The sequence below is a fragment of the Nocardia sp. NPDC041819 genome (genome assembly GCF_055590505.1).
Map to the genome: position 1 here is coordinate 241,654 of NZ_JBVJAP010000003.1, position 56,968 is coordinate 298,621.

Genomic DNA, 56,968 nt, shown 5'->3' on the forward strand with positions numbered 1-56,968 from the left:
CACGCGACGGCAAGCCACCCAAGGCCGACTCACGCTGCGGCAAGCCACCGGAGGCCGACTCACGCGACGGCAAACCGGTCGAACCCGGCTCACGCGACGGCAAGCCACCCAAGGCCGACTCACGCTGCGGCAAGCCACCGGAGGCCGACTCACGCGACGGCAAACCGGTCGAACCCGGCTCACGCTGCGGCAAGCCACCCAAGGCCGACTCACGCTGCGGCAGACCACCGGAGGCCGAGTCACGCTGCGGCGCACCGTTCGAACCCGGTTGCCGCTGCGGTAGGCCGGTCGAACCCGGCTCGCGCTGCGGCAGACCGGTAGAACCCGGCTCACGCTGCGGAAGGCCACCGGCGGACTCACGCTGCGGCAGACCACCCAAACCGCTTTCCCGCGGCGGCAGACCACCCAGACCGGTCTCGCGCGGCGGCAGACCGCTCGCCGGGTCGCGCTGCGGCAGACCGCCGGAAGCGGCTTCGCGCTGCGGCAGGCCGCTGGACGCGTCCCGCTGCGGCACGCCGTTGGTGCCCGGCTGCCGCTGCGGCAGACCGGTGCTCGGCTGCGGCACACCATTGGCACCCGGCTGACGCAGGGGCAGTTCGCCCGAGTTCGGGTCACGCGGCGGCAGGCCCGAACCGGACTGCTCCGCGGGACCACCGGGCTGGCGCGGCGGCGGACCGCCAGGGGTGAGGTTGCGCTTGGGCAGGTTGGCCGCGGCCAGCTTGCCACGCTGCGGACCGCTCGGCGCCTGCTGTCCGGGCGCGGGCCGCAGGCTGGTCGCCGACTGCTGCGCCTCCGAGCGCATACCGCTCGACGACATCGCCGAACCCGGCTGCCGCTGCGGCAGTCCGCCGGGGCCGGTGGGGATCGGACCGCTGGGCGTGCCGGTGGGCTTGGCGCCGGCGACCGGAATCGGGCCGCTCACCCCGGGATCGACAGTGACCATGACATTGCCCCCAGGAGTCCGGGTGACGGCCCGCATCTGCATGGACGACGGACGCTGCGGCGCGGCGGCCTGCGGCGAGGGCTGCGGGGTGACGGGCTGCGGGGTGACGGCTTGCGCCGCGCTCGGCTTGCCCGCGACGATCAGTCCGACCGGCACGTGCACGGTCACCGTGACGCCGGGATCGCGCGCGGTGTCGAAGGTCGGGCGCAGACGCACGGTGAGACCGTGCCGCTCGGCGAGCCTGCCGACCACGAACAGACCCATGTGGCGGGCCGTGTCCGGCCCCGGCTCGGCGGTCTGCTCCAAGCGGTGGTTGATGTCGGCCATCTCGGCGGGCGGCATACCGATGCCGCGGTCGGCCACCTCGATGAGCAGGCCCTGATCGTGTGCCTGCGCGAAGGTGAACTTGACGTCGGTCTCCGGCGGCGAGGCGCGCAGCGCGTTGTCCAGCAGCTCGGCGAAGAGGTGCGCGAGGTCGGAGGCGGCGGGTTCCTTCAGCGAACCGCGCGGCGTGGCGCCGAGCTTCACGCGCTCGTAGTCCTCGACCTCGGAGATCGCGGCGCGCAGCACGTCGGCGATCTCGACCGGGGCGGACTTGGCGCGGCGCTGCCTGGTACCGGCCAGAATCAGCAGGTTGTCGCCGTTGCGGCGCATGCGGGCGGCGAGGTGGTCGAGCCGGAAGAGGTTTTCCAGCAGGCGCGGGTCCTTCTCGTCGTACTCCATCGCCTCGATGAGGGTGAGCTGATGGTCGACGAGCGACTTCGAGCGCCGCGCCAGGGTCTCGAACATGTCGTTGACCTGCGAACGCATCTTCGCCTGGTCACTCGCCAGGCGCAGCGCCTGGCCGTGGATGTCGTCGACCGCGCGGGCCAGCTGGCCGATCTCCTCGGTGCTGCGCACCGGCATCGGCTCCAGCGGCACCTCTTCCGGCGAGGCGCCGTTGCGGAGCTGGGCGACCTCGTGCGGCAGGTCGCTCTCGGCCACGCGCAGCGCGGCCAACCGCAGCCGGTGCAGCGGGACGATCATCGAGCGGGCCACGAAGACCGCGAGCAGGAGGGCGGCGAGGATGGTCGCGATGACGACCGCGGTATAGGTCCACGCGTCGCGCTGGGCGGTGGTCACCAGCGAGTTCATCGCGGAGTCGATGTCCTTGGTCGACTTGCCGACGACGTGCTCGTAGACCGCGAGACTGTCGGTCAGCGACTTCTTCAGATCACCGATCGGGAGCTGCCCCGCCTGCGCCTGCGGGCTGGTCAACAGCGCGACCCTGGTGTCGATGCCGGCACGCAGATCGGCGATCGAGGTGTCGCCATCCGGGAAGCGGTGCGCGACCACGTTGAGCAGCGCACGCTCCGTGCTGGACGCGATGAGGAAGCTTTGCACGCCGGCCTGCTGGTTGCGCAGCACCTCCGGGAAGGCCGCGACCACGCTGACCAGCGCGGCACGGGTGTTGAGCGAGTCGACCAGCCGCAGCTTGGCCGCGTCGACCCCACCGTCGCTGACCTGGCCGACCGTGGTTTCGACGATGTGCACGCTGTCGTTGCGGACGCGGTCGATCAACGCGACGGTATCCGAGGCCGGACCGGTGGTGGCGTTCTTACCCTGGGCACGAACGGCTTTTGCCTGGTTGAGCATGCTCTCCAACGACGCACGCGCACCAGGAACGCTGCTCAGCCGGTCGGCCGCCTTCTCCGCGTTGGCGATCGCCTTGTCCAGATCCGCCAGGTTCTGATCGGTCACGATGGACACGTTGGGCGCCAGCGTGACCATCTGCGAACTCGCGGTGGTCGCCGTCTGAGCGCTGAGCCCGGTGACCATCGGGATGGCCGCGACGTTCTCCGAGATGTCGGCGAGCCGGTTCGATTCCGCGAACTCCGAGGAGATCCTGGACACGCCGAGCCCGACCGCGACCGCCAGAGGCACGGCGAGCACCGCCGTCACCTTCCAGCGCAGGTCCCAGTTGCCCAGAGCCCAGCGGCTGCTGCCGGACCTAGCGGCGTCACGCATCTCCCACTCACTTTCCAAACTGGCCTCTACCACGCGCCATCAACCGAACCTCCACATTCGCGTGCTTGGCTCGACAGGTGGAGCTGGCCGAGAGCTGCGGCTGGCCGAGAAATTGCGTCTACGACGGCCCAAATAAGTGACATCAGATTCTAACGGATCAATAACTTCTTGGGTGACTGGGCGTGATGTCGCGATCATTGACCTGCCAGTTCCAGGCAAAACCAAAGGTAGCGGCACCCACCCGGGCGTCGCGTGAAGTCTGCCACAATCAACCAGATCTATCGAGGCGGGCATCGAGGCGAGGCTAGGGAGTCACGGGGTTGAACGTGCGGCACGAGTATCGACCGGCCTATCAGACCAGCTTGGTGGATCCCGCCGAGTTCTGGGCCGGCGCGGCCGAAGCGATCGACTGGGACGTGCCTCCGACGCAGATCGTCGATACCGGCGCCCGCCCGGTGGCCAGGTGGTTTTCCGGCGCTCGCCTCAACACCTCCTTCAACGCGCTCGACCGGCATGTGCACCCCACCGAGCCCGGCGCCCCCGATCTCGCCGATCAGCCCGCCCTGATCTACGACTCGGCCATGATCGGCGCCACGGTCGTCTACACCTACGCCGAGCTGCTCGACGAGGTGGCGCGGTTCGCCGGTGCGATGGCCCGGCTGGGCGTATCGGCGGGCGATCGGGTGGTGATCTACCTGCCGATGATCCCCGAGGCAGTGATCGCGATGCTGGCCTGCGCTCGCATCGGCGCGGTCCACTCGGTGGTGTTCGGCGGCTTCGCGGCCCCGGAACTGGCCGCCCGCATCGATGACGCGGAGCCGGTGCTGATCATCACAGCCTCCGGCGGCCTGGAACCGGGCAAGAAGATCGAATACCCGCCCATCGTGTTGCGGGCGCTGGATCTCGCCGAGACGACCGCGCCGCGCACGGTGATCGTCAAGCAGCGGCCGCAATTCGACACGATCCCTTTCCCCGCGCCGCAGCCCGCCACCGAGTACCTGCCGAGTTCGGCGCAGACCGTGGCCGCGCAGTGGCTGGACTGGGACGACGCGGTACGCGACGCGCCCGCGGCCGATCCGGTATCGGTCGCCGCCACCGATCCGCTCTACATCCTCTACACCTCCGGCACCACCGGTAAGCCGAAGGGCGTGGTCCGGGACAACGGCGGGCACGCGGTCGCCCTCGCCTGGTCGATGCGCAACGTCTACGACATCCACGCGGGCCAGGTGATGTGGGCCGCCTCCGACGTGGGCTGGGTGGTCGGTCACTCCTACATCGTCTACGCGCCGCTGCTGGTCGGAGCCACCACGCTGCTCTACGAAGGCAAGCCGGTCGGAACACCGGACGCGGGCGCGTACTGGGAGATGGTCGACAAGCACAAGGTCGAGGTGTTGTTCACCGCCCCGACCGCGCTGCGCGCCATCCGCAAGGCGGACCCCCGCGCCGAGCTGGCCCACCGCCACGACCTGTCCTCATTGCGCGCCCTGTTCTGCGCGGGCGAACGCCTGGATCCGGCCACCTACAGCTGGGCCGAGGAAACCCTGCTCGCGGGTCGCTCGGACTGCCCCGTCGTGGATCACTGGTGGCAGACCGAGACCGGCTGGCCGATCTGCGCGAACCCGCTCGGCCTGCAGCGCCTGCCGATCAAACCGGGCTCGGCCTCGGTACCGATACCCGGCTACCGACTACGCGTGCTCGACTCCTCCGGCAACGCGGTGGCGCCGAACACCGAGGGCAACATCGTCATCGGCCTGCCACTGCCGCCCGGCACGCTGACCGGACTCTGGCGCGACGACGCCCGCTACGAGCGCTCCTATCTCTCCGCCTATCCCGGTCACTACCTCACCGGCGACTCCGGCTACTTCGACGAGGACGGCTACCTGTACGTCCTCGGCCGCAGCGACGACGTGATCAACATGGCCGGGCACCGGCTCTCGGCGGGCAGCATCGAGGCGGCCATCGCGGGGCACGAGGCGGTCGCCGAATGCGCCGTGATCGGGCTGCCCGACGAACTCAAGGGTCACCGGCCGCTGGCCTACGTGGTGCTCAAGTCCGGTGTCGACATCGATCCGGACCGCCTGCGCGACGAGCTGATCGAGCGGGTGCGCACCCAGGTCGGCGCCATCGCCACGCTGCACGACGCCGTCATCGTGACGGCGCTGCCCAAGACCAGGTCGGGCAAGATCCTGCGTAAGACCATCCGGCAGATCACCTCCGGTGAGACGTTCGAAGTGCCCTCCACCATCGAGGACCCGGGCGTGCTCGCGGCGCTGGAGCAGCAGATCCGCGCGGCGCGTCCCGAGTGGCGGGACCCGGCGCAGGACAATAGCGAGAACACCGATGACGTGGTGGCGCCCGGCGTGGATCCGGTTGTGCCGTCCTAGGTTTCCATATCGCCGGTGCGACGTCCTCAGAGTTTCCTCAGAGGATGTTCAGATCGGCGCCAACAGTTCGAAATAGCCTCGAGACCGCCCCGAAACCAAATCGATGATCTGGAGGCAACACATCATGAAACGTTCCGTAGGCCGCCCCGCCGTCGCCGCTCTCGCCGCAGGTGGATTCGCCACGGTCACGTTGTTCCTGAGCCCCGCCATCGCAGGCGCGGGCCCGATGGAATACGCAGAGCCGCTGCTGACCTCGGACTGCTCGTTCGCCCAGGTCGACGCGGCGCTGCACGACAAGGCGCCGCAGCTGGCCGCGGTGCTCGACGCGAACCCGCGTCAGAAGGCCGAGTTGCAGCGCAGGTTCGACCAGCCGGTCGAGCAGCGCCGGGCCGAGTTGCGGCGGGCCATCGACGAGAACCCGGACGCGGTGCGCCAGGCGGAGAACGACCCGCGGACCGCGCAGTTGCGCGACACGATCCGGGTCGTGGCCGAGACCTGCCACAACTACTGATCCCGCGCGGACATGGACGACTCGCCGGGTTTGCTCCGGCACCCCGGCGGGTCGTGAACCCGTATCCCGCGTGCCCGACTCGCACAACGCGAGGTTTCACCGGAGCCGGGGAGCAGAATGGATGACGTGACCTCGACTCCGAATCCGACGGTCCTCGTTGTCGACGACGACGAGGACGTGCTCGCCTCGGTCGAGCGTGGGCTGCGGTTGTCCGGCTTCCAAGTCCTCGTGGCCAGGGACGGCGCGCAAGCGCTGCGCAGCGTGAACGAGAACGCGCCCGACGCCATCGTGCTGGACATGAACATGCCCGTGCTCGACGGCGCCGGGGTGGTCACCGCCTTGCGCGCGATGGGCAACGAGGTGCCGATCTGCGTGCTGAGCGCCCGTGCGTCGGTGGACGACCGCATCTCCGGACTGGAGTCCGGCGCCGATGATTACCTGGTCAAACCGTTCGTGCTGAGGGAGCTGGTGGTGCGGATCCGGGCGCTGCTGCGCAGACGGTCCGACGCGCCCGCTCCCACCACACCGGGCGCGGTCACCGTCGGCCCGCTCGAGGTGGACGTCGCGGGGTATCGCGCGCTGCTGCACGGCCGCGAGATCGAGCTCACCAAGCGGGAATTCGAGCTGTTGTCCACGCTGGCCAGGAACGTCGGCGTGGTGCTGAGCCGGGAGCGTCTGCTGGAACTGGTGTGGGGGTACGACTTCGCCGCCGACACGAACGTGGTGGACGTCTTCGTCGGCTACCTGCGCCGCAAACTCGAGGTGGACGGCACTCCCAGGCTGCTGCACACGATCCGCGGCGTCGGATTCGTGCTCCGAGCACCGAAATGACCGTGCCCGCCGCCGCACCGCCGGAAACCCGTCGGCGCCGGTCGTTTTCGCTGCGCACCCGGGTCGCGGGCGCGGCGGCCGCGGGCGCGATCATCATCGTGACCCTGATCAGCCTGATCAGCATTCGTGCCATCGAGCGCAACAACGTGCAGCAGTCCGACCAGCAGCTCGCCGTCGCGGCGCGGATCGTGCTGATCGAGCCGCAGCTCGCGGTCCGGTTCATCAGCCTGACCGGGCTGAACAACGACATGGCCGTGACCGTCCGGGACAACGGCGATGTCGTCGCGAGCACACCCACCGAACTGCCCTCGCAGCCGACCGGTTCCCGCACCGTCGCGGTGAGCGGCACGCCGTACCGGATCCTGACCACCACCGAGAATCAACCCGCGGGCCGGGTGGTCTCGCTCGGCATCCCCGCCGCGGGCGCCGCCGAGGCCACCGCCGAGCAGCAACGGTGGGTGCTCGGCGGCGCTCTGCTGGCCATCGCCGCCGCAGCGGGACTGGGCTGGTTGCTCGCGGGCGCGGCGGTGCGTCCGATCGTGCGGCTCACCCGGCAGGTGGGCGCGCGCAGCGCGTATCCCGATCCCCGCGATCCACAGGCGCGGGTGGAGGGCGCGGGCGTGCACGAGGCCGAGCAACTGGCCGACGCGGTGAACACCATGTTGCAGCGAGTGGATCAGGCGCATGCCCAGACCGCCGCGGCACTGGAGACCGCCCGCGATTTCGCTGCCGTGTCCGCCCACGAGCTGCGCACCCCGCTCACCGCGATGCGCACCGACCTCGAGGTGCTGCGCACCCTCGACCTGGACGAGGCGCAGCGGGCCGAGATCCTCGACGACCTGCAACGTAGCCAGGGCCGCGTGGAGACCACGCTCGCGGCGCTGGAGCGGCTGGCCACCGGCGACCTGACCAATGAGCGCGACCACGTGGCCACCGACGTCGGCGACCTGTGCGACCAGGCCGCACACGACGCCATGCGGCATTTCCCCGGCCTCACCGTGCGCATCGATTCCGACGCCGAACTCGTCACCCGCGGCCTGCCCGCCGGACTGCGGCTGGCGGTGGACAACGCCCTGGCCAACTCGGTCAAACACGGCGGAGCCACCGAGGCCCTGGTCTCCGCGCACCGCGGGCGGGGCGGTCACATCGTGATCTCGATCGATGACAACGGCCGCGGCATCCCGCCGGAGGAGCGCGAAGCCGTCTTCGACCGCTTCTTCCGCGGCAGCCAGGCGAGCAAGGGCGGCTCGGGCCTGGGCTTGGCACTGGTGGCCCAGCAGGCCCAATTGCACGGTGGCCGAGCGTATTTCGATGAAGGCACGCTCGGCGGAATCCGCTTGGTCCTGGATCTGCCCGGCTCCGTCTGATTTCCAGCGCCTGCGGCGCTGGGTGTTCACGGCCCCCTCATGGCTCGCGTCCGAGCGACCGCCGCTGGCGACTTCGTCGCGGACGCGGCGGCCACTCGGACGCGAGCCGGGCCGCGAACAGAACATGCTCGGTCTCGCTTCGCTCGAAACCGGGAGCTGGGCCCGTGTGGGTGCGTGACGAGTGAACGCGACACCGCGCGTGGACCTGCGAGTTCCTCCGCGCACCACGGCACCAGCCGGGGGTCGGCACCGTCGGTGCGGCAATCGCGAAGAGATCATTGGCGTAGCCAACCATTTACGGTATTGTTGGCTCTACCAACATTGGGACCTCCAACGAAAGGGCGTCATGTCCACCGATACTCTGCTCGCCGACCGCATCGAGATCGCCGACTTGTTCACTCGCTTCGCCCGGCTGCTCGACGAGAAGGGGTGGGAGGATGCCGGCACCGTCTTCACCGACGATGTGGAGGTCCATTCGCCGCGAATCCGAGTCCGCGGCATCGACAAGGTCGTGGAATTCATGCGGCAGTCCGAGGTGGAAGGCGAACTCACCCAGCACACGACCACCGACCTGCTGGTGCACGTCAACGGCGACGAGGCCGCTGCCTCGGCGAACTCGATCGTGTACTACTACCGCGACGGCCAACCACCTCACCAGACAGGCAGCCTCCGACAGGTGTGCACCGCGGTACGGACACCGGCGGGCTGGCGGCTGCGCGAGACACGGATCACGCTCGCCTGGATGCGCAAGGACTGATCGACCCTTACTCAACCCTCAGAGAAACGCCCAGGGGCGCGCCATAACTCGCGTCTAGGGTCTGCGGCGTGATCGAAAAACGGGCCCGCTGGGGCATTCTCGCCGTTGCGCTCCTCTCCGCCGGTGGCCTCGGCGCCGGAATCACCGCGTGTACCGGGAATGATCGGGGGCCGACGGGAATCGCTCTGGTCAACGCCGATACCGGGCCCACCGGTGCGCGCGTGGTCAAGGCGTTGCAGGACGCGGGTGGTTACGAATGGACCGCCGCCGCGCCGGGCGAGGCGAGCACCGGCGACTACGCCGCGGTCATCACGCTGCCCGCCGATCTCACGGAATCACTGGGCACCCTGGCCGGCCCCGAGCCGAAGCGGGCCGAGGTCACCGTGGATACCAACGAAGACGCCGACGCCGACCTGGTGCACGGCGCGGTGACCGAGGTGACGCATCGGATCGGGGCGGTGGGCGTCGACGCCGCCCTCACCGCCGTCACCCAGGCCAGGACCCAGCTGTCACAGGTGCGGTTCACCGCCCAGCTGCTCGACGCGGGCGTCGGCGCGGCCGCCGCGGGGGCCGACCAGTTCAGCGCAGGCGCCGACCAGCTGCTCGGCTTCCTCGAGTCAGCCAGATCGGGTTCGGCGCAGCTCACTTCGGCCATCGCGCTGCTGAATTCCACCGTCGACGGCGCCGCCGCGCAAGCCGACCGGCTCGCCGCCGCCCTCGATTCGACCGGCATCACGATCGCGCAGGTGGAACGCACGGCGAACACGGTGAGCGGCGGACTGGACCAGATCCTGCCGTTGTTGCGCGCCCTGCCGTTCGCGAACGATCCGGCGCTGGCCGACATCATCGGGAAATTGGACGCGCTGCGGAGCGTGTCCGCGCAGGCGGGCTCCCAGCTGACGGGCCTCGGTTCGCTCGTCGGCGGCGCGGTCGACCCGGATACCGATCTCGGTACTCTGCTTCGCACCGTCGTCGACCGCCTGACCGGTGCGAGCGCACAACTGTCGGAGGGCGCGAAGCTCGCCGAGGGCCTACCCCAGCTCGCCGAACAGGGCGGCGCCCAGCTTGTCGACGCAATCAGCCGGCTCACCGGCGGCGTGAACCAGTTGCAGAGCATCGTCCACAACCTCAACACCCAGACCGACAAGGCCGTAGCCGCCCTCCCCCAGCGCAGCAGCAGCCAGCAATCCGCACTGGCCGCCGCCCTCACCGACCCCGTCGAGATCGTCCGGCGATAGGCGGATACGAGGATGGCCCGTGTTCCTGAGCGGAACACGGGCCACACATCTCACAGTTCGCGGGCGGGCACCGGGCCCGCACCGCCGAATCAGTTGGCGTTCAGCAGGTCGATCACGAAGACCAAGGTCTTGCCGGACAAGCGGTGACCGGCTCCCGTCGGGCCGTAGGCCAGCTCCGGCGGGATGGTCAGCTGACGACGACCGCCGACCTTCATCCCGGGGATGCCGTCCTGCCAGCCCTGGATCAGGCCGCGCAGCGGGAAGGTGATGGACTCACCGCGGTTCCAGGAGGAGTCGAACTCTTCGCCGGATTCGAATTCGACGCCCACGTAGTGCACTTCCACGGTGCCACCGGGCACGGCTTCCTTGCCTTCACCCTCGATGATGTCCTTGATCACCAGCTCGGTGGGCGCGGGCCCTGCCTGGAACTCGATCTCCGGTTTGGTCATTCGGCTATCCCCTTCGATAGGTGATGGATGGATTTCGTCAACGATTGGTGATCTCGCGGTAGTCGCGGGCGCCGTAGCCGGTGTAGATCTGCCGCGGACGGCCGATCTTCAGCGGTTCGCTGTGCATCTCACGCCAGTGCGCGATCCAGCCGGGGAGCCGGCCCATGGCGAACAGCACGGTGAACATCCGCGTCGGGAAGCCCATCGCCTTGTAGATGACGCCGGTGTAGAAGTCGACGTTCGGGTACAGGCGGCGCTCGATGAAGTAGTCGTCGGTGAGCGCGGCCTCTTCCAGGGCCTGGGCGATGTCGAACAGCTCGTCGTGGCCGCCGAGCTTGCTCAGGATGGCGTCGGCGTGCTTCTTGGCGATCGAGGCGCGCGGGTCGTAGTTGCGGTAGACGCGGTGTCCGAAGCCCATGAGCTTCACCCCGTCTTCCTTGTTCTTGACCTTGCGGATGAACTCCTTGACGTCGCTGCCGCTTGCCTTGATGCTGTCGAGCATCTCCAGCACGGCCTGGTTCGCGCCACCGTGCAGCGGACCCCACAGCGCGTTGATGCCGCCGGACACCGAGGTGAACAGGTTCGCGTCGGACGAGCCGACCAGGCGCACGGTCGAGGTGGAGCAGTTCTGCTCGTGGTCGGCGTGCAGGATGAGCAGCATGTCCAGCGCCGCGGCGACCTCGGGGTCCACCTCGTAGGGCTCGGCCGGGAAGCCGAAGGTCATCCGCAGGAAGTTCTCCACCAGGCTCAGCGAGTTGTCCGGGTAGAGGAAGGGCTGGCCCACGGACTTCTTGTAGGAGTAGGCCGCGATGGTGGGCAGCTTGGCCAGCAGCCGGATGGTGGACAGCTCGACCTGTTCGGGGTCGCGCGGGTCCAGCGAGTCCTGGTAGTAGGCCGACAGCGCGTTCACCGCCGAGGACAGCACCGGCATCGGGTGCGCGTTGCGCGGGAAGCCGTCGAAGAACCGCTTCAGGTCCTCGTGCAGCAGGGTGTGCCTGCGGATGCGGTCGGTGAAGTCCTCGAGCTGGGCCTGGGTGGGCAGCTCGCCGTAGATCAGCAGGTAGCTGACCTCGATGAAGGTCGAGGCCCCCGCGAGCTGGTCGATCGGGTAGCCGCGGTAGCGCAGGATGCCCGCCTCACCGTCGATGTAGGTGATCGCCGACTTGGTCGGGGCGGTGTTCATGAAACCCGGGTCGTATGTCACGTACCCGGTGCTGGCCAGCAGCTTTCCCAGCTCGATCCCGTCGTTGCCCTCGGCGGCCCTGGTGACCGTCATCGGGAACTCGCCGCCGGGGTAGGAAAGGACCGGCTTGGCGTCGTCGTCGACGTTGATGATGTTCTCAGCGGGCACGGAAGGATCCCTCTCAGGCTAGAACCACAGGCACCGGCGCGGTCGGCGCACGATGCGCTTGCCTCAACGCTAGCCGTTCACCGACGCGGACAATACCGGAGGGTAGTCCTGCGGCGGCTCACAAACACATCCCGGCGCGGTGAGGTCCCGCAGGCACGGAGCGGAGCGGTCGCGGTGCACGTCACACGGCGATTTCGGCATGAGCGCGCCCGACACGGTAACGCGTGAAAGCCGGAAACGCGACCGCCGCGAGCACCACTCCCACCACCACGAGCGCGCCTCCACCGGCGGCGGCCACAGCGGTACCCAGGCTCGCCGCCGCGAAACCGTGGGCAACATCACCGACGCGCGGCCCACCCGCGACGACCACGGTGAACACCCCCTGCAACCGCCCGCGCAGATCGTCGGTGGCCACCGTCTGCAGCATCGTGACCCGCAGCGCGGCCGAGACCATGTCGACCGCGCCACCGAAGGCCGAGCAGGCCAGCGCTATCCACAAGCCCGCGCCGAGGGCGAGGCCGTGGCCGGTGCATCCGACGGCGAGGCCGAAGCCGACCATGGCCAGCCCCCACAGCGCGATGCACACCAGCACGGCGAGGCCCTGCCTGCGGATACGCGGGATCCAGCCGGAGAACACCCCGCCCAGCACCGCGCCCGCCGACATCGAGGCGAACAGCAGGCCGAGCGCGACACCCCCGGTCGCGGGGTCGCCGAAGGTCTCGTGCGCGATCTGCGGGAACAGCGCACGCGGCATGCCGAACACCATGGCGATCACGTCCACCGCGAACGACGCGAGCAGCACCCGCTGCGTGGCGAGGTAGCCGAAACCGTCGAGCACCGTGCGGAATCCGGCGCGGCGCGCCGTTCCGGTCGGCGGCAGCGCGGGCAGCCGCCACACCGCCCACAGGGTGGCCAGCAGCGCGACGGCGTCGATCAGGTAGAGCGTGGCGAGGCCGACCGCGGGGATGAGCGCACCGGCCAGCACCGGCCCGGCGATGGCGCCGAACTGCATCACCGTCATGTTCAGCGAATTCGCGGCGGCCAGTTGGTCTTCCGGCAGCAGGCGGGGAATGGTGGCGCTGCGGGTGGGCTGGTTAACCGCGAAGAACGCCTGTTGCACGGCGAACAGGCCGAGCACGAGCCACACGTTCTGCACCCCGGCCGCCGCTTGCAGCCAGAAGGCCAGCGCCGTGAGCCCGGTGCCCGAATTCGTGATCAGCAGGAGTCTGCGCCGGTCCAGTACGTCGGCGAGGGCGCCGCCCCACAGGCCGAACACGATCAGCGGCACCAAGCCGAACAGCCCGGCCAGTCCGACGTAGCCGGAACTGCCGGTGATCTGGAAAATCTGCTGCGGCACCGCGACCACCGACAGCTGCGCGCCGATCATGGTGACGATGCCCGAACTCCACAGGCGTCGGTAGTCCGGATTTCGCAGCGGAGTGATGTCGGCGAGCAGTTTCACCGCCGCAGCGTACGCAGTCGTCGCGACCGGTTCGACGCGAGAATTGTCACGGGCTCGCTGGGAATACGTCAGGGTTGCAAGCGCTCGACCGCGGTCGTCCCGTCCTCGATCCGCACCCGGATGCGGTTGTGCAGCCTGCCGCGCCGCCCTTGCCAGAACTCGACCTCGTCGGGACGCACCAGGAAGCCGCCCCAGTGCGGCGGTACGGGGATCTCGTCGACATCGGCGAACCGCGCCGTCGCCTCGGCCAGTGTGCGATCCAGTTCGGCCCGCGAGCCGATCGGCTGGGACTGGCGCGACGCCCAGGCGCCCAGTTGCGAGTCCCGCGGCCTGGAACGCCAATATGCCGCCGTCGTCTCGGCGGGGACCCGCTCGACCGCGCCGCGCAGATGCACCTGCCTGCCCAGCGCGGGCCAGACGAAAGTGATCGCGGCGTATGGCACGGCGGTCAGCTGAGCGCCCTTGGCGGAGTCGTAATTGGTGTAGAAGATCACACCCTCCGGCGAGAGCCCTTTACACAGCACGGTCCGCGCGACCGGCCGGGGTGTGCCGTCGGCCACCGACACCGTGGCCAGCACCATGGCGTTGGGTTCGGCGATGCCCACCGCGGTGGCCTGTTCGATCCAATGCCGCAGCAGCGGCTCCCAGCCACCGGCGAGCCAGGTCTCGTCCAGGTCGACGTCGTCGTTGCCGCCGTGCGGAAGGCCGCCGTAGTCGACCCGCATGGCCGCCAGATCCGATGAAGTGTCCAGGTCACGCATGGGCCAGACGTTACTCCCCGGTAGCAGCGAGCTAAGGTTTTGATGATCGGCATGTGCTCGTCAAATCCGACATCTTCCCATCGGCGAGAACGTGTGAACCAAGTGCAAGGAGAGTCGCGACATGACTACCAGCCCCGCGGTTTCCGGTGGGCAGGCCACCGTCCCCAGTGATTTCGTCAGCGGCCTCGAGGGCGTGGTGGCGTTCACCACCGATATCGCCGAACCCGACAAGGACGGCGGCGCGCTGCGCTACCGCGGCGTCGACATCGAGGACCTGGTCGAAGGCCGGGTGACCTTCGGTGACGTGTGGGCGCTGCTGGTCGACGGATCGTTCGGGCGCGGCCTGCCGCCCGCCGAACCCTTCCCACTCCCGGTGCACACCGGCGACGTGCGCGTCGACGTGCAGGCGGGGCTGGCCATGCTCGCGCCGATCTGGGGCTACCAGCCCCTGCTTGACATCGACGACGAGACCGCCCGCGAGAACCTCGCCCGGGCCTCGGTCATGGCGCTGTCCTACGTCGCGCAGTCCGCGCGCGGCATCTACCAGCCCGCGGTCCCGCAGAAGAAGATCGATGAGTGCACCACGGTCACCGAGCGCTTCATGACCCGCTGGAAGGGTGACCCCGACCCGCGCCACACCGAGGCCATCGACGCCTACTGGGTCTCCGCCGCCGAGCACGGCATGAACGCCTCCACCTTCACCTCCCGGGTGATCGCCTCGACCGGCGCCGACGTCGCGGCCGCGCTGTCCGGCGCGATCGGCGCCATGTCCGGTCCGCTGCACGGCGGCGCGCCCGCGCGCGTGCTGCCGATGATCGAGGAGGTCGAGCGGACCGGCGACGCGCGAGCCCTGGTCAAGGGCATCCTGGACCGCAAGGAGAAGCTGATGGGCTTCGGTCACCGGGTCTACCGGGCCGAGGACCCGCGCGCTCGCGTCCTGCGCGCCACCGCGAAGCGGCTGGCCGCGCCGCGCTACGAGGTCGCCGCCGCGCTCGAGCAGGCCGCCTTGGCGGAGCTGCGCGAGCGTCGTCCGGACCGCGCCATCGAGACCAACGTGGAGTTCTGGGCCGCGGTGATCCTGGACTTCGCCGAGGTGCCCGCGCACATGATGCCCGCCATGTTCACCTGCGGCCGCACCGCGGGCTGGTGCGCGCACATCCTGGAGCAGAAGCAGCTGGGCAAGCTGGTGCGCCCGGCTGCCATCTACACCGGCCCTGGCCCCCGCAAGCCCGAAGAGGTCGCGGGCTGGGCGACGATCGCGCACACGTAGCCGAAGTCCGGAAACGCACGGCCGCGAGCCGGGCGTGACCGCGGAAGACGTTGTGCCGCTGTCACGTCCGGCTCACGTGGCATCCGGGGGAGCCAGAGGACCAGAGGGATGCAGGACAAAGGAATATCGAGGCGGGGGATGCTCGGCGTCGGCGCCGCGCTGGCCGCAGTATTCGCCGCCACTGGGTGCGGCGCCCCGCAGAACACGTCTTACGCGCAGGCGCGCGTGTCGGTCGTGCCGAGCGCCGCCGCGGGGGTGCGGGCCGCTCCGGTCTCGGCAGCTCCGGCAGCCGGACCGGCTGCCACCGTCGCCGCCCGATACGCCGGTATCCGGCCCCAGCGGTGGGGCATCGATATGGCCGGAATCACAAGCACTTTCCCGGCCGTCGGCAAACAGATGGCGCTCACGTTCGACGCCTGCGGCGGCCCAGGCAACAACGACATCGATGAGTCGCTGGTGAACTTCCTGATCACCGAGCGGATTCCCGCGACGCTGTTCCTCAACAAGCGCTGGATCGATGCCAACCGTGCGCGTGCCGCGCAGTTGGCGGCGAATTCGCTGTTCGAACTCGCCAATCACGGCGTCGCGCACAAACCGCTCTCGGTGAACGGCCGCGAAGCCTATGGCATCGCGGGGACCGGGTCGGCGCGGGAGGCCGCCGACGAAGTGTGGGCCAACCACGAGTTGCTGACCGCGCTGACCGGCGCGCCGCCGCGATTCTTCCGCGCGGGCACCGCGCATTACGACGATGTCGCGGTGTCCATCGTCAACGAATTGGGCGAAACTCCGGTCGGTTTCGGTATCAACGCCGATTTCGGCGCGACCGCGCCGGCCGTCGAAGTGCAAGCGGCGATGAATGCCGCCGCCCCGGGCGCTATTGCGCTGGCCCATATGCACCGGCCGCATTCGGGAACCGCGGCGGGCATGGCCGCGGCGCTGCCGAAGATCCGCGCGATGGGTTTCACCTTCGTGCATCTATAGCCGCTCGGCCGATTCGCCCGCGGTTCACTCCTCGAGCGACGCGGTCCAGTCGACGGCGACCGTCTCGCCGTGGTCGACCTCGAAGAAGGCGACCTCCAGATGCTGGCCGAGGTCGACCAGACGGATGGCGTGCAACGGTACCGGCTGGACCAGCCGCACCCGCCACGGTTTGGCCTCGTCCCAGGCGCGCAGTTCGAGGTCCAGACGCAGCACCGGGTCGTCGCGACCGGAGTAGTCGGCCGCGACCGGCGCGGCGGCGAGCACGGTGGCGTCGGCGCGGCGGCCGTCGGCGAGGATCTTCGCGATGCCGGCACGGCCGGATTCCTCCAGGTCGGGCACGTACAACACGAGGCGATCACGGTCGCGCGGGTCGACCCGGCAGCACACGACGTCGCCCGCCCGCATCCATTCCAGATCAGCGTCGGCCACCCGTTGCCGCACCCTGCTGTCGTAGGGGAACTCCCCCGCCAGCTGCACCCGCACCCAGAACACGTGCCCTGGCTCGGTGCGCCGCGGACGCACGCCGAGGATCGTCGCGGTCCCCGACTCACCCCGGATCAGCAACTCCCGCCGCATCGCGTCCGAGACCGTCGCACCGCGCAGCCGGAAATTCCGTGCCCGCTCGCGCAGTCGCCACCCCGAGTTAGCTGACGCCATGCTCATGGGCGCTTACGTTAGCCGGAGTGTGGGCGTCGCCACAGCGATACCACCGACTACCCTGTTCGCCATGACCTCTGCGTTTCCGACCATTCCCGACGATCTCAAGCCCGCCGACGGACGGTTCGGTTGCGGCCCCTCCAAGGTGCGTCCGGAGCAGCTGCAGTCGCTGGTGAACGTCGGCGCCTCGGTGTTCGGAACCTCGCATCGGCAGAAACCGGTCAAGGACGTTGTGGCGCGCGTGCGCTCCGGCTTGCGCGAGCTGTTCGGCCTGCCGGACGGCTACGAGGTCGTGCTCGGCAACGGCGGCACCACCGCGTTCTGGGACGCCGCCGCGTTCGGTCTGGTCCGGGAGCGTTCCCTGCACCTGACCAACGGTGAGTTCAGCTCGAAATTCGCCGCGGTGACCAAGGGCAACCCGTTCATCGGCGATCCGATCGTGGTCTCGTCCGAGCCTGGCAGTGCGCCGGAGCCGGTGTCGGACCCGTCGGCGGACCTGATCGGCTGGGCGCACAACGAGACCTCGACCGGTGTCTCCATCCCGGTCCGGCGTCCGGCGGGCTCGGACCACGCGCTCATCGCCATCGACGCCACCTCCGGCGCGGGCGGCCTCCCGGTGACCATCACCGACGCCGACGTCTACTACTTCGCCCCGCAGAAGTGCTTCGCCTCCGACGGTGGCCTGTGGGTCGCGCTGATGAGCCCGGCCGCGCTGGCCCGGGTGGAGGAGATCAAGGCGTCGGGCCGCTGGACGCCCGATTTCCTGTCGCTGCCGATCGCGATCGACAACAGCACCAAGGACCAGACCTACAACACCCCCGCGCTGGGCACCCTGCTGCTGTTCGCCGATCAGATCGAATGGCTCAACGGCAACGGCGGCCTGGACTGGGCGGTCAAGCGCACGCTGGACTCGTCGTCGCGGCTGTACTCCTGGGCCGAGTCGAGCGAGTACGCCACTCCGTACGTCACCGACCCGGCGCACCGCTCGCAGGTGGTTGGCACCATCGATTTCGCCGATTCGGTCGACGCGGCCGCGGTGGCGAAGATTCTGCGCGCCAACGGCATCGTGGACACCGAGCCGTACCGCAAACTGGGCCGCAACCAGCTGCGCATCGGCATGTTCCCGGCGATCGATCCGGACGACGTCAGCCAGCTGACCCGCGCCATCGACTGGGTCGTGCAGAATCTCGGCTGAGCGCCGCGTATTTGGACCCGACGGCCGCAACACGCCCGGGATCGACACGCCGCAGAATTAGGCGCAGCGGAGCAAACAGAGCAGATTAGCGGGGCGCGGACGTCTCTCCGGAGATTTCCGTGCCGCGTGTCCTGCCCCATGAATCTCAGATGTGCACTACTGTTTCGGAAAGTGGGCGGTGTCGCGAGTCGACGCGATAAGGAGGTAACGGTGCGTGAACTTCGAGTGATCGGGGTGACGCCCGACTCCACGCACATCGTGTGTATCGACACCGAGTCCGGTCAGAAGTTCCGGCTGCCCGCCGACGACAAACTGCGAGCCGCCGCGCGCGGAGACCTTGCCCGATTCGGCCAGATTGAGATCGAAATGGAAGCAACTATGCGTCCCCGCGATATCCAGGCCCGTATTCGCGCAGGGGCCTCCGTAGAACAGGTCACCGAAGAATCCGGAATGCCGGCCAGTCGCGTCGAGCGATTCGCCTATCCGGTCCTGCTGGAGCGAGCCCGCGCCGCCGAACTCGCCCAGAAGGCGCACCCGGTCCGCCCCGACGGTCCCGCCGTGGACACCCTCATCGATGTGGTCACCGCCGCGTTCACCGCGCGCGGACACAACATCGAGGGCGCCGAATGGGACGCCTGGAAGGACGAGAAGGGCTACTGGGTCGCCCAGTTGCAGTGGCAGAACGGGCGTTCCGAGATCGCCGCGCATTGGCGTTACCAGCCGGACGCGCACGGCGGCTCGGTCTCACCGCTCGACGATCCGGCTTCCGATCTGATCGATCCGGATTTCGGGCGCGCGCTGCGCGGGCTGGCGACGATCGTGCCTCCCGAACCCGAATCGGCCCCGCCGCAGCCGGAACCGGTGGTCGAACCGCGCCCCGCCCCCGCCCCCGCCCCGGCTGCGCCGCCCACGCGGACGGCGAGCAGGCAGAGTCAGCCAACGCTGGATGAATACTACGAACAGCGAGCCGTCGCGGCCGGCGGCAGCGCCGCCGCGATCCCGGCGGCCACCAGCGCCACGCCCGCCGCGGCCGGTACCGCGACCCCCGCGGCTGCCGGTAACGCGGTGCCCGCCAACGGCGCCGCGACCACCGCGACCGCCACGGCGGAGCCCACCGCGCCCGCGCCCGCCGCCACCGAGGAGCCCGCGAAGCCCGCGGCCAAGGCTCCGGCGAAGCCGAGTCGTGCCAAGCGCGGCAAGGCTCCGATGCCGTCCTGGGAGGATGTGCTGCTCGGGGTGCGCAGCTCGGGTCACTGAGCCCTTCCCCGCCACACCCGGTCTCGCGGGTGGTACCGATCCCGGCCGCGCGAGCACGTTCGAGTGCCGGATATTTCCGTGAAGCGCCCCTGCGCTCGCGAAAACTGTGATCACGAACCGATGTTCGCGGTGCGAAGCCGCACCGCGACCGGTGCGGGGCGAGTAAATTTTCGGTGTGGTCGACGACGTGCGTCGGCGCCGGACGGGTCACCGCAGCGGTACGCCGTCGGCGCCACCGGGCGTTGCTCGAAGTTCGCGGAGTTGATTCGTGCGACTATCGGGAGGTGCCGGAATGCTATCCAAGGCTTGGTCGCTCTGGTACGTCGACGCACCCGATCCGCGTACGGTACTGCGCGCGAACCACAATCCGGATCCCTCGGCCGCACTGGCACTGGCGAAGCAACTGCATGAGGACCGCGATGTGCGGCCGGTCATGGTCGGCACACTCGCGGGTTGCGCGGGCCCGGCCGCCGATGAGGTGTGCATCGGCTGCTTTCCCGGCGTGACGGTGCTGTGCTCGGCCCAGTCCGCGCGCATCCACCCGACCGAGATCCCGGAGTTGCTGGTGCGGCCGCTTGCCTCGGAGCACACCTACTTGGTTTCGTTCGACGTCGAGCACGGCTGGGGCGCGTTCGCCCACTGGGAGCGCGGCGAATTCCGCAGGTCGTTCAGCTCGACCCGGGTGCGCATCCTGGAGGACGAGGGTCTTCCGCTGGTGTGGGAGCGGCCGTACTGGGCAGGCGAGCATCCGGTGCGCCGGCGCGCGGGCGAACCGCCCGACCCCCATTCGCTGCCGTTCGATCCGCCGGACTTCGCCGACGCGGCCAACGACGAATGGCTCGGTTTCCACTACCGCGAGCCGGCCGCGCCCGGCGTTCTCGCGCCGGGCGACATCCCCGTCTGCAAGTTCGCGCTGCACCCCAAGGGCACGATGCCCGATTCGCCGGCGCACAGCGCGGCCGATGGCGGGGCGCACAACCCCGCGCGCAGGCGCGGCCTGTTCGGCTGGCTGCGCGGTCACGACCCCGTCGGCTAGCCGCCGAGCAGCAGCACGATCCATCCGAGCAGCACACCCGCCGCACCGCCGCCGATCACCCACCGCGTCACCGGAGCGAAACGCCAGCGCCAAGCGGTGGGCGCGGCGCCGCCGACCGCGACCAGATTCACCGCCACCGCGAGCAACGGGTGCACTTCGGCCAGCGCGGCCCCGAACGAATACACCGCGACCGCGGCCAGCAGCGCCACCATCACCGCCACGGTCAGCCCCGCACCCCAGGGCGTCGGGTCCTGGTAGGACTGATACGGGCGATACGGTCCGGTCACGCCGTTCTCGCCCGCTCGTAGAACGCCATCGCGGCCGCCGTCGCGACATTGAGCGAATCGGTGCCGGGCGTCATGGGAATGCGCGCGCGGACGTCGGTGGCCCGCATGGCCTCCTCGGTCAGTCCCGGCCCTTCGGCCCCGAGCAACAACGCCACCCGCTCCCCCGTCATCGCCGCCGCCAGATTCGCCGCCGCCGGATCGGGAGTGAGGGCGATGATCTGGAATCCGTTGCGCCGCAGTATATCCAGCCCGGCGGGCCACTGCGGCACAGACGCGAACGGCACCCGCAGCACATGCCCCATCGATACCCGCACGGAGCGGCGGTACAACGGGTCGGCACAGCGGTCGCCGAACAGGATCGCGTCGGCTCCCAGTCCGGCCGCGTTGCGGAACATGGCGCCGAGATTCTCGTGGTCGTTGACGCCCTCGAGCACCGCGACGGTGCGCGCCTTCTCGAGCACCTCGTCCATGCCGAGCTCGGTGGGGCGGCGGGCGACGGCCAGCACGCCGCGGTTGAGGTGGAACCCGACCACCTCGGCCATCACCTCGGCCGTCGCGCGGTAGTACGGCACGTCGACGGCCGCCAGATCGTCGGCGAGTTCGGCTCGCCTGCGCTCCACGCCGAGCAGCGCGGTGGGCGCGAAGCGCGAATCGAGCATCCGCTGGACCACCACGACGCCCTCGGCGATCACCAGCCCCTTGCGCCCGGGCAGATCGGGCCTGCGGTCGACCGACTTGAGATCACGGAAGTCGTCGACCCTGGGGTCCGCGGGGTCATCGATATCGATCACTTCGGCCACCACTCCATCCTGCCGGGCGGTCGCGGCACAGGCCGAATCGGTGTTCGCCCGGCGGTCGCGAGCCACGGATAATCCGGTGCGTGCGGGTGCGCGAACGTGGGATCGTCGAGGCATGACCTCCTCGGGAATCACGGTTCGGTCGGCCACCGCGGACGACGCGCCCGCGATCACGACGCTGGTCGAGACCTCCTTCGGCACCCGCTACGACCCGGCCGAGATGCGGGGGACACCGCTGCTGTTCCCGTTGGAGAACTCGATCGTGGCGGTCGAGGGAGGGGAGGTCGTCGGGAACACGCAGTCCACCACCATGACGGTGACGGTGCCCGGCGAGCGGACCGTACGGGTGTGCGGCATCTCGGGCGTCGGCGTGGCGCCGACGCACCGGCGGCGCGGCATCCTGCGCGCCATGTACACCGAGCAGCACCGGCGCGTCGAAGCGGCAGGCCTGCCACTGACCATGTTCACGGCGAGCGAAGGCGGCATCTACGGCCGGTTCGGCTACGGCACCGCGACGCGGGAGAACGCGGTCGGCATCGATCGCCGGTTCGCGGCGTTCCTTCCGTCGACGCCCGATCCCGGCGGTGTCACGCTGCGGCCGCCGGCCGACCTGCGCGCGGCCGCGGAAGCGATCTACGACCGCTGGCGCGGACTGGTGCCCGGCGCACAGATACGCCCGGCGGCGGCCTGGGACATCGTGTTCGACGATCCCGAGCGTTACCGCGAGGGCGGCAGCACGCTGTTCGGACTCCTGCACGCCGACGGCTACGCGCTCTACCGGTACCACGCGGACGGGAGGGCGCGGACGGTGGAAGTCGTCGAACTGCGGACGGTCACCGCCGAAGCGCACGCGGCTCTGTGGCGGGCCCTGCTCGGCCTCGATCTGGTACGGCGGGTGGATGCCGTGCTCACCGACCACGACCCGCTGCCCTATCTGCTGACCGATCCACGGCTGGTGCGCACCACCGCCCGCTACGACGGACTGTGGCTTCGCCTGATGGACGTCCCGGCGGCGTTGACGGCGCGCGGCTACGCCGACGACCTGGATGTGACGCTCGCGGTAACCGACCCGTTCCGGAACGCGGGCGGCACGTTCGCGCTGCGCGTGCGGAACGGGCAGGCGGAATGCGAACCGACCGATCGCGCGGCCGATCTCGAACTCGGCATCGACGTGCTCGGCAGCATGTATCTGGGCGCGTATCCCGCGCGGGTGTTCGCGGCGGCGAACCGGTTGCGGGCCAAGGATTCCGCCCACATCCGCGCACTCGACGACGCTTTCCGCGCGGAACGCGACGCGATGCTCGGCTGGTTCTTCTGACGACGCGCACCGCACGGGCGCCGCAGGCTGGCATGCTGGTCTCATGAAGCCGATTCAGCTGGTTCTCAACATCCTGTGGCTGGTCTTCGCCGGGTTCTGGCTGGCGCTGGGCTACATCGTGGCGGGCATCATCTGCTTCATCCTGATCATCACGATTCCCTTCGGCATCGCGTCGTTCCGGATCGCCGCCTACGTGCTGTGGCCGTTCGGGCGGACCACCGTGGAGAAACCGGGTGCGGGCGCTGGCTCACTGATCGGCAACATCATCTGGTTCATCGTCGCGGGCTGGTGGCTGGCGCTGGGCCACCTGCTCACCAGCATCCCGCTGTTCGTCTCGATCATCGGTATCCCGTTCGGCTGGGCCAACCTGAAGTTCATCCCGATTTCGCTGTTCCCGCTGGGCCGGGAGATCGTGGACAGCGACCGTCCGTTCGGGGAGCGATAGCCGCGCTCATCACCCTGTCACTCCGCGACAGTTGTGTGATCTGCATCACAGACTGTTAACGAAATCACATCTCCGTGCGAATGTTAGCTAGAAGGTAACTGATCTTTTCCAGTGCCCATCGCGCCCCGAGCGGGCGCCGAGCCGACCGCACAGGAGGGCTCCACCATGACCGACCGCACCGCCCGCAGGCCCGACTCGGAGACCGCGCCGCTCGCGCCGATCGCGGTGACCCTGGGGCTGCTGCTGCTCATCGGCGCGGGCGCCCGGCTCACCCATCTGCCCCGATGGGCCGACGACTACGGCGTCCTGGTCTATCCGGCCTTCGTCCTCTGCCTGACCATCGCGGGCAGCCTGCTGTGGTGGGGCGGCGGGATCATTCTCCGGCTCGTCCGCACGAACCGTTGACCCGAGCCGCCATCGGCGGCGAGTCGATGAATTCCGTTGCGCTACTCGGACTCCGCGACGATCTGCTTCATGATCGCCACCGCCCGGGTCAGCACGACGAGCTGCTCCCCGGTGAGCGTCGACAGCTGCTCGGTCATCCACGCCTCACGTGCGCTGGCTTCATCGGCGATGAGCGCGCGGCCCGCCTGGGACAGCGAGACGATGATCTGACGGCCATCGGTGGGATGCGGGTTGCGTTCCACCAGATCGAGGTCGGTGAGCGAGGCGATCACGCGGGTCATCGAGGGGGGCTGCACGCGTTCCTTCGCGGCGAGCGCGCCCGGCGTCATCGCTCCCTCGCGCGCGAGGGTGGCGAGCGCGGAGAGTTGCGTCAGCGAGATCTGCGAGTCGGCACGACGGCCGCGCAGGTGTCGCGTCAGTCGAACGACCGCCAGCGAGAGCTCACCAGCAAGGGCTCTGACATCCGATGGCGTTGTCACAGTGGCAAACGATACGGGACCGCGTGCGGCCGGTCGCGGCTTCCGGCCACTGGCGGACCACTCGTCGCCGCGCGGTCGGCGGAGTTCCTCCGACCGGGCCGATTAGGCTGAGCTCGTGACGCAGAAAGTCCCGCAACTCCCACCGCGCCTCACCGATCCGCGCCCCGTGCTCGCGGTCGGCAGCGCGTTGTGGCTGATCGCCACCGTGGTGGTGTGGGCGGGCGGCGACCGGTGGGCCTCGGCCCGGCCGGTCTGCCTGATGGGACTGGTGGTCGGACTGATCGCGCTCGTCATCTATCTGGTCCAGCGGCGCGGCGCGCGGCGCGGGGACAAAGGCGCGCAGACCGGTTTGTAGCCGATCGGGTTACGATCGGCCGAGCTCGAATTCATCGGTCGTGCCGGTGATCGGATAGAGCGCGCCACCGGGATCGAGACGGGTCGCGTAGTGCTGGAAGCGATGACGTCCGGGCTCGGCATCGAGGGGGATGTCCCAGGTGAATCGGGCTATCGACTCGGCGAGACCGCGCTTGCTCCAGTGGTATCTCACTGCCCACTCGCCCTCGTTGGCCACTCGTACCCATTCGCCGGCCGCATTCCTGCGCTGCACTTCCAGGAACGTCCCGTTGCGGCGGTTGTCGTGCTTCGGGTGCGCGGAGACGAATTCGGCCACCACTCGGTCGCCGGGGCCGTAGGACGGATGCGGTTGCACCAGTACGTCTCCGAAACCGCGCCCCGGCACGGCGGCGTCCGGACCGGCGCCCGGCTGGAAGTTCGGTTGCAGATGGGACACATCGCGCGGCGCCGGGCCGCGCGGCACCGGAGTGCGGGCGGCGAATGCCGTGGCCAGCCGGGTGAACTCCTGCTGATAGGCGCACAGGGTGTAGCGGCCGAACAGCGTCGAGGCGCCCTCGTACTGCTGGGAGTCGTATTCCTCGGGCGTCGTGACGTATTCGTGGTAGGCGTTCGCGTATCCCTGCATGAGCACCTGCTCCAGCGGGACGTTCAGCGCCGCGGCGACGGCGCGGCGAATACGCAACCCCGACGTGATGGTGAATTCGCCTCCCGCGGCGGCCAAATAGAGTTCACCGATGCGAACGAGCTGGATCGGCAGCACATTCGGCACCCAGGCCACCGGAGGCAGCAGGCCGAGCGGCACCGCGATCGCTTTCGGTGCCTGCGCGTCCGCCAGCCAGGCCGGCGCGGGCCGAGCGGGGTCGCCGAGCGCCTCGAGAAACGGATTGCGCACACCCTCCGGAATCGGGCCACCGGGCAGGCCCGGACCGTCCTCGACGCTGCCCGCGATCAGCGAGACACCCGCCGCGGCCGGTGCGGTGCGCCGCGGCAAGCCGTCCGGTGTGAAACGGCCGTCCACGGCGATGTCCGCCAGATCGATGTAGCAGAGCATCCCGTCGACCGGGCCGGAGATCTGCCGCGCCCGCGCCGCCGCGTCTTTCGACGCCGCGTACTGCCGCTCGCCCAGGATGCGAGTGTTCTCGAATTCGTCCTCGGTCGGCCCGGAGCCTTGGCGCAGATTCAGGTTCGGGGACATGTCACCGGCGTTGGTCTGCGCGAAGGCGGCGACGAACGCGGGCTCGCCGTCCAGGTAGCGCACACCGTGCTCGATGTGCTCGGCGGAGAAGGAGGCGTAGCCCTTGTTGTCCGAGCTGATCAGCCGGTTCGCGTTGGTCATCGACGTGTTGTGGGTGGCGAACCAGGTGATCGCACCCGCCATCCGCCCGCCCTTGCGCAGGACGAGAGTGGTCACGGCAGGGTCGATGGCGTCCGGGAAATGTTGTTTGTCGGCAGGCGGATTGAGCTCCCAAGCCACCCGCGAGCGGTTCACGCTCGCGTTGCGCAGTTCGGCACGGCCGAGCGCGAGCGAGCCGGGGCCGAGATCGGCGTGCGCGGCGGCGATCGCCTCGACGATCCCGTTCACCTCCGCGTCGTACACCTGCTGCTGGAAGCCGAGGATGGACAGGTTGTAGGCGTAGTCGTTGCTGGAGCCGCCGCACGTCGCGTGCGAATGCGTCGAGGTGAGCAGGACGTTCTGCTCGGTGTACAGATCGCCGAAGCGCCGGGCCAATTCGGCGAGCACGCCGCGGTGCACGGACTGGAAGATCATCCCGTTCTCGGCGACCACGAAGACGATTCGCCGCCCCGCGCTGCCGATGACGAACGCCCGCGCCCGGGGGCGCAGGTGGATGCCCGCGGTCTGCTGTTCGAGCTGGGAGTAGCCCATCATCCCGCATTCGGCGGCCGGGCCGGTGATGTCGGAGAGTCCGATGCCGATCTCGTAACCGCCGGATTCCGGCGCTGCGGCCGCCGGAACGGCGAGCGCGTCGGTCATCCCGGGCACCGTCGCGGCCGCGAGCGTGGCCGAACCGATCGCGGTCCGGGCCAGAACAGTTCTACGCGATACCGGCATACCCGTCTCCCTTCTGTCCCGATGCAGCGAACCACACAACTGGTCACTCGTCCAGTCAAAATTTTTCCGGCCCGTGAATTGACTGCGCGGGCGCTGGGCGCTTAACTCCCTTGGGTGTCCTCCCGATTGAGCGTCGAAGAACGACGGGCCCACCTTATCGAGGCCGCGATCGGCCTTGCCGAGAAAAAGGGCGTTGCGGGCGTGACCACCCGCGATGTCGCTCAGGCGGCCGGTGTCTCGCTCGGTGTGGTGCATTACTGTTTCGAAAACAAGGACGCGCTGATGACCGAGCTGGTCAAAGCGTTGTCGATGGAATTACGCGATTCTGTCGACGCAAACGAAACGGTATGGCAGGACGTCGGAAGTGGAAAAGAAGCCCTTCAAAAATTGATCCGCGCGGGACTGGAACTCATGTGGCTCAACATTGAGGCCACTCCGGAACGGCAGCTGCTCACTTACGAAACAACCACTTACGCGTTGCGCGAAGGCGAGCAAACCCCGGCGAAACTCGCGATCGCGCGCGAACAGTACAACTTCAACGACTCCACGGTCGCCGACATTCTCGAGCACGCGCGCGACGCGACCGGCACGCGCTGGTCGGTCCCGGTGCAGACGCTGAGCCGGTTCACGCTCAACGTCATCGACGGCGTGGTACTGCGCTGGCTGGTGGACAACGACAGCGAGAGCGTGCGCGCACAGCTCGATCTGCTGAGCGAGATGCTCACCGAGAACGCGGCCCAGTAGCCGCCCGCTCAGCCGTGCAGATGCGGCGCGCGGACGTGTACGGCCGAGCCGGTCTGCCACCAGGGCACCGCGACCGTGGCCTCGATCGCGCCGCTCAGCCGCACCGTCAATTCATGGTGCACGACCAGCTCACCCGCTTGCGGGGGCAAAGCGAACAGCTGCCGCAGCACGACGCCCAGCGGCTCCGCCGCCCAACTCGTGCGGCGGCCGGTATCGGCCACCTCGGCGGTAACGGCCTCGGACACCAGCGGCAGGTCGAGCAGAGCCGCCAGGGCCGAGGCGGTTTCGGTGTCCCCCGCCACCAATCGGTCCGGCGGTACCGCCAAACCGAACCATGCGCGATCGAGGACGAACGCGTCCGCGGGATCGACCACGGCACCGGTGAGCGCGCGCACCCGATCGGGTGGTCGCAGGTCGGTGAGATCGAGCAAGCCCGCGGCGACGGCAGCCGCAAGACGGGCGTGGGTGCGCGAAACCACCTCCGGCGACGGCGTTCTCGATGGGTCCGCGAGCGCCTCCAACAGAGCGGCGGCCAGCTCGTCGGTGACCGTCCCCGGGTCGGCGAGGATCGCGCGGCAAGCGTCCGGATCGACGCCTGCGACGGCGAATGCCGGTAACAGCCCGTCGAACTCGGTGTCGGCGGGATGACGGAACAGTCCCAGCGGGGTGCTGTCGATCCGCGCGTATCTGCGCAGCCACCACGCGGTGTAGCCGTCGGCGTCGGTCAGCAGGCGACGGGTGCGGGGCGCGGCGGCCAACTGCCGCAACGCTTCCGGCCAGGCGGCGTCGTCGACCAGGTCGAGGTCGCGGACGGCGACCAGCTCCGGCGGATCGTCCGGCAGCGTGGACCACCAGTGTTCCTCGTCGTCCAGATCGTGGTCCGGACCGGTCGGATCGGCCTCGGTGATCACACCGAAATCCCAGCCGACGCCGAGGGCGCGCAACGCGTCCGCGCCGTAGCGCTCGACCAGCTCCGGGTCCACCGTGCCGAACGGCGCGTCGGGCACGAGCAGATCGCGCAGCGGCGCGCCCGGCAGCAGCAGTTCGTCGGCCGGTCGCGATTCGCCCTCGGTGTCGGGCAGTTCGAGCAGCCCCAGCCAGGACGGCAGTGCCTCCGGAGCCGCGTGGGCGGCCAGACGCAGGATGGCATCGGCGGTGTCGGGGTCGTCCGGGTGATCCTCCAACTCGGCCCGCAAGCCCGGGTCGGTCAGGAGATCCTCGGCGGTGGCCGACCGTGCGCCCAGCCGAGCCAGCAGGGGATGCGCGGCCTCGGGATGCGCCAGCCTGGCCCAGTGCACCGGGATCGCGACCTCGAGCTGATCGTCCAGCACCACGGTGCGCGGTCCGGTGACGAGCCTGCCGTCGGCCAGCGGCACCGCCAGCGCGCCCAGTTCCTCCGCCGCGAGGGGATCCACCACGAACGGCTCCAGTGCGGCGTAGAACTGCCGCCACCAACTCGGCGGCCGCTCCAGGCCCCCGGACAGTTCCGCGATCCGCGCCAACCCGAGCCGGTGCACGTCCAGCGCACCCATGGCCTCGGCGTGCGGCCGCCCGGACAGGTCCGGGATCACCAGCGGACCGGCCACCTCATCGAGCAGGGCGGCCAATTCCGGAGTCAGACCGGTGAAGACGTAGGCGCGAGTGGGGACGGCCACGTCCTGTGGGTGCGGCGCTACGGCGGCCGACGGCGACCCGGCGATGTCGGACGGAATCGGTTCGCCTGATACCGATGTGCTGCTGGGTCCGGCGGTCCGCTCTTCGGCCGTCCGGGTGCTCAGCAGATCCGGCGACTCCATCGCCGCACGCGGACCTTCGCCGGGCGCATCAGCCGCTCCGGCAGTCCGGATATCTCCCGGCTCGGTGCCGAGCAGGTCCGACGAGTCGATCGCCGCATGCGGCCCCCCACCATCGAGCATGCCGCGTGCTTCCGGGTCGGCCGCCGCGGGCGATTGTTCGTGCGGCAGTGCGTCGTCCGCTTCGTGCGAGGCGAGGGTGTTCGATCCGGCGTAGCCCGCGGTGCGGGGCTCGAGGTCGGCGGCGAGCGGCTCGGAGTCGACGAGGCCTTCGGGCGTACGCCGGTGGCTGACGACGACGGGCAGCCAAAGCTGCGTTTGCAATTCGCGCAGGAGCGCTTCGCGCAGCAGAGCATCGGCCTCGCTGCGGGCGAAACCAGGTGTGGGGACGAGCACGAGCCGGTCGCGTGGTGGCAGGGCGCGAGCGAAATCCGCGTAGCCACGGGCCAAATCGGCGAGCCGGGCGCCGGGGAGCAACCTGCGGCGATCCGGCTGCATCGGAATGTCGGCGACGAGCAGCGCGGGCAGCGACAGTTCCTCGTCGGACCTGGTCGGCGCCCGCAGCACATCGGGGGCGGCCGCCACCGGCCTGCCGTCGCGCACCGGCAACAGCCAGCGACCGCGCGGGGTGCGGTACTGCCACCAGGTTCGCTGCTCGCTACCCGGGCCGTCGACGTAGACCTCGTGCATGCCGTCGCCCATGTCCTCGGCACTGCTGACGAATTCGTCCGCGCCGACGCGGATGCGGTGCAGGGCGGGCAGTTCCAGGAGCAGATCGACCGCTTCGGCGCGCATCGCGGCCAGCAGCGCGTCGGCGTCGACGTCCGCGCGCAGCCGCAGCACCACCTCGGTGTCGAGACCCGCCGCCGGTCGCGCCTCGGTCGGCCAGGCCAACCGCAGCACCGGAGGATCGAATTCACCCGCGTCGACAGCGGGTGTCCGGATCTCGTTGTCTTTCAGAGCTTCCCGGGTCTCGGTGCGGGAGAACCGCAGCGATCCGGAGGAAGACCGGAGCTCGATGTCCTCGCTCACCGCGAGCACCGCGGTGAAACCGACGCCGAACCGGCCGACCGAACCGTCGCCGGATTTCCCCGACGCGCGCAGAGCGGTGAGCGCGTGCACACCGGAGACGTCCAGCGGCGCACCGGTATTGCCGATGTACAGGTCACGACCGTCGAGCCGGACGACGACGGCGCCTGCCACGCCCGCCTTGCGCGCGGCGTCGGCGGCGTTCTGTGCCAACTCGGTGAGCAACCGGTCGCGGTAGCCCGAGCGCACCAAGTCGCTCTCGGTGGCCGCGTCCTCCCGCAACCGCGTCGGCGAATCACGCCACGCGGCGAGCACGGCCGCGCGCAGCGCCGAAGTGCCGAACGGATCGGCGGCCTCGCTCAGTTGCGCGGCGATGACTGGGTCTCCGGCCGTGCCTCGGCCTCCGGCGCGTCATCGGTGCTCGCACCGCTGTCGTGCTCGGCGACCGGCGCGTCCGCAGCGCCGGCCCCCGGGCCGCTGGGCCCGTCGGCGGAAACGCTGTCCGAACCACTTTCATCGGCGGCAGCAGCGCTGGCCGCTTCATCGCCGGTGCCGAGAGCCGGGCTGGTGTCGAGGTCGCCCTTCGCCGCGTTCGGCTCGTTCTCAGCGGCGCCCACCGGACCCGCATCAGCGGCCGGCGTGGTGCCGTGAGCGGTCGGCGGCTCGGCGATATCGTCCGCGCCGGGCGTCGCACGCACCGGGGACCGAACGCTCGAATCGGTGGGATTTATGTCGCCGACCGCGCCGGCGCCGACTTCGGCCTCGGTCGCATCGGGGGCCGTCGTCGCCGTCGTGTCGGTGGGCTGGGCGGGGGCCTCGACGGCAGCGCTTCCCTCCGCTACAGCGGTGTTCTTGTCACTCTCGACAGCCGCAGGTCCTTCCGCGACGCCGTGCTCGGCAACAGCGGGGACCTCGGTGGCGTCCTGCGCGGTGGCAGCGTCCTGGGTGACTACGGCGTTCTCGGCAACCCCAGGCGTCTCGCTGATCGCAGCGGCCTCAGCGCCCTCCGTGACCGCAGCGCCCGCAACGTCCTCCGCGACCGCGACGCCCTCGGCGCCTCCCGCGACCGCAGCGCCCTCCGCGACCGCAGCGCCCTCGATGACCGCAGCGGCCCCCGCGACCTCGATTACCGCGGAATCCCCCGCGACAGCAGCGGTCTCGATGTCCGCAGCATCCGGGGAGACTCCCACGTTCTCGACATCCGCCGCGTTCCCGGCCACCGCGCCGCCCTCGGCGACTTCCGCCTCCCCGGCAACCGCGGTATCCCGGACGGGTGCGGCGTCCTCGGCTGTTCCCGAGTCCCTACGGCCCTCGGTGATCTCCGTCGCCTTCTCCGCCTGCTCGGCAACCGCACGGCGCCGCTCGCCGCGCGTGGATGCCGCCTTGGCCGAATCCTGCTGAGCGCGAGAACGTTCCGTCCCGAGCGAGATCAGCTCGATGGCCGCGTCGTCGTACGCCTCGTAGAGCGGGGACCCGCCGCCGGTGGGGATCTCGGTATCCGAGTGCGCGCCGCAGCCGTAGGCCACGTGGACGACCTGCCCGTCGGCGCCCATGACGTTGCCGCAAACACCGAACGCGGCGCGCAGCGCCCCGGCAAGTGGCAGGTAGAAGCCGCAGCTCCCGCAGGTGGCGGGCGCGGCCTTGGCCATCTCCGTGTCGGGACCGTGCTCGGCGTACCAGCGCTCGGCGGCCTCTTCGCGTCCTTCCCTGCTCAGCACCTTGGTGCGGCCGAGACCGATTTCGTAGGCCACTTCGTCGACCACCGGATCGCCGGTCGCGACATAGCCCGGCACCAGGCGCGGGTCGCCAGCGGGCGGGGCGAGCAAGTCGCCCGGCGCGAGGTCCCCGGGGCGGACTCGCTGCTCCCAGGGCACGAACTCGGGCGCGACCAAGGCTTCGGGCCCGGGCAGCAGCGCCGACTCGCTGACCGTCGCGTGGCCCGCGCCGGGCGGCGCGGCCACCACGACCGCCCACTGCCACCCGCGATAGCCGGGCAGCGTGGCCGCGAAACGGTGGGTGGCCGCGCTCTCGTCCTCGGCGATCACGCCGAGATGCGCGCCCACACCCGAGGGCTCCAACTCCAGGAGCGCACGGCGGGCCAAGTCGACGGCATCGGCAAGAATCGGCCGCACGCCGGACTCCGAAACAGAAACTGCGCTCACGGCCTACATTTTGCCGTATGAAGCGCAATCGGCGTGCGTTGGCCATCGGTGTGCTGGTCGGTCTGCTGGTCGCGGGTGGATGCGGCCCCGCCGACGAGTCGACACCCACGATGAACATCGAGGTGCTCGGCACCCGGCCGCACGATCCGAAGGCGTTCACCCAAGGCCTGGAGATCGACGGCGACATCCTCTACGAGGGCACCGGCCTGGCGGGCGCGTCGAGCGTGCGCGCGTCCCGGTTGGCGACCGGCGCGGAACTGGCCAGGACCGAGTTGCCCGCCCCCTACTTCGGCGAGGGCATCACCCTCGCGGGCACGACACTCTGGCAGCTCACCTGGCATGACGGCGTGGCCATCGCCCGGGACCCCGCCACGCTCGCCGAGCGCGGCCGGGTGAGCTACGACGGCGAGGGCTGGGGTCTGTGCGCCGGGGCCGGACGGCTGATCATGAGCGACGGCACCGACCGGCTCACCTTCCGTGATCCGGAAACTTTCGCACCGACCGGCTCGATCGAACTGACCAGCCACAACGGCGCGCGCCTCAACGAACTCGAGTGCGCGGCGGACGGGTCGGTCTATGCCAACGACTGGCCCACCGACACGATTCTGCGCATCGACCCGGACTCCGGCGGGGTGCTCGGGACCGCCGACGCCGCCGGTCTCCTTCCCGCGACCGAGCGGGCCGAAGCCGACGCCCTCAACGGCATCGCCCAACTGCCCGGCACCGACCGGTTCCTGATCACGGGCAAGAACTGGCCGACCATGTTCGAGGTCCGCTTCGCACCCGCCTGAGCGCGTCGGCGCGTCCGCGACGATGGTCACTTTCCGCCGCCGCCTCGGAGCGCGCGTGAACGCCCAGCACGGAAGTACGCCAGAATTGGAGTCGTGACTACTCCCCGCGAACCTTCCGGTCCCGACCGTGATCGGTGGGAAGGCGAGGAGTCCCCCCTGTTCGATCGGCATCCCGGTTTCGACCGGTACCCCCCGCCCGACCCGCCGCGACGGCGCGGGCCGTTGCCGCCGCTGCGGCCCGAACGGGCCTCCGAGCGGCACGACCAGCCGAATCCGCGCCGTGAGGCGCCCCGCCCCGCGCAACCGCCGCGCACCAAACCCCTCCCGCTCGGAAGTGACCCCGAGCAACCGACGGCCGCCGAGCGCGCGCCCCGCCGCGTCTTCCCGCACCGGCCCGAGCCGCATCGTCACGCCGAACCACCGGGCCCGGCCGAACCCGACTACCCCGCGACCGCAGGCCAGGATCCGGTCGAGCCACCCGAAGGCCCGGCTCCCTCCGGGAAGCGACGGATGCCGCGCAAACTCACGGTCACCCGGGTGGCCGCCATGCGCGGCAGGGAACTCACCGAGAAGGGCATCGCGACCTTCCAGCGCGCGGCCAAGGCCGACGGCGCGGACAAGTCGGGTCTGACGGCGCTCACCTACGCGACCATGGCGAACTTCGCCCTGGACGCCGCCATCGCCGTGGCGCTGGCCAACACCTTGTTCTTCGCCAGCGCCACCGCGGAGAGCAAGACGAAGGTCGCGCTGTACCTGCTGATCACGATCGCGCCGTTCGCGGTGATCGCCCCGCTGATCGGGCCGATGCTCGATCGGCTGCAACGCGGTCGCCGCCTGGCGCTGGCAACCTCGTTCGCGGTGCGCACGGTGGTCGCGCTGGTGCTGATCTTCCAGTTCGACAGCTGGGCGCTGTATCCGCTCGCGCTGTGCATGATGATCGGCAGCAAATCGTTCTCCGTGCTCAAGAGCGCGGTGACGCCCCGGGTCCTGCCGCCGGACATCGATCTGGTCCGCACCAACTCCCGTCTCACGGTGTTCGGGCTGGTCGGCGGCACCTTGGGCGCCGGAGCGCTGGCCGGGCTGACCGCCGCGATCGCGGGCTCGAACGGCGCTCTGGTCTTCGCCGCGCTGATCGCCTGCGCGGGAACGTATCTGAGCCTGCGCATCCCGTCCTGGGTCGAAGTCACCGAGGGCGAGGTGCCCGCGACGTTGAGCTACCACGGCGCCGACGCGCACACCGAGGTGCTCTCCTCCGGCAACGAGTCGCCGGTTCCGCCACGCAAACGCAGACAGCCGCTCGGCCGCTCCGTGGTGACCGGGCTCTGGGGCAACGGCGCCATCCGCGTGCTGACCGGGTTCCTCACCTTCTACGTCGCGTTCGTCGCCAAGGCGACCGAGCACCGGCCGGTGCAACAGGCCCTCATGCTCGGCACGGTCGGCGCGGCCGCGGCCATCGGCAATTTCACGGGCAATGCCACGGGCGCCCGGCTCAAACTCGGCAGACCCGCACTGATCGTGCTCGGCTGCACGGCGGCGTGCGCGCTGGTGGCGCTGTTCGCGACGTTCACGAACAATCTGCTCGGCGCGACGGCCGCCGCCCTGGTGGCGTCCGCGACGAGCGCGCTGGCGAAGGTGTCGCTGGACGCCTCCATCCAGGACGATCTGCCGCCGGAGTCGATCGCCTCGGGTTTCGGGCGGTCGGAGACCGTGCTGCAGCTGAGCTGGGTCATCGGCGGCGCGGCCGGGGTGCTGCTGCCGACGGATTACTGGAAGGGCTTCGCGGTGGTCACCGCGATACTCGTGCTCGGCTTGGTGCAGACTTTCCTCAGCTTCCGCGGCCACTCGCTGCTGCCCGGCCTCGGCGGCAACCGTCCCCAGCACGCGGAGCAAGAGGTGCCGTCCCGGCCGCACGGATACCCGGCGAGCGCACCTCGCGCGCAGGGTCCCGCTCCGCGCGGCGGTGACACGACACGCTTTCAACGAGGGCAAGGAGACCCGATCTGGTGAGCAAGCTCAACGCACGCACGATCGCCGCGCTGGTCGCGGCCGCCCTGCTCGTGCTCACCGTCGCCTTCGCGGGCGTTCTGGCGGTGCTGGTCCGCAACGCCGACGAACCCGACGTCACCCTCACCGCATACGCGCATGGCAAGACGGTCACCGTGCGGCCGTTCAGCTACTGCGCGGTGACCATGCGGGACTGCCGCATCCTGCCCGAGGACAACGTGCCCGGCACGGTGTTCACGACGCTGAACTGCGCCCCCGATACGCCGGACTGCCACCGCGGCCGCACCGCCGAGCTGGAAGTGCCCGCCGGTTACCCGTTGCAGCTGTCGCTCCCGAAGAAGGTCGCCGACGCGCCCTGGCTCGCCCAGCTGGTCTATCTCCTGCCCAACGGCGAGAAGGTGGACCAGGTGATCAGCCGCAACGACTACCCCGATCGCGCGCTGGCCCTGACCATCGATTCCAAGCCGGAACCCGATCTGCGCCTCATCGGCGTCGAGTTCCAGCTGCCGATCCTCGCCCGCGACGAAACCGGCCGGGAGTTCTACGTACCACACGCCACCTGGTCGATCAGCACGGCGTAGCGGCGATGCCAGGCGCCGATTTCGACGATCGGCCACGGCCATTGCTCTACCGATGGCGGGTTCGCCCGTGGCGTAGCGCGGTCACCGGCGCGCGCCCCGTTCAAGTGGGCGGACGCAATACCCTCATGTCGGACGCTTCCCCGTGAGCGCGGTGCGCACCAAGCGCGCGACGGCATCGATGCGTTCGGAGGAACCGCTGCCGCCGACTTGCACCACGGTGATGATGACCGCGGCGCAGATGGCCTCCAGCGCGATCGCGGCGGCGCGCGGGTCGAGATCCACGGCGATGTCCCCGGCCTGCTGACCGGCGCGCAGCGATGCCTCGAGCACTTGCCGGATGCGATGCGGCACAACGCCGTCGACCAGCCGGACGAGCAGCCCGGGTTCGTGACCCGCGACGCACGGAACCAGCACTGCCGCACTCACTTCGCACATCGATCTGGTGCCCACCCTGGCCGCGCTGGCCGGTATCGACCCGGCGGCGAGCCCGCTGCCCGGCAAGGACCGCACGCCGTTGCTGGCCGATCCGGCGGGCGTCACACGGGACGCGCTCCTGCTCACCTCCGACGCCGAGTCCAGTGGCGGCCAAGTGGCCGGCGTCGAATACTGTCTGCGGGGCGCGATCACACCCCGCTACAGCTTCGCCCGGTACTCGACCCCGCAGGGGATCGCCGGACCACGCGGCGAATTCGACTACGAGCTCTCCGACCGTCGGGAAGACCCGTTCGAGTTGCGCAACCTCGCCCACAACGGCGGCGCGGCCGAATTGGTCGAGCAGATGAACGATCTCGTCGACATCCTCGTCGCCCGGGAACTGCGCGGTAGGTGATCGGCCGCTGCGCGGCCGCGTCCGGTCGGCTCGCGTCGAGCCGGACACCGGCCACCGCGGCGCGGACTACCGGTCCAGTTCGCGCGCCACCGCGCGGACGACCTCCGAGATGCGTTGTGCCGTCTTGCGATCCGGGTACTTGCCCTTGCGCAGGTCCGGCTGCACCTTCGCCTCGAGCAAGGTGATCATGTCCTCGACCATGCCGTGCAACTCGTCCGGCGTGTGATTGCGCGCGGCAGGCTCCTTGCGCGCGTTGCGTTCCTGGCCCTGCCGGACCGACGGCGGCGCCTCGAGCAGCTTGAGGCTCAGTGCCTGGGGGCCGCGACGGCCCGCGGCCATGCCGAACTCGACGCGCTGACCGGGCTTGAGACCCTCGACACCCTGGGGCAGCGCGGACGAGCGGACATAGACGTCCTCACCCTCGTCCTGGGAAAGGAAGCCGAAGCCCTTTTCGACGTCGTACCACTTCACCCTGCCGGTCGGCACTGCGCTCACCCGTTCGTCATCGAAACTCGGACCCCTACGGCCCGAGCACATTTGTCTACCAGGCCGATCCCGCGACCGGCCCTCCTGTGCGAAAAGAACGCGCCCAGCACGATTGCAGGACGCGATTGCCATCGAGTCTACCCCGGTGCGAATAACGCAAGCACATCAGTTTTACCGTCGAACCGTGACGAACCCATCCACTCCGACCCCGCCCGGCGGCGCCCCTCGGCGGCGCGGCGACTGGTTGCTGCGACTCGCGCTCACCCTGTTCGCGCTGGGATTGCTGGCGATCGTCGTCATCTTCGCGATCCCGTTGCTGACCGACGGCGAGCCCGGGCTGTGGCTCTACTTCGGGGCGATGCTCGCGCCGCTGGGGTTCGTGCTCGCGGTCGTATTCGCGCTGCGCTCGGGGCGCAGGTCCCGGTAGAACCGGAGAACACGCCTCCGATCCGGCGTAAACCGGTTACCCGATGCGATCGTTACCCATTCGGACGTGTGATCCTCGTCACATTACGAGTAGGTCACGGGCCGGTGGCGACGCGCGCCGCATGCGGCCGCGGCCGCTCCTAGCTGCGCGAAGGCGCCGTACCCATCCGATACCGCGTCGAGACCCGTTGGTACACGCCGGTTACCAAATAGTGATTTTTCCCGCGGTTCGTCGTACGGTCTTATCCAGCCGGGACACCCCGGCGACCACCGGCCCGCCGCACCGAGCCTCGCCCCGCGGGTACCGGAACCCCCGACGGAAACGTAGGGGCGAGGGCGGAACGGACGACCTCTCAGTCCGAACCAGAACCGAAGACGTCGCAGGTGCGTCGAGAGGAAGACGAACCCGATATGAGTGGACGCCATCGCAAGCCAAGCTCGACCGGCCGCACGGTAGCCAAGGTTGCCGTCACCGGCGCCATCATCGGCACCGCCGGTGTGGCTCTCGCAGGCAACGCCAGCGCGGCACCCGACTCCGACTGGGATCGACTCGCTCAGTGCGAGGCCGGCGGCAACTGGGGCATCAACACGGGCAACGGTTTCCAGGGCGGGCTGCAGTTCTCGCCCAGCACTTGGCGCGCCCACGGTGGCCAGGACTACGCCGCCTCGGCCAACCAGGCCAGCCGCGAGCAGCAGATCGCGGTCGCCGAGAAGGTGCTCGCCTCGCAGGGCTGGGGCGCTTGGCCCTCCTGCTCGTCCAAGCTGGGCTTGAGCAGCGCGCCCTCCCAGCGCTCCGCGCCCGCCCCCGCCGAAACCCCGCGCTGGAACCCCGCGCCGCAGGCCGCACAGGCCGCGCCGGCGGACAGCTCGCAGCAGATCTTCTCGGCCGTCGACCGGGCCCTCGAGGTGGTGCAGAGCCAGGGCGTCCAGGTGCCCAAGGAAGCTCTCGACTTCTTCAACGCAGCCAAGTCCAGCGGAGCCACCCTCGACCCCGCGATCGTGAACTTCTACGAGGCGAACAAGGGCCTGCTGCCCTCCTGATCGCCACACATCGTCAAGAAGGGCCCCGCATCACCAAGGATGCGGGGCCCTTCTTCGTAGCCGAGAACGATCCGGTCGCGCGCTCAGCGGTTGATCACCGTGTTCGGGTGCATGTAGGGCAACTGCTCAGCGGGGACCGGGAACTCGGTGTCCTCGCCGTAGGGCGAGAGGCCACCGGAGCGGGCCGAAGAGAGTTCGGTGACCGCGTGGTCACCGTCGGCGACCTTCGGCCAGCCGTTGTCGACATAGGATTTCTTCGATTTGTTCACCACGGACCCATTTTGGCACGACCGCTCCGCGCGGATGCGCCGCGGCCCACACCGCCTGACCCCGGCGGGCGATCGCCCAGCATCGTAGGCTGGATCGGATGACCGCGACCGACTCCCTTGCCGGATGGCTCGGTGCCCGCAGTGATGCCCAGCTCGTGACGCTGCTGCAGCTTCGGCCCGACCTGGCCGTGCCGCTGCCTTCCTCCATGGCCGTGCTCGCCGCCCGCACCGAACAGCGCGCGTCGGTGCTGCGCGCCACGGAGGACTTGAACACCCTCGAATTCGCCCTCGTGGAAACCCTTGCCGTACACGGCACCACGCATCCCGACAGCGGTCCGCTCCAGCGCGCCGAACTGCATGTGCAATTGAGCGATCGGGTATCGGCCGCGGCGATCGACGAAGCGCTGGAGCGGCTGACCGCTCGCGCGCTGGTCTGGCTCGACGCCGAGCAGGGGCTTCATCTGATCCCGGCGGCCGCCGAGGCGTTGCCGTGGCCGATCGGCACCGCGACCGAGATCCCCGACGCCCTCACCGAACCCGAGGTGGTCGCCGCGCTTCCCGAACTCGCACCCGCCGAGCGGGCGCTGCTGGACAAATTGGCCGCGACGGGGCCGCGCGGCCGCACCAGGGACGCCGCACCGGGCACTCCGGCCGACCGGCCGATCCAGCGGCTGCTGGCGCGCAGGCTGCTGCACTGGATCGATGACGAGACCGTCGAACTTCCGGTCACCGTCGGCCAGGTGCTGCGCCGGGAACCGGTCACCCACCCGCACGCGCTGACATCGCCGCACCCGGAGCCCGCCAAACACACGCCCGCCGACGTGAACGCGGTCGCGGCGGGCGAGGTCGGCGAGTTGCTCCGGCACTGCGCCGCCGTGCTCGACGTGCTCGGCCGAGTTCCCGCTCCTGCCTTGCGCGCGGGCGGCCTGGGCGTGCGGGAGCTGCGGCGCATCGCCAAGCAGGCCGGTGTCGACGAGCCGAGGGCGGGTTTGCTGGTCGAACTGCTGGCGGCCGCGAAACTCATCGAGAAGGGTTTGCCGGACCCTCCACCCGACTTCGATACGACCGACGACTTCTGGGCGCCGACGCCGCTGGTGGACGCCTGGTTGGAATCGCCGCCCGCACGGCGCTGGGCCACGCTGGGACTGACCTGGCTCGATCTGGATCGTATGCCGTGGATGATCGGCATGCGCGATGCCAACGACAAGCCGCTCGCGGCGCTGTCGCTGGAGCTGCGCACCCCGAACGCGCCGCGCGATCGGCGCGCGATCCTCGCCCTGCTCGCGGAATACCCGTCCGGCACGGCACTGACCCCCGCGGACATCGGCCGGATGCTGGCCTGGCAGCAGCCACGCAGGCGCAGGAACTTCCGGCCGGAGGTGGTCGAGCAGACCCTGGCCGAGGCGGCGGCGCTGGGCTTCGTCGGCCGCGGCGCGCTCGGCTCGGCGGCGCGAGCGCTGCTGCACGCGGCGCCGACCAGCGTGGCCGACGCCGAGGCGGAGATGGAGGCGGCGCTGCCGGAGCCGGTGGATCACGTGCTGGTGCAGGCGGATCTGACGGTGATCGCGCCCGGGCCGCTGACCACCGATTTACACCACCGCGTCGCCCTGGTCGCCGACGTCGAATCCGCGGGCGCGGCGACGGTGTACCGGATCGGCGAGTCCTCGGTGCGGCGCGCCCTGGACGCCGGGTTGACGGCGGCCGAACTGCACGCCTTGTTCGCCAAGCATTCCCGCACACCGATCCCGCAGGCACTGACCTATCTGATCGATGACGTGGCCCGGCGGCACGGTCAGTTGCGCGCGGGCATGGCGCAGTCGTTCATCCGCAGCGACGACCCGGCGCTGCTGGCCCAGGTGCTGTCCGCGCCGGTGGCGCGCACGCTGGCACTGCGATCCATCGCGCCGACCGTCGCCATCGCCCAGGCGCCGCTGGGCGAACTGCTCGACCAGCTGCGCGCGGCCGGTTTCGCACCCGCGGGTGAAGACTCGGCCGGGGCGATCGTGGATCTGCGCCCGCGGGGCGCCCGGATCTCGGTGCGGCCCGCCGCGCGGCAGCCGTATCGGCCGACACCGCCCAGCACCGAACAGCTCGAATCGCTCGTCACCGAACTGCGCGCGGGCGAACGCGCCGCCAGCGCCCGCTCGAGTCACGCGGTGCGCCCGGACGGCACGCGGACCAACACCGCCGCCACCCTCGCCCTGCTCCAGCTCGCGGCGCGGGTGCGGCGGTCGGTGAACATCGGCTACGTCGACGCCCAGGGGGTCGCCACGCAGCGGGTGGTGGAACCGTTGAAGGTGGGCAACGGGCAGCTGGACGCGCTGGACCCGGTCACCGGCGCGGTCCGGCACTTCACCCTGCACCGGATCGCGTCGGTCGCCCTGCTCGAATGATCGGTGCTAGGGCTTGCTCGTGCAGAAGGTGACCTTGGGGTCCGTTTCGATGAGCCGGAAGCTGTCGGCGTCCTGGCCGCAGAGCAGTTCGTCGGCCTTGCCGTCGATCCGCTTCAGCACCTTGAAGGTGGCGTCCGAAGACGCGCAGTCGACGTGCTTGTATCCGGTCGTGCTGCTCTCGTTGTAGCAGCTGCCTTCCTTGAAGTTCGGCGCCAGGCACAGGAACGCGGTGGTGCCGCCGCCCAGGGTCTCCTCGTAGGAGGTGTAGTCGGCGGCGCAGTCGGTCTTCTTGTCGTAGGACTGCGCCACCTTGTAGACGGCCTTGTCCGACGAGCAGTCGACCGGCTCGGTCTTGGAATCGACAGCGGAGCCCTCGATGACGTTGATGCAGTCACCGACCCCGGCCTTGGCGGTGTCCGACTTGCTCGCGTCACCGATCAACGAACAGCCGGTCACCGTCACCACCACCGCGGCCACCGCGACGAGGGCGAGCACGACCCGTGCCAGCAGCCTCGCTCCTGGAAACTTCACCTGAAAACCTCTCTCACCGAACACGTTCACGGGCTCGTGAACGCGGTGAGAATACCCGCACGACCAGGACGGCCGCATCAGCTCACCGCGGGACCTCGAGCAGCGCGCTAGATGCTGTGCGTGCCGTAGAGCCCCATGAGCGCGTATCCGAGGATGCTGGGAAGCAGACGGCCGAGCAGCAGGAACGCAGAGTAATTCACTAGCAACGCCTTTCGCGTATTCGATGCAACTGGACCCTTGTCCGGTATGCGGAGTGTGTCGTCGCCCGAGACCGGGTCGTTACGCTTGGGCAGTATGACGCTCGAGGACGTCGCGCGCGACCTGTACGGGCTGCCGCCCGCGCAGTTCGTCGCCGCGCGCACCGACCGGGCGGCCGCGGCGAAGCAGGCGGGCGACAAGCGGCTCGCGGCCGCCATCGGCAAGCTGCGCAAACCCACCCTGACCGCGTGGACGGCGAACCTGCTGTCCCGGGCGGCGCCGGACGACGTGGCCGCCTTGCTGCGCCTCGGCGCTGCCCTGGCCGCCGCTCAGCGCAACCTCTCGGCCGACGAGTTGCGTGAGCTGACCGCGCAGCGACAGCAACTGGTCAACGCGCTCGCCGAGAAGGCGGGCGCGCTCGCCGCCGGACAAGGGCATCCGGTCGGCGAGGGCGTGGTCCGGGAGGTCGGCCAGACGTTGACCGCGGCGCTCGCCGAGCCGGAGGTGGCCGAGCGGCTGCGCGCGGGAACGCTCGCCACGGCCGCGAGCTACGAAGGCTTCGGGCCGAGCGGACCCGATCTGGTCCCGGTCCCCGAGCCGGCCGCACGACCCGGGCGAGCGACAGCGCGGCGGAAACAGGACGACAGCGCACGCCGTGAACTGGCGGACGCCCAGGACGCGCTCGAAACCGCCCGCGCCACGGAGGAATCGGCCCGCTCCGCTCTCGAGGACGCGACTGGTGAACTGTCCTCGGTCGAAGAACGCATCGCCGCGTTACGCGACGAGCTCGAGCACGCCGAACAGCAGCGGCAGTTCCGCAAGTCGGCCGAGCGGTCGGCCAAGGACGAACTTAACGCCGCACGACGGCAGCTGGAGCGGGCCGAACGCAGGGTCGCGAAGGCCCGGCAGCGCGCTGAGGACTGACGGATCAGCTCAGCAGAGCGCCCGGGAACAAGTACTCCTGCGGCGGCGGCGCGGTGGTGTTCAGCCACGCGTGGAAGAAACCGGTCAGATCCATGGGCGATCGGGACTGCATGAAGGCGCGGAACTCCGGTATCGAGGCGTTGCCGTAGGCGTGCGCGGCGAGGAAGTCCCGGACGGCGGTGAAGAACACCTCGTCGCCTATCTGCCTGCGCAGCGCGTGCAGGAACAGCGGGCCGCGGTAGTAGACGGAGGTGAACTCCCGCCCGGCGCCGGGGTTCTCCAGCGGGATGTTCCAGAACCTCTCGTTGTCCTGATATTTCCGGATGGTCTCGCGGTAGTCGTCGTCGACGTTCTTGCCCTCCACCCGCTCCGGCCACAGGTAGTCGGCGGTATAGCTGGCGAAGCACTCGTTCAGGCAGATGTCCGACCACTGACGCACCGATACCCAGTCGCCCCACCACTGGTGTGCGATCTCGTGCACGACGGTCTGCAGATCGGTCCTCGGCGCGTAGAGCGGGCGGGTCTGGGTCTCCAGCGAGAAGGTGATGTCGGCGTCGAAGTAGATGCCGCCCGCCGCCTCGAACGGGTAACGCCCGTAGAGCTTTTCGGAGAAGTCGAGGATCTCCGGCAGGCGCAGCTCGAGTTCACGATGGCGATCCTGCGTATTCGGCGCGAACGCGCTGATCAGGGGAGTGCCGTCGGCCCTGCGCTGCTCGAGGTAGTCGAACTTGTCGATCGCGACGGTGGTCAGGTAGCCGAGCACCGGCTGGGCGTTGACCCAGCGCACCGTCCGCTTGTCGCCGCGCACCGCGTTCTCGGTCCGCACGCCGTTGGAGACCACCTCCCACTCCGCGGGGACGGTGGCGGTCAGGGTGAAGGTGGCCTTGTCCAACGGGGTGTCGTTGAGCGGATACCAGCTGGTCGCCGAATGCGGCTCCCCGGCGACGAACGCGCCGCCGCTGCGCGCGAAGGTCCACCCTTCGCCCTCGGTGTTCGCCGCGGGGCCCGCGTAGTCGACGGTGACGGTGAACGTCAGGCCGGGCAGCAGCGGGAGCAGCGGCGTCACGGTCAACTCGTGCTCGCCGTTGCGCTCGAAACCGGCGGGCTGCCCGTTCACCGACACCATGCGCACCTCCGGCCCCGCGAAATCGAGGTTGAACACGCGCAGGGCCTGGGTGGCGAGCGCGGTGATGGTGGTGGTGGCGGCCAGTGCACGGCTCGGCGGGTCGTAGTCGATGCCGACGTCGTAGTGGTGGACGTCGTAGCCGCCGTTGCCGTCGAGCGGATAGTACGGATCGCCCAGGCCCGGCGCGCCGACCAGCGGGTCCGGGGGCGGGTCCGCGTGCGCGGGCACCCAAGGCGCCGCGACGAATACGCACGCGACCGCGGCGCACATCCGGCCGGACAACTTCATGCGAACGACCAACCCCTCTCCACCCCGCCTGTTGCCGGTACCGGCGCACCGACTCCGCTGGATGGTAACGGCTTCAGTCGCCACTTCCGGTCAGCGCCACCGACGCGCCGACACCGAAGATCATCACCCCGCCCGCGCCGCCGACCGCCTCCAGCCTGCGCGGCGACCTGGCGAACCAGGACCTCGCCGAGGCGGCCAGCAGCGCCCAGGCACTGTCGGATACCAGTGCGATAGCCAGGAAGACGGTGCCGAGCAGCAGGAACTGCCACGACAGCGAGCCTGCCGCCGGATCGGCGAAGTGCGGCAGTACCGCGGAGAAGAAGACGATCGCTTTGGGGTTCGTGAGCCCGACTATCGCGCTCTGGCGCAGCACGCGCGCATGGGGCGCCGCTTCGATCGGGGCGCCCAGCGCCGCGCGCAACGCCGAGCGCTGCCGAATCGCTTGGATTCCCAAATACATCAGATACAGCGCGCCCGCGAACTTGACCACGGTGAGCGCCAGCGCCGACGCCGAGAGCAAGGTGCCCAGCCCGACAGCGACCAGGACCAAGGCGACGTAGACGCCCGCGGCGTGCCCGAGCACCGAGAGCAACGCCGCGCGCCGCCCGAGCGTGAGCGCGCGACCGATGGTGAACAGCACGCCGGGCCCTGGCACGACGATGATGACGAAAGCGGCGGCGACGAATGCCAGCAGATCGGACGCTGGAACCATCTTTCGAGTGTAGGCGCCTACGCACCGGCGACAGCGTGCGTTCCCAGCCGGATCAGGAACCGAGTTCGCCGGGCAACTGGTCCGGGTCGAGCAGCAAGCGCTTCGCGTCGGCGCGCCGCACCTTCTCGGCGAGTCCGAGATTGTCGGTGAGCAGCCGCCACTCGGCCTCGCTGATCGCGGCGCGGGCGCGAGCGATGACGGCGTCGTCGGTGGTGCCCCAGGCGATCGGCATGGCGCTCACCGACTGCCAGCGCTCGCCCACCTGCCGTGGCGCCCGGTCGGTGCGCACCGCGACCGATGGCACTCGCTCCCCCGCCTTGGCCTCATGCCCTGGAAGGGTGCGGACCTTGCGGGTCACCAAGGCGTAGCGCGGGGCCTCCGACCCGGGTGTGGACACGTCGACCAAGGCGAGCAGCACCAGGCCGGTGGGACGCGCCTCGGAGACGACCGCGGGGATCAGTTCGCCGTCCGCGTAGAGCTTGTCGATGCTGGAATGCCACGGCGTCCACAGGGCGACCCACAGCGCCGTCACCGCGCCGAGCGCGAAGGCGATCGCCAGCAGATACGCCCAGGGATGGTTCAGCCAGATCAGGAACGCCGTCCCGGCCGCCGCGACCACCGCCGCGACGATCGCCAGGATACGCAGGCGGCGGAAGTCGGCGAAGACTTCGTTCACCGCGTGAGCGTGGCTGCGGTCCACCGCGAATTCGAAGCGTCGCACGCCCTCATTCCTAGCACAGTTTGCGGAGGGAATGCCTCCGCTTATCCGATGGCGGGGCCGAGCAAGTCGTCGGCATCCGTGATGCGGTAGGCATACCCCTGTTCGGCGAGAAAACGCTGCCGATGTGCGGCGTATTCGGCGTCGAGAGTGTCGCGCGCCACGACCGAATAGAAATGCGCCTGGCCTCCGTCGTGTTTCGGGCGCAGCAGCCGACCGAGACGCTGCGCCTCCTCCTGTCGCGAACCGAAGGTACCCGAAACCTGCACGGCCACGGATGCTTCCGGCAGATCGATGGAGAAGTTCGCCACCTTGCTCACCACGAGCACCGGGATCTCGCCGCGCCGGAACGCGTCGAAGAGCTCCTCGCGCTCCTTGGTCTTCGTCGAACCCTGGATCACCGGGGCCTCGAGTGCGGCGCCGAGTTCGTCCAACTGGTCCAGATAGGCGCCGATCACCAGGCTCGGCGCGTCCTGATGCCGGGCCAGGATGGATTCGACCACAGCGATCTTGGTGTGCGCGGTGGAGCACAGCTTGTAACGCTCCTCCGGCTCGGCTGTCGCGTAGGACATCCGCTCGGCGTCGGTGAGCGTGACCCTGACCTCGATGCAGTCGGCGGGCGCGATCCACCCTTGGGCCTCGATGTCCTTCCACGGCGCGTCGTAACGCTTCGGGCCGATCAGCGAGAACACGTCACCCTCCCGGCCGTCCTCGCGCACCAGCGTCGCGGTCAGGCCGAGCCTGCGACGGGACTGGAGATCGGCGGTCATCCGGAAGACCGGCGCGGGCAGCAGGTGCACCTCGTCGTAGATGACCAGGCCCCAGTCGCGGCTGTCGAACAGTTCCAGGTGCTTGTACTCGCCTTTGGTGCGGCGGGTGATCACCTGGTAGGTGGCGATGGTGACCGGGCGGATCTCCTTGCGTTCACCGGAGTACTCGCCGATCTCCTCCTCGGTGAGCGAAGTGCGCGCTAGCAGCTCACGCCGCCACTGCCTGCCCGCCACCGTGTTGGTGACCAGGATCAGCGTGGTCGCCTTCGCCTTGGCCATGGCCGCGGCGCCGACCATCGTCTTGCCCGCGCCACAGGGCAGCACCACCACCCCGGAGCCGCCCGCCCAGAACGAGTCGGCGGCCATCTGCTGGTAGTCGCGCAGATGCCAGCCGCCGGTGGCGTAGTCGAGTTCGATCTCGTGCGCCTCGCCGTCGACGTAGCCCGCGAGGTCCTCGGCGGGCCAGCCGATCTTCAGCAGCATCTGCTTGATGTGGCCGCGCTCGGACGGGTGCACCACCACCGTGTCGTCATCGATGCGCGCGCCGAGCATCGGCGCGATCTTCTTGTGCCGAAGTACCTCCTCCAGCACCGCGCGATCCAGGCTGATCAGCGTCAACCCATGCGCGGGATGCTTGACCAGCTGCAACCTGCCGTAGCGGCCCATGGTGTCCACCACGTCCACCAGCAACGGCTGCGGCACCGCGTACCGGGAGAAGCTGACCAGCGCGTCCACCACCTGCTCCGCGTCGTGCCCGGCCGCCCGCGCGTTCCACAGCGCCAGCGGCGTCACGCGGTAGGTGTGCACGTGCTCCGGGGCCCGCTCCAACTCGGCGAACGGCGCGATCGCCTGCCGCGCCGCATCGGCCAACTCGTGGTCGACCTCCAGCAGCAGCGTTTTGTCACTCTGCACGATCAGCGGACCGTCGTTCACAGTCCCTCCTCAGCTAGATTCCCGCCATTCTCCCCGACCCCTCCGACAACCCCGCAGGTTACCGGCCCTTCCCGCGAGGCGCGGACGCGGCAGTGACCGGGTGCAACGCGGGAACGGCGCGATGTCTTCCCGCGAAGCGCACCCCGAGGCCGGCTCAGCCGCCGGCGAGCGCGCGTTCGGCGAGCGCGCCGATCACCGGCGCGAGCGCCATGGCGTAACCGCTGGTGAGGTGGTTGTCGTCCCGGTAGACGAGGTTGTTGCCGACGATGACGGGACAGCGGGCCGCGGTGCAGAACAGCGAGGTCAGGTCGGCGTATCGGCCGCCGCCCGCCGTGACCGCCGTGTGCTCGGCCGCGATGCCCGCATCGTCGACCGCGACCGGACGGGCGGGGGCGCATGCCGAAGCGTCATCGATGTGCTCGGCCACGCACGCGGGGACGGTGGCGTGTGGATCGGGAACTCCGCCGAGGACGAGGACGGTCGATCCGGCGGCTCGCAGCTCGACGACCAGGCGGTCGAGGCTGTCGATCCACGCCTGGTCGTAGGACACGAAGCCGAAGTCGCCACCGTATCGCCGGGACATGCCCACCACGATCAGCCGGGGCCGCTCGTTGCGCAGCCGGGTCATGATCTGCCCGCGCCACTGCTCGCATTCGGAGTACGAGCGGCCCAGATAGGGGCTGGTGATGGGCAGGTCGAGCAGCGGACAGGTGACCTTGGCCATGGTCTCCAGCCGCCAGTGGCGTGATACGGCGATCTGCTCGAACGCCGGTTGCCACATCGCCGCGTGGGAATCGCCGACCAGGGCCACCGTGGTGGCCGCGTCCGTAGCGCCGGACGCGCACTCGCCCTGGCCCACGTCGTGCCAGGACCGGAAACAACCGTTGTCGAACACCTCCGCTCGGTCGCCGCGCGCACTCGCCAGGGAGGGGGTGAGGTTCGACGGAACTGCGCGAATCTCGGCCGAGGCGGCGACCGCCGATCGGGTCTGCGCCGTCAACTGCTCGACCGCCTCGGTGTGGGGGTCGGTGACGGTGGCCGGCGCGGCCGGTGTGGTCAGCGTGAGACTTCGCGCCGCCATGCCACGGCCGACCGGGGCGGGCACGATCATGAGCAGCGCCAGCGCTACGCAGATGGCCGTCGCGGTGCTCACGCCGCCGCACGCGAGACCGAGCCTGCCCGAACGTGTCAACCGGTCGGCGAAGCGCACCGGATCCTCGATCAGCCGCTGGGTGAGTATGGCGAGTCCACCGGCCACGGCGACCGCGCCCAGCGCGCCGACCAGCCCGAGCGGGCGGCCGAGCACCTGCGGCGCGAGCACCAGCACCGGCCAGTGCCAGAGGTACCAAGAGTAGGACACTTTGCCGATCGCCCGCAGCTCCGCCACGGCCAGGACTCGGCCGACCCCGAACGGCGTTACGGCGCAGCCGGATGCGATCACCAGGACCGCGCCCAGCACGGGCAGCAGCGCAGCGGTTCCGGGATATGGCGCCTTCTCGGTCAGCCGGGCGCAGGCCGCCGCGATCAACCCCAGCCCGGCCCATCCCGCGGCCACGGCCGCCCATGGCGGCAACCGGGACCACACGACCACCGACAGCGCCACCATGCCGCCGGCAGCCAGTTCCCAGGCCCGCGCGGGCAGCGCGAAGAACGCCCACGGTGGCAGCGTCCGGGTCCAGCTCAGCGAGACCGCGAAGGAGAGCGCAGCGACCACCGCCAGGACGATCAGGTGCGGCAGCGGTGCGGCCGGGCCCTTTCGCCGCCGCCGGACGAGCCAGGCCGTCGCGATCACGAGCGCGGGCCACAGCAAGTAGAACTGCTCCTCCACACCGAGTGACCAGAAATGCTGGAACGGCGAGGGCGGCGTGTCGGCGGCCAGGTAATCGGTGCCGAGCGCGGCGAAACGATAGTTCCCGGCATACAGCGCGCTCGCGATCCCGTCGCCGAGAGCTTCGCGAGCCCGCATCGGCGGCAACAGCACGGCCGCTGCGATAGCCGTGGCGACGAGCACGATGCCCGCGGCGGGCAGCAGCCTGCGCGCACGCGCGCCGTAGAACCGAACCAATTCGACCGTGCCCGTCTCGGCCGCTTCCCGGCAGAGCATTCCGGTGATGAGAAATCCGGAAATGACGAAAAATACGTCCACACCGACGAATCCACCGCCGATCCCCGGCACACCCGCATGAAACAGGACGACGGCCAGCACCGCAACCGCCCGCATTCCCTCGATATCGCCCCGGAATCCCGCTCTCGGCAACGCGCCGTCGAACCGGTCCACCCGCCGATTTCCCAACCCGCTGACCGTGGCCGCCATGTGCAGCATTGTCATCGGTTTCGTGAACCGAGTCCCGCCGACGCGCCGCTGACATACCCCCTGACCAGGATGTTCGATCGACTACAGCGAGACCGGACCGCCGAGCTCCGCCACAGCCGACGAGCAGGCAACCCCTGCCGCAGGTTCCATACCCGCGCCCTCGCGGCAAGAAGTTCCCCGATCCGATCGCACCGCGCGGATATCGCCGCAACGACATCGGATGATCCCGCTTACCAAAACTCACCGGGCCGACACAACCTGTTATATCTACGACTGGTCGAGCCGATCGAAAAAAGGGAAATCCATTACATGCGGCAGCATTTCATATCGGCTCGGAATACGGGACACCAACCGGCATCCCAGCGGAACCGATACCGGGACGATGGGCGACGAGCCGGTGCAATCGCTCCGCTCTGATACGAGCAGGGAGTACTTTCACCGCTTCCGCAGTGGCGATGTGTTGCGTCCGGATACGCGCCTCGAGCCGGTGCCGCCGCAGTCGCCGGGAAGCATCGGGTATCTCGAGCCGGCTTCTCGAGGTGACTCCCGTCCAGCGGGTGTGAAGTGGACCGCGACAGGGGGCGATGGGGCGGGTGAGGATCGGGGCATGATCGAGATGGCGGCGGTGGTGGGGGTCGCGGTGGCGGCGTTGGGGATGGTGCTCACGCCAGGGCCGAACATGATGTATCTGGTGTCGCGGACGGTTTCGCAGGGACGGCGGGCCGGGCTGGTTTCGTTGGCGGGGGTGGCGGCGGGGTTCGGCGTGTATCTGGCGGCGGCGACCGCGGGGATCACGGCGGTGTTCGCGGTGGTCCCGGGCCTGTATCTGGCGGTGAAGCTGGCGGGGGCCGCGTATCTGGGGTGGCTGGCGTGGCAGGCGGTGCGGCCGGGAGGCGCGTCGGTGTTCGCGCCGACGGCGCTGGCGGCGGACCCCACCCGACGGCTGTTCACGATGGGGCTGGTCACCAACCTGCTGAATCCGAAGATCGCGATCATGTACATGGCGTTGATTCCGCAGTTCGTCACGCCGGAGCACGGTCGGGTGTGGTTGCAGAGCCTGGGCCTGGGGGCGGTGCAGATTGCGGTGGCGCTCAGCGTGAACGGCCTGATCGTGCTCGGCGCGGGTGGTCTCGCGACGTTCCTCACCGGGCGCCCCAGGTGGCTGCGCATCCAGCGCTACGTCACCGGCACCATGCTCGGCACGATCGCCGCTCTGCTCGCCACCGACCGCACCCGCCCGATCCCGGCCTGAGCCCGGCCCCCAGGGACCGGGGACCCGAGGACTGGAGATCCGGGACCAGGGAGCGGGGCCGGGGAGCGAGACCAGGGCCGGGTACCCAGAGACCCAGGGACCGGGCGAGGTACCCGGCGGCGGGGGCGCGGAACATCCTCGACGCAACGCCGATCGGCGAGAGCCCTCTCGACTCAGCGCTGATCGGCCGCGTTCGTCAAGCGGTAGTGCAATTCGGCGAATTGCCCGGCCTGCTCGACACCGGTGAGCCGCATCCGGGAGGACAGCAGGCGCCGCGGCAGCAGCGGTGCGCCCGCGCCCAACGTCACCGGAGCCACGCTCACCATGATCTCGTCGAGCAGTCCGGCGTCGGCGAATTGCCCGGCCAGGTCACCGCCACCGACGATCCAGATATTGCGATCACCGGCCGCCTCGGCCATCTCCCGGTGGACCGCCTCGATCGCCCCCGAGACGAACCGGAGATTCGCGCCGGGTAGGGCGGGGAGATCGCGGTGGGTGAAGACCCAGCACGGAAGGTCGCCGTAGTACTGACGCCAGCTCTCCGGCGGCTCGTTGGCCACCATCCACTCGTAGGTGGTCGCGCCCATGCACATCGCGCCGACCTGCGCGAGGAAGCCCGCGATGCCCGCCTGCGCCTCGTCGGCTCCGTCCACCTCGAAAAGCCAGGTGAGCGAGTTGTCCGGATCAGCGAGGTACCCGTCGAGGCTGGTTGCCGTGTAGTACTGAGTTGCCATGGCACGAACGATGCCAGCGAAACCTGACAGTCCACGGCAGGGTTCGGTGAATCATCCGCGACGCAATCGCCGCACCCCCTCGTCCAGGGTCTCGTCGCGCTTGCAGAAGGTGAAACGCACCAGGTGATTCCAGGCGGCGGTGTCGTCGGCGAACACGCTCACCGGTACCGCCGCCACCCCTTGACGCTTCGGCAGTTCACGGCAGAACGCCACGCCATCGGCGATGCCAAGCGGTGTGATATCGGCGACGACGAAGTAGCCGCCCGCGCTCGTGTACACCCGCATCCCCATGTCGGCGAGTGCGGCGGACAAACGAAGACGCTTCTCGGACAACGCCTCCCGCAGCTCCCGCACCCAGCCCAGCTCGTGGTCGATCGCATGCGCTACCGCGGGCTGGAACGGCCCGCCCGCTACGAAGGTCAGGAACTGTTTGGCCGCGAGCACCCCCACGATCAGCTCGGCGGGCCCGCACGCCCACCCGGTCTTCCACCCGGTGACGCTGAAGGTCTTCGCCGCGCTGGACACCACGATCGTCCGTTCGGCCATGCCCGGCAGAGTCGCGAGGCTGATGTGCTCGGCGCCGTCGTAGGTCAGGTGCTCGTAGACCTCGTCGGTCAACACCAGAATGTCGTGCTCGCAAGCGATTTCGGCGATCGCCCGCAAGTCCGGGCGCCCGAGCACGGTGCCGGTCGGATTGTGCGGCGAGTTGACGATCAGCATCCGGGTGGCGGGGGTGATCGCCGCACGCAGGCTGTCCAGGTCGAGCACGAACCGGTCCCCGTCGGCCACCAAGCGCGCCGTGCGCCGCCGGGCGCCGGCCAGCGCCACGGCCGCGGCGTACGAGTCGTAGTACGGCTCGATCAGCACGACCTCTTCGCCCGGCTCGACCAAGCCGAGCACCGCCGCGCTGATCGCCTCCGTCGCGCCCACGGTCACCAGCACTTGCGAATCGGGGTCGTAGTCGGTGCCGTAGCGCCGCGCCCGGTCGTCGGCCACGGCTCGGCGCAGCACCGGCATGCCGCGCCCGGGCGGGTACTGGTTGAGCCCGTCGGCGATGGCACGGCGCGCCACTTCCAACATGCTCGCGGGCCCGTCGCTGTCGGGGAAGCCCTGACCCAGGTTGACCGCGTCGTGCCGGACGGCGAGCTCGGTCATCTCGGCGAAGATGGTCGACGCGAAGGGGCGCAGGCGGGCAACGGTCTGGTGTCGCGAGGGCATAACCGGAGACTAGCCCCCTACCTCGACGCCATCGCGAACGCCGGAGGCCGCCGGGCAGGCCGTGGCCTCCGCGCCGGGCTCAACCCAGCCGAACGCCGCCCAGCTTGGCCGGATTCGCCAGATCGTAGGCCCCCCAGACCACTCCGTCCCGCACCGTGAAGCCGACCACCCGCGCGGGGTAACCGGCCCGGCCCTCGGACGCCGGACGAGCCGCGACCCGCAGCCCCAACTGCCCGTTCACCGACACGAATTCATAGACCGGCGACGCGTCCTCCAGCCCGTACTTGCGCACCAGACCCAGGTAGAAACGGGCGATGCGATCCGCGCCGTGCAGGACGTTGATCGCGGTGGCGGTGGTGCCGTTGGCATCGCCGATCATCACCGCGTCCGGATGCAGCGCCGCCGCGACGGCGGTGACGTCACCGGAGCTCAGCGCGAGGAGAAAGCGCTGCACGGCGGCCTCGTGCTCGGCATCGGGCACCGGCTGCGGCGTCTGCGTCACCGCCTTGCGGGCACGCACCGCCAGTTGCCGCGCGGCGTCGGCGGAGATGCCGAGGATGTCGGCGATCTCGTCGAACGGCACCGACAACCCGTCGTGCAGCACGAAGGCCACGCGCTGCGGCGGGGTCAGGGTGTCGAGCACGATCAGCGCGGCGAACCGGCACTCCTGCTTGCGCACCACTGTTTCCAGCGGGTCGGGCGCGCTCGACGGCGTGCGAGCGGTGACCACCGGTTCCGGCAGCCACTGGCCCACGTAGCTCTCCCGCCGCGCCGCCGCGCTACGCAGCCGGTCCAGGCAGATGCGGCTCACCACGGTGGTCAGCCAAGCCCGCAGGTCATCGATCTCGGACTGGTGCGCGCCCGCCAAGCGCAACCAGCTCTCCTGGACCGCGTCCTCGGCATCGCCGACGCTGCCCGTCAGCCGATAGGCGACCGAGAGCAGATGCGCCCGATGTGACTCGAACAGGTCGGAAAGCAGCGCGGCAACCATCGAGGAAGAAGTCTACGGTCCGGTTCGCAACGTTCCCGCACGGCATCGGCGGCGAGGTAAACCGGATGATCCACCGAACGCTTCGTGACAGCATGACGCGATGGACCACCATGTGCTGTCGAACGGGACGATCTGGCTGTCGGCCCCGACGACGGACGATATCGACACGATCACCGAGTGCTGTCAAGATCCGGCCATCGCGGAGTGGGTGACCATCCCGGTGCCGTACGTCCGGGACAGCGCCGTCACCTTCATCGAGAAGATGGTCGTCCCCGGTTGGGCGGCGCGCAGCCCGATCTGGGCGGTGCGGCCGCGTGCCGACGGACCGGTGATCGGCACGATCGGTCTCGGCGCGCTCGACGAGAGCGCGGCAGAGATCGGTTTCTGGCTCGCTCCGGCCCAGCGGTCGCGCGGCCTGATGACGCAGGCGGTGGAGCTGGTGTGCCAGTTCGGGTTCCGCGCCGACGGCTTGGCCCTGGAACGGATCGCCTGGCGCGCGTACGTGGGCAACTACGCTTCGGCCGCGGTCGCCCGGCGCGCCGGATTCCGGTATGAGGGAATGTGCCGGCTGGGCAGCGTCCAACGCGGACGACGCCGCGACCACTGGCTCGCCGCCCGGCTGCGCACCGACCCGCCCGGTGCGGCGGGCGACTGGCCCGCCGAGTTCAACCGTCGCGCGACGCCGATCGCGCAGGCGCCCGGCCCCGAGTGAGCGACCGCCGCGCGCGACCTCCGCTGTCCACGCCGGTCATGCCGTGTGCGCGGCCCCGTCGGCTCGCGCCGAGTCAGCTCTCGCGGCGCTGCCGCACCGCCTCGGCCAGGCGGTCCAGCTGGCTCGCGGTGGTTTCCCAGTCCAGGCAGGCGTCGGTGATCGACTGCCCGTAGGCGAGTTCGTCGGCGTGGCCGAGGGTGAGGTCTTGGCGTCCCGCGACCAGGAAGCTCTCCAGCATCACGCCGACGACCGCGGTCTCGCCCGCCGCCAGGCGCCGCGCGATGTCGGTGACCACGTCGACCTGCTTGTTGTGGTCCTTGTTGCTGTTGCCGTGGCTGGCGTCCACCACGATCCGCTCCGGCAACGACGCCTTCTCCAACCGCAGGCACGCCTCCGCGACCGAAGCCGCGTCGTAGTTCGGCCCGTTGCTGCCGCCGCGCAGGATCACGTGGCAGTCCGGATTGCCGGTGGTGCGGATGAGCGCGGCACGACCGTCGAGGTCTGTGCCGGGGAAGACGTGGCTGGCCGCTGCGGCGCGCACACCGTCCACCGCCACCTGCACGTCGCCGTCGGTGCCGTTCTTGATCCCGACCGGCATCGACAACGCACTGCTGAGCTGGCGGTGCACCTGGCTGGCCGCGGTGCGCGCGCCGATCGCGCCGTAGGACACCAGATCCGCGATGTACTGCGGAGTGATCGGGTCCAGGAACTCACAGGCCACCGGAAGGCCGAGGGCGGTGATGTCGACCAGCAGCTTGCGGCCGAAGCCGAGTCCGGTGTTGACGTCGAACGAGCCGTCCAGATGCGGGTCGTTGATCAGGCCCTTCCAGCCCAGGCTGGTGCGCGGCTTCTCGAAGTAGACCCGCATCACCACATGCAAGCGGTCGCCGAGTTCGGCGGCCTTCGCCGCGAGACGGCGCGCGTAGTCGAGCGCGGCGGCGGGGTCGTGCACGGAGCACGGGCCGACGATCACCATCAAGCGATCATCCGCACCGTTCAGCACGTCGACGGTGGCTTTGCGTCCCGCACGGACGGTGTCGGCGAGGGCATCGGTGATCGGATGCACGCGACGCACCTCCGCGGGCGAACGCAGCGGGCTGACGTTCAGGGTGCGTTGATCATCCAGATCGGAATGCCGTGCGTCGACGTCGGCTGCGGTTGTCATGTCGTGGGTTCCTTTTCTCGGGGCCGACCCACGGACGAGAATCCCGTCGAGCCGGTCCATCGTCCGGCTCGGGGTGGAAGTTCGTCAGCGCATGTGGTTGCCGCAGACCAGCCCACCCGGGGCCGGCTTGCTAAACCAGAAATACACGTGCTGCACGTCGGGGACAGTACCATCCGACAACCGATCGGTGAACGAGGTTGTTAGATATGCCACGGTGCCGGTGGTCGACACGGCTTCCGTCCGCGGAGTCCACGGGCGCCGTTCGCGGTCCACACGGGGGCCGCGAACGGCACGGGCGATACCGGACGACGTGGGTTCACCCCCACTGGCCCGGAACGTAACTCCCGGCCGGAGTGCGCGCGATGACGTTCATCCGGTTCCATGCGTTGATCATCGCGATGGCGGCGATGAGGGCGGCGATCTGGTCGTCGTCGTAGTGCTTGCGCACTTCCTGCCACACCTCATCGCTGACCGCGCGACCGTCGCCGATCCGGGTGGCCTCCTCGGTGAGCGCCAGTGCGGCGCGCTCGGCCTCGGTGAAGACGGTGGCCTCGTGCCAAGCGGCGATCAGGTTGAGCCGCACCGAGGTCTCGCCCGCGTGCGCGGCGTCCTTGGTGTGCATGTCGGTGCAGTAGCCGCACCCGTTGATCTGGCTGGCCCGGATCTTTACCAATTCATAGGTCGCGGCATCCAGGGTGGAGTCGTTGATCACCTTGGCGGCCATGGTGAGTCGCTTGATGAAGCTGCCGCCGACCGAGTTGGAGAAGAGTTCGAAGCGCTGTTCCATGATGTCCGTCCTTTGCCGTTCCTTGCGGTTCATCAAGAGGACGACGCGGTGCGGCCGAGTGTGACAACGGACGATGAGATCTGGATCACAGCGCTCGGAAGGTCGGGGGGCGGCTATTCGGTGAAGGCGTAGGCAACTCCGGTCAGCTTCTCCGACAGCTGCCACAAATCGGCCGCGACCTTCTCGTCCTTGGACGCTTTCGACGAACCGGAAGGCCCCGGATATCCACGCATCCCGCCGAATCCGACCGGGCCGTAGTAGCCGCCGGGCTCGACGTCGGTGGTCGCGGCGTACAGCGTCGGCAGCGCGCCCATCGCGGCGCTCTGCGCGAATACCTGGTTGCCCAGCGACATCACCCGGTCCATGAACGACTCGGTGTGCGACTGCAACTCGGTGGACGCGTAGCCGGGATGGGCGGCGACCGAGACCTTCGA

53 protein-coding genes (1 of these 53 cut by a window edge) are annotated in these 56,968 nt (G+C 69.7%); 26 read left to right on the top strand and 27 right to left on the bottom strand.

Features of this window, described 5'->3' with window-relative positions; genetic code table 11:
* Positions 1 to 2,950 (bottom strand): sensor histidine kinase (locus tag ACZ6DL_RS12765; RefSeq protein WP_466050767.1); only part of this gene is annotated, 2,950 nt, incomplete at its 3' end.
* Between the two features lie 320 nt (positions 2,951 to 3,270).
* Here ACZ6DL_RS12765 and ACZ6DL_RS12770 point away from each other — a divergent pair.
* The 6 genes from ACZ6DL_RS12770 (at position 3,271) to ACZ6DL_RS12795 (ending at position 10,038) form a co-directional block, all read left to right on the top strand.
* The gene (locus ACZ6DL_RS12770) at positions 3,271 to 5,334 is read left to right on the top strand and encodes an AMP-binding protein (RefSeq protein WP_466050769.1); all 2,064 of its coding nucleotides are present in this window, start codon (positions 3,271 to 3,273) and stop codon (positions 5,332 to 5,334) included.
* Between the two features lie 124 nt (positions 5,335 to 5,458).
* Positions 5,459 to 5,845, top strand: coding sequence for a hemophore-related protein (locus ACZ6DL_RS12775; protein ID WP_062968882.1), 387 nt, complete (start codon positions 5,459 to 5,461; stop codon positions 5,843 to 5,845).
* A 126-nt stretch (positions 5,846 to 5,971) separates the two neighbouring features.
* Positions 5,972 to 6,676 (top strand): response regulator transcription factor, encoded by a 705-nt coding sequence (locus ACZ6DL_RS12780; protein WP_373283920.1) that lies wholly within the window; start codon positions 5,972 to 5,974, stop codon positions 6,674 to 6,676.
* Entirely contained in the window at positions 6,673 to 8,043 is a 1,371-nt protein-coding gene (locus ACZ6DL_RS12785; RefSeq protein WP_393233299.1) for a sensor histidine kinase, read from the top strand. The genes ACZ6DL_RS12780 and ACZ6DL_RS12785 overlap by 4 nt, the downstream gene beginning before the upstream one ends.
* A 346-nt stretch (positions 8,044 to 8,389) precedes the next feature.
* The gene (locus tag ACZ6DL_RS12790) at positions 8,390 to 8,800 is read left to right on the top strand and encodes a nuclear transport factor 2 family protein (protein ID WP_466050771.1); all 411 of its coding nucleotides are present in this window, start codon (positions 8,390 to 8,392) and stop codon (positions 8,798 to 8,800) included.
* A 68-nt stretch (positions 8,801 to 8,868) separates the two neighbouring features.
* Complete coding sequence (locus tag ACZ6DL_RS12795; RefSeq protein ID WP_466050773.1) at positions 8,869 to 10,038, top strand: YhgE/Pip domain-containing protein; 1,170 nt, start codon at positions 8,869 to 8,871, stop codon at positions 10,036 to 10,038.
* A gap of 89 nt (positions 10,039 to 10,127) precedes the next feature.
* Here ACZ6DL_RS12795 and ACZ6DL_RS12800 read toward each other — a convergent pair whose 3' ends face one another.
* The 4 genes from ACZ6DL_RS12800 to pdxH form a co-directional block, all read right to left on the bottom strand.
* Positions 10,128 to 10,487: an FKBP-type peptidyl-prolyl cis-trans isomerase gene (locus tag ACZ6DL_RS12800; RefSeq protein ID WP_466050775.1), complete on the bottom strand. Its 360-nt coding sequence runs from the start codon at positions 10,485 to 10,487 to the stop codon at positions 10,128 to 10,130.
* 37 nt (positions 10,488 to 10,524) lie between these two features.
* Positions 10,525 to 11,838, bottom strand: coding sequence for a citrate synthase (locus tag ACZ6DL_RS12805; RefSeq protein WP_084467116.1), 1,314 nt, complete (start codon positions 11,836 to 11,838; stop codon positions 10,525 to 10,527).
* 181 nt (positions 11,839 to 12,019) lie between these two features.
* Entirely contained in the window at positions 12,020 to 13,300 is a 1,281-nt protein-coding gene (locus ACZ6DL_RS12810; RefSeq protein WP_466050777.1) for an MFS transporter, read from the bottom strand.
* A gap of 68 nt (positions 13,301 to 13,368) precedes the next feature.
* Positions 13,369 to 14,061: a pyridoxamine 5'-phosphate oxidase gene (pdxH, locus tag ACZ6DL_RS12815; RefSeq protein WP_466050779.1), complete on the bottom strand. Its 693-nt coding sequence runs from the start codon at positions 14,059 to 14,061 to the stop codon at positions 13,369 to 13,371.
* A gap of 121 nt (positions 14,062 to 14,182) precedes the next feature.
* Between pdxH and ACZ6DL_RS12820 the strand changes: the two genes are divergently transcribed.
* Together ACZ6DL_RS12820 and ACZ6DL_RS12825 are read left to right on the top strand one after the other, a co-directional pair.
* Positions 14,183 to 15,331: a citrate synthase 2 gene (locus tag ACZ6DL_RS12820; protein ID WP_040870221.1), complete on the top strand. Its 1,149-nt coding sequence runs from the start codon at positions 14,183 to 14,185 to the stop codon at positions 15,329 to 15,331.
* A 108-nt stretch (positions 15,332 to 15,439) separates the two neighbouring features.
* On the top strand, positions 15,440 to 16,312 hold the full coding sequence (locus ACZ6DL_RS12825; RefSeq protein WP_466050781.1) for a polysaccharide deacetylase family protein: 873 nt from the start codon (positions 15,440 to 15,442) through the stop codon (positions 16,310 to 16,312).
* Between the two features lie 24 nt (positions 16,313 to 16,336).
* On the opposite strand, the gene ACZ6DL_RS12830 is transcribed toward ACZ6DL_RS12825, so the two are convergent.
* Positions 16,337 to 16,975, bottom strand: a complete 639-nt coding sequence (locus ACZ6DL_RS12830) for a hypothetical protein (protein WP_466050783.1) — start codon at positions 16,973 to 16,975, stop codon at positions 16,337 to 16,339.
* A gap of 64 nt (positions 16,976 to 17,039) precedes the next feature.
* Between ACZ6DL_RS12830 and serC the strand changes: the two genes are divergently transcribed.
* From serC to ACZ6DL_RS12845, 3 genes are all read left to right on the top strand, one after another.
* On the top strand, positions 17,040 to 18,164 hold the full coding sequence (gene serC, locus ACZ6DL_RS12835; RefSeq protein WP_357038769.1) for a phosphoserine transaminase: 1,125 nt from the start codon (positions 17,040 to 17,042) through the stop codon (positions 18,162 to 18,164).
* Positions 18,165 to 18,374: 210 nt separating this feature from the next.
* The gene (gene sepH, locus ACZ6DL_RS12840; RefSeq protein ID WP_466050785.1) at positions 18,375 to 19,421 is read left to right on the top strand and encodes a septation protein SepH; all 1,047 of its coding nucleotides are present in this window, start codon (positions 18,375 to 18,377) and stop codon (positions 19,419 to 19,421) included.
* A gap of 292 nt (positions 19,422 to 19,713) precedes the next feature.
* A complete protein-coding gene (locus ACZ6DL_RS12845) occupies positions 19,714 to 20,457 on the top strand; it encodes a DUF6928 family protein (protein ID WP_466050787.1) in 744 nt (247 codons plus the stop codon).
* Here ACZ6DL_RS12845 and ACZ6DL_RS12850 read toward each other — a convergent pair.
* Positions 20,454 to 20,744, bottom strand: coding sequence for a DUF2537 domain-containing protein (locus ACZ6DL_RS12850; protein ID WP_466050789.1), 291 nt, complete (start codon positions 20,742 to 20,744; stop codon positions 20,454 to 20,456). The two genes, ACZ6DL_RS12845 and ACZ6DL_RS12850, sit on opposite strands and share 4 nt — an antisense overlap.
* Complete coding sequence (locus ACZ6DL_RS12855; RefSeq protein ID WP_466050791.1) at positions 20,741 to 21,544, bottom strand: TrmH family RNA methyltransferase; 804 nt, start codon at positions 21,542 to 21,544, stop codon at positions 20,741 to 20,743. Before ACZ6DL_RS12855 ends, ACZ6DL_RS12850 begins: the two co-directional genes overlap by 4 nt.
* A 112-nt stretch (positions 21,545 to 21,656) precedes the next feature.
* Between ACZ6DL_RS12855 and ACZ6DL_RS12860 the strand changes: the two genes are divergently transcribed.
* From ACZ6DL_RS12860 to ACZ6DL_RS12870, 3 genes are all read left to right on the top strand, one after another.
* Entirely contained in the window at positions 21,657 to 22,859 is a 1,203-nt protein-coding gene (locus ACZ6DL_RS12860) for a GNAT family N-acetyltransferase (protein WP_466050793.1), read from the top strand.
* A 43-nt stretch (positions 22,860 to 22,902) separates the two neighbouring features.
* Positions 22,903 to 23,304, top strand: coding sequence for a YccF domain-containing protein (locus tag ACZ6DL_RS12865; RefSeq protein ID WP_063053221.1), 402 nt, complete (start codon positions 22,903 to 22,905; stop codon positions 23,302 to 23,304).
* Between the two features lie 165 nt (positions 23,305 to 23,469).
* A complete protein-coding gene (locus ACZ6DL_RS12870; RefSeq protein ID WP_157172645.1) occupies positions 23,470 to 23,709 on the top strand; it encodes a hypothetical protein in 240 nt (79 codons plus the stop codon).
* Between the two features lie 41 nt (positions 23,710 to 23,750).
* On the opposite strand, the gene ACZ6DL_RS12875 is transcribed toward ACZ6DL_RS12870, so the two are convergent.
* Positions 23,751 to 24,188, bottom strand: a complete 438-nt coding sequence (locus tag ACZ6DL_RS12875; RefSeq protein WP_466050796.1) for a MarR family winged helix-turn-helix transcriptional regulator — start codon at positions 24,186 to 24,188, stop codon at positions 23,751 to 23,753.
* 115 nt (positions 24,189 to 24,303) lie between these two features.
* On the opposite strand from ACZ6DL_RS12875, the gene ACZ6DL_RS12880 reads away from it, so the two are divergent.
* Entirely contained in the window at positions 24,304 to 24,543 is a 240-nt protein-coding gene (locus ACZ6DL_RS12880) for a DUF2530 domain-containing protein (protein ID WP_159843316.1), read from the top strand.
* Positions 24,544 to 24,552: 9 nt separating this feature from the next.
* Here ACZ6DL_RS12880 and ACZ6DL_RS12885 read toward each other — a convergent pair whose 3' ends face one another.
* Complete coding sequence (locus ACZ6DL_RS12885) at positions 24,553 to 26,613, bottom strand: neutral/alkaline ceramidase (protein ID WP_466050798.1); 2,061 nt, start codon at positions 26,611 to 26,613, stop codon at positions 24,553 to 24,555.
* A 126-nt stretch (positions 26,614 to 26,739) separates the two neighbouring features.
* On the opposite strand from ACZ6DL_RS12885, the gene ACZ6DL_RS12890 reads away from it, so the two are divergent.
* Positions 26,740 to 27,357, top strand: a complete 618-nt coding sequence (locus ACZ6DL_RS12890; protein ID WP_210749991.1) for a TetR/AcrR family transcriptional regulator — start codon at positions 26,740 to 26,742, stop codon at positions 27,355 to 27,357.
* Positions 27,358 to 27,365: 8 nt separating this feature from the next.
* Here the strand turns inward: ACZ6DL_RS12890 and ACZ6DL_RS12895 are convergent, their stop codons facing one another.
* On the bottom strand, positions 27,366 to 30,494 hold the full coding sequence (locus ACZ6DL_RS12895) for a sacsin N-terminal ATP-binding-like domain-containing protein (protein ID WP_466050800.1): 3,129 nt from the start codon (positions 30,492 to 30,494) through the stop codon (positions 27,366 to 27,368).
* 44 nt (positions 30,495 to 30,538) lie between these two features.
* A complete protein-coding gene (locus ACZ6DL_RS12900; protein WP_466050802.1) occupies positions 30,539 to 32,341 on the bottom strand; it encodes a DUF3027 domain-containing protein in 1,803 nt (600 codons plus the stop codon).
* A gap of 17 nt (positions 32,342 to 32,358) precedes the next feature.
* On the opposite strand from ACZ6DL_RS12900, the gene ACZ6DL_RS12905 reads away from it, so the two are divergent.
* The 3 genes from ACZ6DL_RS12905 (at position 32,359) to ACZ6DL_RS12915 (ending at position 35,717) form a co-directional block, all read left to right on the top strand.
* The gene (locus tag ACZ6DL_RS12905; protein ID WP_466050804.1) at positions 32,359 to 33,132 is read left to right on the top strand and encodes a glutaminyl-peptide cyclotransferase; all 774 of its coding nucleotides are present in this window, start codon (positions 32,359 to 32,361) and stop codon (positions 33,130 to 33,132) included.
* Between the two features lie 93 nt (positions 33,133 to 33,225).
* Entirely contained in the window at positions 33,226 to 35,139 is a 1,914-nt protein-coding gene (locus ACZ6DL_RS12910) for an MFS transporter (protein ID WP_466050806.1), read from the top strand.
* Positions 35,136 to 35,717 (top strand): DUF2771 domain-containing protein, encoded by a 582-nt coding sequence (locus ACZ6DL_RS12915; protein ID WP_062968519.1) that lies wholly within the window; start codon positions 35,136 to 35,138, stop codon positions 35,715 to 35,717. The genes ACZ6DL_RS12910 and ACZ6DL_RS12915 overlap by 4 nt, the downstream gene beginning before the upstream one ends.
* A 123-nt stretch (positions 35,718 to 35,840) precedes the next feature.
* Here the strand turns inward: ACZ6DL_RS12915 and ACZ6DL_RS12920 are convergent, their stop codons facing one another.
* A complete protein-coding gene (locus ACZ6DL_RS12920; protein ID WP_466050808.1) occupies positions 35,841 to 36,143 on the bottom strand; it encodes a hypothetical protein in 303 nt (100 codons plus the stop codon).
* A gap of 16 nt (positions 36,144 to 36,159) precedes the next feature.
* Here ACZ6DL_RS12920 and ACZ6DL_RS12925 point away from each other — a divergent pair, with 16 nt between their 5' ends.
* On the top strand, positions 36,160 to 36,546 hold the full coding sequence (locus ACZ6DL_RS12925; RefSeq protein WP_466050810.1) for a hypothetical protein: 387 nt from the start codon (positions 36,160 to 36,162) through the stop codon (positions 36,544 to 36,546).
* Between the two features lie 66 nt (positions 36,547 to 36,612).
* On the opposite strand, the gene ACZ6DL_RS12930 is transcribed toward ACZ6DL_RS12925, so the two are convergent.
* Entirely contained in the window at positions 36,613 to 37,032 is a 420-nt protein-coding gene (locus tag ACZ6DL_RS12930; protein WP_040864801.1) for a cold-shock protein, read from the bottom strand.
* A 184-nt stretch (positions 37,033 to 37,216) separates the two neighbouring features.
* On the opposite strand from ACZ6DL_RS12930, the gene ACZ6DL_RS12935 reads away from it, so the two are divergent.
* Complete coding sequence (locus ACZ6DL_RS12935; protein ID WP_466050812.1) at positions 37,217 to 37,459, top strand: hypothetical protein; 243 nt, start codon at positions 37,217 to 37,219, stop codon at positions 37,457 to 37,459.
* A 410-nt stretch (positions 37,460 to 37,869) separates the two neighbouring features.
* Positions 37,870 to 38,499 carry a resuscitation-promoting factor Rpf1 domain-containing protein gene (locus ACZ6DL_RS12940; protein WP_466050814.1) on the top strand — a complete coding sequence of 210 codons (630 nt, stop codon included), beginning with the start codon at positions 37,870 to 37,872 and terminating at the stop codon, positions 38,497 to 38,499.
* An 83-nt stretch (positions 38,500 to 38,582) separates the two neighbouring features.
* On the opposite strand, the gene ACZ6DL_RS12945 is transcribed toward ACZ6DL_RS12940, so the two are convergent.
* Positions 38,583 to 38,771 carry a hypothetical protein gene (locus ACZ6DL_RS12945; protein WP_039795086.1) on the bottom strand — a complete coding sequence of 63 codons (189 nt, stop codon included), beginning with the start codon at positions 38,769 to 38,771 and terminating at the stop codon, positions 38,583 to 38,585.
* Between the two features lie 95 nt (positions 38,772 to 38,866).
* Between ACZ6DL_RS12945 and ACZ6DL_RS12950 the strand changes: the two genes are divergently transcribed.
* The gene (locus ACZ6DL_RS12950) at positions 38,867 to 41,161 is read left to right on the top strand and encodes a helicase-associated domain-containing protein (RefSeq protein ID WP_466050816.1); all 2,295 of its coding nucleotides are present in this window, start codon (positions 38,867 to 38,869) and stop codon (positions 41,159 to 41,161) included.
* Between the two features lie 6 nt (positions 41,162 to 41,167).
* Here ACZ6DL_RS12950 and ACZ6DL_RS12955 read toward each other — a convergent pair whose 3' ends face one another.
* Positions 41,168 to 41,692 carry an LppU/SCO3897 family protein gene (locus ACZ6DL_RS12955; RefSeq protein WP_466050818.1) on the bottom strand — a complete coding sequence of 175 codons (525 nt, stop codon included), beginning with the start codon at positions 41,690 to 41,692 and terminating at the stop codon, positions 41,168 to 41,170.
* Between the two features lie 294 nt (positions 41,693 to 41,986).
* Here ACZ6DL_RS12955 and ACZ6DL_RS12960 point away from each other — a divergent pair, with 294 nt between their 5' ends.
* Positions 41,987 to 42,814, top strand: coding sequence for a hypothetical protein (locus ACZ6DL_RS12960; protein WP_466050820.1), 828 nt, complete (start codon positions 41,987 to 41,989; stop codon positions 42,812 to 42,814).
* 4 nt (positions 42,815 to 42,818) lie between these two features.
* Here the strand turns inward: ACZ6DL_RS12960 and ACZ6DL_RS12965 are convergent, their stop codons facing one another.
* The 5 genes from ACZ6DL_RS12965 to ACZ6DL_RS12985 all read right to left on the bottom strand — a co-directional run bounded on the left by ACZ6DL_RS12965 (position 42,819) and on the right by ACZ6DL_RS12985 (position 49,582).
* Positions 42,819 to 44,228 carry a M1 family metallopeptidase gene (locus tag ACZ6DL_RS12965; RefSeq protein ID WP_466050822.1) on the bottom strand — a complete coding sequence of 470 codons (1,410 nt, stop codon included), beginning with the start codon at positions 44,226 to 44,228 and terminating at the stop codon, positions 42,819 to 42,821.
* Positions 44,229 to 44,301: 73 nt separating this feature from the next.
* Complete coding sequence (locus ACZ6DL_RS12970) at positions 44,302 to 44,940, bottom strand: LysE family translocator (RefSeq protein WP_393233233.1); 639 nt, start codon at positions 44,938 to 44,940, stop codon at positions 44,302 to 44,304.
* 52 nt (positions 44,941 to 44,992) lie between these two features.
* Positions 44,993 to 45,661, bottom strand: a complete 669-nt coding sequence (locus ACZ6DL_RS12975; RefSeq protein ID WP_466050825.1) for a DUF3239 domain-containing protein — start codon at positions 45,659 to 45,661, stop codon at positions 44,993 to 44,995.
* 41 nt (positions 45,662 to 45,702) lie between these two features.
* The gene (locus ACZ6DL_RS12980; RefSeq protein WP_466050827.1) at positions 45,703 to 47,361 is read right to left on the bottom strand and encodes a DNA repair helicase XPB; all 1,659 of its coding nucleotides are present in this window, start codon (positions 47,359 to 47,361) and stop codon (positions 45,703 to 45,705) included.
* A 154-nt stretch (positions 47,362 to 47,515) separates the two neighbouring features.
* A complete protein-coding gene (locus ACZ6DL_RS12985; RefSeq protein ID WP_466051298.1) occupies positions 47,516 to 49,582 on the bottom strand; it encodes an acyltransferase family protein in 2,067 nt (688 codons plus the stop codon).
* Between the two features lie 700 nt (positions 49,583 to 50,282).
* Here ACZ6DL_RS12985 and ACZ6DL_RS12990 point away from each other — a divergent pair.
* The gene (locus tag ACZ6DL_RS12990; RefSeq protein WP_466050829.1) at positions 50,283 to 50,927 is read left to right on the top strand and encodes a LysE family translocator; all 645 of its coding nucleotides are present in this window, start codon (positions 50,283 to 50,285) and stop codon (positions 50,925 to 50,927) included.
* A 173-nt stretch (positions 50,928 to 51,100) separates the two neighbouring features.
* Here the strand turns inward: ACZ6DL_RS12990 and ACZ6DL_RS12995 are convergent, their stop codons facing one another.
* The 3 genes from ACZ6DL_RS12995 to ACZ6DL_RS13005 all read right to left on the bottom strand — a co-directional run bounded on the left by ACZ6DL_RS12995 (position 51,101) and on the right by ACZ6DL_RS13005 (position 53,870).
* Positions 51,101 to 51,661 carry a dihydrofolate reductase family protein gene (locus ACZ6DL_RS12995; protein ID WP_466050831.1) on the bottom strand — a complete coding sequence of 187 codons (561 nt, stop codon included), beginning with the start codon at positions 51,659 to 51,661 and terminating at the stop codon, positions 51,101 to 51,103.
* Between the two features lie 51 nt (positions 51,662 to 51,712).
* On the bottom strand, positions 51,713 to 52,879 hold the full coding sequence (locus ACZ6DL_RS13000; protein WP_466050833.1) for a pyridoxal phosphate-dependent aminotransferase: 1,167 nt from the start codon (positions 52,877 to 52,879) through the stop codon (positions 51,713 to 51,715).
* 79 nt (positions 52,880 to 52,958) lie between these two features.
* Positions 52,959 to 53,870, bottom strand: a complete 912-nt coding sequence (locus ACZ6DL_RS13005; RefSeq protein ID WP_466050835.1) for a sigma-70 family RNA polymerase sigma factor — start codon at positions 53,868 to 53,870, stop codon at positions 52,959 to 52,961.
* A gap of 100 nt (positions 53,871 to 53,970) precedes the next feature.
* Here ACZ6DL_RS13005 and ACZ6DL_RS13010 point away from each other — a divergent pair, with 100 nt between their 5' ends.
* Entirely contained in the window at positions 53,971 to 54,582 is a 612-nt protein-coding gene (locus ACZ6DL_RS13010) for a GNAT family N-acetyltransferase (protein WP_466050837.1), read from the top strand.
* 73 nt (positions 54,583 to 54,655) lie between these two features.
* Here the strand turns inward: ACZ6DL_RS13010 and ACZ6DL_RS13015 are convergent, their stop codons facing one another.
* From ACZ6DL_RS13015 to ACZ6DL_RS13025, 3 genes are all read right to left on the bottom strand, one after another.
* Entirely contained in the window at positions 54,656 to 55,747 is a 1,092-nt protein-coding gene (locus tag ACZ6DL_RS13015; protein WP_466050839.1) for a 3-deoxy-7-phosphoheptulonate synthase, read from the bottom strand.
* A 316-nt stretch (positions 55,748 to 56,063) separates the two neighbouring features.
* On the bottom strand, positions 56,064 to 56,534 hold the full coding sequence (locus tag ACZ6DL_RS13020; protein ID WP_466050841.1) for a carboxymuconolactone decarboxylase family protein: 471 nt from the start codon (positions 56,532 to 56,534) through the stop codon (positions 56,064 to 56,066).
* A 113-nt stretch (positions 56,535 to 56,647) separates the two neighbouring features.
* A protein-coding gene (locus tag ACZ6DL_RS13025) for an oxidoreductase (RefSeq protein ID WP_466050843.1) crosses the window boundary here: on the bottom strand, positions 56,648 to 56,968 show its 3' end. 558 nt of this gene lie beyond the right edge of the window; 321 of the gene's 879 nt are visible here — the last part of the coding sequence; its start codon lies beyond the right edge, outside the window; its stop codon occupies positions 56,648 to 56,650.

Coding starts and splice junctions, on each gene's coding strand:
- ACZ6DL_RS12775 (WP_062968882.1), top strand. CDS start 5,459: ATGAAACGTTCCGTAGGCCGCCCCGCCGTCGCCGCTCTCGCCGCAGGT.
- ACZ6DL_RS12785 (WP_393233299.1), top strand. CDS start 6,673: ATGACCGTGCCCGCCGCCGCACCGCCGGAAACCCGTCGGCGCCGGTCG.
- ACZ6DL_RS12790 (WP_466050771.1), top strand. CDS start 8,390: ATGTCCACCGATACTCTGCTCGCCGACCGCATCGAGATCGCCGACTTG.
- ACZ6DL_RS12800 (WP_466050775.1), bottom strand. CDS start 10,487: ATGACCAAACCGGAGATCGAGTTCCAGGCAGGGCCCGCGCCCACCGAG.
- pdxH (WP_466050779.1), bottom strand. CDS start 14,061: ATGCGTGACCTGGACACTTCATCGGATCTGGCGGCCATGCGGGTCGAC.
- ACZ6DL_RS12820 (WP_040870221.1), top strand. CDS start 14,183: ATGACTACCAGCCCCGCGGTTTCCGGTGGGCAGGCCACCGTCCCCAGT.
- ACZ6DL_RS12825 (WP_466050781.1), top strand. CDS start 15,440: ATGCAGGACAAAGGAATATCGAGGCGGGGGATGCTCGGCGTCGGCGCC.
- ACZ6DL_RS12830 (WP_466050783.1), bottom strand. CDS start 16,975: ATGAGCATGGCGTCAGCTAACTCGGGGTGGCGACTGCGCGAGCGGGCA.
- serC (WP_357038769.1), top strand. CDS start 17,040: ATGACCTCTGCGTTTCCGACCATTCCCGACGATCTCAAGCCCGCCGAC.
- ACZ6DL_RS12845 (WP_466050787.1), top strand. CDS start 19,714: ATGCTATCCAAGGCTTGGTCGCTCTGGTACGTCGACGCACCCGATCCG.
- ACZ6DL_RS12860 (WP_466050793.1), top strand. CDS start 21,657: ATGACCTCCTCGGGAATCACGGTTCGGTCGGCCACCGCGGACGACGCG.
- ACZ6DL_RS12865 (WP_063053221.1), top strand. CDS start 22,903: ATGAAGCCGATTCAGCTGGTTCTCAACATCCTGTGGCTGGTCTTCGCC.
- ACZ6DL_RS12870 (WP_157172645.1), top strand. CDS start 23,470: ATGACCGACCGCACCGCCCGCAGGCCCGACTCGGAGACCGCGCCGCTC.
- ACZ6DL_RS12885 (WP_466050798.1), bottom strand. CDS start 26,613: ATGCCGGTATCGCGTAGAACTGTTCTGGCCCGGACCGCGATCGGTTCG.
- ACZ6DL_RS12905 (WP_466050804.1), top strand. CDS start 32,359: ATGAAGCGCAATCGGCGTGCGTTGGCCATCGGTGTGCTGGTCGGTCTG.
- ACZ6DL_RS12940 (WP_466050814.1), top strand. CDS start 37,870: ATGAGTGGACGCCATCGCAAGCCAAGCTCGACCGGCCGCACGGTAGCC.
- ACZ6DL_RS12950 (WP_466050816.1), top strand. CDS start 38,867: ATGACCGCGACCGACTCCCTTGCCGGATGGCTCGGTGCCCGCAGTGAT.
- ACZ6DL_RS12960 (WP_466050820.1), top strand. CDS start 41,987: ATGACGCTCGAGGACGTCGCGCGCGACCTGTACGGGCTGCCGCCCGCG.
- ACZ6DL_RS12965 (WP_466050822.1), bottom strand. CDS start 44,228: ATGAAGTTGTCCGGCCGGATGTGCGCCGCGGTCGCGTGCGTATTCGTC.
- ACZ6DL_RS12970 (WP_393233233.1), bottom strand. CDS start 44,940: ATGGTTCCAGCGTCCGATCTGCTGGCATTCGTCGCCGCCGCTTTCGTC.
- ACZ6DL_RS12985 (WP_466051298.1), bottom strand. CDS start 49,582: ATGCGGGCGGTTGCGGTGCTGGCCGTCGTCCTGTTTCATGCGGGTGTG.
- ACZ6DL_RS12990 (WP_466050829.1), top strand. CDS start 50,283: ATGATCGAGATGGCGGCGGTGGTGGGGGTCGCGGTGGCGGCGTTGGGG.
- ACZ6DL_RS12995 (WP_466050831.1), bottom strand. CDS start 51,661: ATGGCAACTCAGTACTACACGGCAACCAGCCTCGACGGGTACCTCGCT.
- ACZ6DL_RS13000 (WP_466050833.1), bottom strand. CDS start 52,879: ATGCCCTCGCGACACCAGACCGTTGCCCGCCTGCGCCCCTTCGCGTCG.
- ACZ6DL_RS13005 (WP_466050835.1), bottom strand. CDS start 53,870: ATGGTTGCCGCGCTGCTTTCCGACCTGTTCGAGTCACATCGGGCGCAT.
- ACZ6DL_RS13010 (WP_466050837.1), top strand. CDS start 53,971: ATGGACCACCATGTGCTGTCGAACGGGACGATCTGGCTGTCGGCCCCG.
- ACZ6DL_RS13015 (WP_466050839.1), bottom strand. CDS start 55,747: ATGACAACCGCAGCCGACGTCGACGCACGGCATTCCGATCTGGATGAT.
- ACZ6DL_RS13020 (WP_466050841.1), bottom strand. CDS start 56,534: ATGGAACAGCGCTTCGAACTCTTCTCCAACTCGGTCGGCGGCAGCTTC.